58 protein-coding genes (2 of these 58 running past the window's edge) are annotated in these 56,029 nt (G+C 67.8%); 29 read left to right on the top strand and 29 right to left on the bottom strand.

The window, feature by feature from the left end; all coding sequences use genetic code 11:
• Together O6P37_RS08075 and O6P37_RS08070 are read left to right on the top strand one after the other, a co-directional pair.
• Positions 1-1,460: the 3' portion of a CaiB/BaiF CoA-transferase family protein gene (locus O6P37_RS08075; protein WP_269893553.1), read on the top strand. 964 nt of this gene lie to the left of the window's left edge; only the last 1,460 of its 2,424 coding nucleotides appear in the window; the start codon falls outside the window, past its left edge; it ends in the stop codon at positions 1,458-1,460.
• A gap of 22 nt (positions 1,461-1,482) precedes the next feature.
• On the top strand, positions 1,483-2,289 hold the full coding sequence (locus O6P37_RS08070; RefSeq protein ID WP_269893552.1) for an SDR family NAD(P)-dependent oxidoreductase: 807 nt from the start codon (positions 1,483-1,485) through the stop codon (positions 2,287-2,289).
• Positions 2,290-2,313: 24 nt separating this feature from the next.
• On the opposite strand, the gene O6P37_RS08065 is transcribed toward O6P37_RS08070, so the two are convergent.
• Complete coding sequence (locus O6P37_RS08065) at positions 2,314-3,183, bottom strand: hypothetical protein (RefSeq protein ID WP_269893551.1); 870 nt, start codon at positions 3,181-3,183, stop codon at positions 2,314-2,316.
• 97 nt (positions 3,184-3,280) lie between these two features.
• A complete protein-coding gene (locus tag O6P37_RS08060) occupies positions 3,281-4,345 on the bottom strand; it encodes an NAD-dependent epimerase/dehydratase family protein (RefSeq protein ID WP_269893550.1) in 1,065 nt (354 codons plus the stop codon).
• Positions 4,346-4,454: 109 nt separating this feature from the next.
• Here O6P37_RS08060 and O6P37_RS08055 point away from each other — a divergent pair, with 109 nt between their 5' ends.
• Together O6P37_RS08055 and fadD12 are read left to right on the top strand one after the other, a co-directional pair.
• Positions 4,455-5,270, top strand: a complete 816-nt coding sequence (locus O6P37_RS08055) for a lysophospholipid acyltransferase family protein (protein ID WP_269893549.1) — start codon at positions 4,455-4,457, stop codon at positions 5,268-5,270.
• 43 nt (positions 5,271-5,313) lie between these two features.
• Entirely contained in the window at positions 5,314-6,936 is a 1,623-nt protein-coding gene (gene fadD12, locus O6P37_RS08050; RefSeq protein ID WP_269893548.1) for an acyl-CoA ligase FadD12, read from the top strand.
• On the opposite strand, the gene O6P37_RS08045 is transcribed toward fadD12, so the two are convergent.
• The 3 genes from O6P37_RS08045 to O6P37_RS08035 form a co-directional block, all read right to left on the bottom strand.
• Entirely contained in the window at positions 6,933-8,390 is a 1,458-nt protein-coding gene (locus tag O6P37_RS08045) for a WS/DGAT/MGAT family O-acyltransferase (protein ID WP_269893547.1), read from the bottom strand. The genes fadD12 and O6P37_RS08045 overlap by 4 nt on opposite strands.
• Positions 8,391-8,557: 167 nt before the next feature.
• Entirely contained in the window at positions 8,558-9,394 is an 837-nt protein-coding gene (locus tag O6P37_RS08040; protein ID WP_269893546.1) for a mycofactocin-coupled SDR family oxidoreductase, read from the bottom strand.
• Positions 9,395-9,672: 278 nt separating this feature from the next.
• A complete protein-coding gene (locus O6P37_RS08035; RefSeq protein ID WP_264013271.1) occupies positions 9,673-10,326 on the bottom strand; it encodes a TetR/AcrR family transcriptional regulator in 654 nt (217 codons plus the stop codon).
• A 189-nt stretch (positions 10,327-10,515) separates the two neighbouring features.
• Here O6P37_RS08035 and O6P37_RS08030 point away from each other — a divergent pair, with 189 nt between their 5' ends.
• Both O6P37_RS08030 and O6P37_RS08025 read left to right on the top strand, forming a co-directional pair.
• Positions 10,516-11,703: an acyl-CoA dehydrogenase family protein gene (locus O6P37_RS08030; RefSeq protein WP_269893545.1), complete on the top strand. Its 1,188-nt coding sequence runs from the start codon at positions 10,516-10,518 to the stop codon at positions 11,701-11,703.
• A 27-nt stretch (positions 11,704-11,730) separates the two neighbouring features.
• Positions 11,731-12,513 (top strand): enoyl-CoA hydratase, encoded by a 783-nt coding sequence (locus tag O6P37_RS08025; RefSeq protein WP_269893544.1) that lies wholly within the window; start codon positions 11,731-11,733, stop codon positions 12,511-12,513.
• Positions 12,514-12,603: 90 nt separating this feature from the next.
• On the opposite strand, the gene O6P37_RS08020 is transcribed toward O6P37_RS08025, so the two are convergent.
• Genes O6P37_RS08020 through O6P37_RS07990 form a run of 7 tightly spaced genes read right to left on the bottom strand, consistent with a single transcriptional unit; the run spans position 12,604 to position 18,414 of the window.
• Positions 12,604-13,416, bottom strand: coding sequence for an acyl-CoA dehydrogenase family protein (locus tag O6P37_RS08020; protein ID WP_269893543.1), 813 nt, complete (start codon positions 13,414-13,416; stop codon positions 12,604-12,606).
• Between the two features lie 2 nt (positions 13,417-13,418).
• Entirely contained in the window at positions 13,419-14,555 is a 1,137-nt protein-coding gene (locus O6P37_RS08015; protein WP_269893542.1) for an acyl-CoA dehydrogenase family protein, read from the bottom strand.
• Positions 14,552-14,992 carry a nuclear transport factor 2 family protein gene (locus O6P37_RS08010; RefSeq protein ID WP_269893541.1) on the bottom strand — a complete coding sequence of 147 codons (441 nt, stop codon included), beginning with the start codon at positions 14,990-14,992 and terminating at the stop codon, positions 14,552-14,554. The genes O6P37_RS08015 and O6P37_RS08010 overlap by 4 nt, the downstream gene beginning before the upstream one ends.
• Positions 14,976-16,196, bottom strand: coding sequence for a metal-dependent hydrolase family protein (locus tag O6P37_RS08005; protein WP_269893540.1), 1,221 nt, complete (start codon positions 16,194-16,196; stop codon positions 14,976-14,978). Before O6P37_RS08005 ends, O6P37_RS08010 begins: the two co-directional genes overlap by 17 nt.
• Before the next feature lie 2 nt (positions 16,197-16,198).
• On the bottom strand, positions 16,199-16,528 hold the full coding sequence (locus O6P37_RS08000; protein WP_269893539.1) for a hypothetical protein: 330 nt from the start codon (positions 16,526-16,528) through the stop codon (positions 16,199-16,201).
• Positions 16,521-17,873, bottom strand: a complete 1,353-nt coding sequence (locus O6P37_RS07995) for an aromatic ring-hydroxylating oxygenase subunit alpha (RefSeq protein ID WP_264013263.1) — start codon at positions 17,871-17,873, stop codon at positions 16,521-16,523. Before O6P37_RS07995 ends, O6P37_RS08000 begins: the two co-directional genes overlap by 8 nt.
• 7 nt (positions 17,874-17,880) lie before the next feature.
• Complete coding sequence (locus O6P37_RS07990; protein WP_269893538.1) at positions 17,881-18,414, bottom strand: carboxymuconolactone decarboxylase family protein; 534 nt, start codon at positions 18,412-18,414, stop codon at positions 17,881-17,883.
• A gap of 258 nt (positions 18,415-18,672) precedes the next feature.
• Here O6P37_RS07990 and O6P37_RS07985 point away from each other — a divergent pair, with 258 nt between their 5' ends.
• From O6P37_RS07985 to O6P37_RS07960, 6 genes are all read left to right on the top strand, one after another.
• Positions 18,673-19,968, top strand: coding sequence for an amidohydrolase family protein (locus O6P37_RS07985; protein ID WP_269893537.1), 1,296 nt, complete (start codon positions 18,673-18,675; stop codon positions 19,966-19,968).
• An 81-nt stretch (positions 19,969-20,049) separates the two neighbouring features.
• A complete protein-coding gene (locus O6P37_RS07980; RefSeq protein WP_264013260.1) occupies positions 20,050-21,216 on the top strand; it encodes an acyl-CoA dehydrogenase family protein in 1,167 nt (388 codons plus the stop codon).
• Entirely contained in the window at positions 21,216-21,974 is a 759-nt protein-coding gene (locus O6P37_RS07975) for an SDR family NAD(P)-dependent oxidoreductase (protein WP_269893536.1), read from the top strand. Before O6P37_RS07980 ends, O6P37_RS07975 begins: the two co-directional genes overlap by 1 nt.
• Positions 21,975-21,986: 12 nt before the next feature.
• Positions 21,987-23,195: a CaiB/BaiF CoA transferase family protein gene (locus O6P37_RS07970; protein ID WP_269893535.1), complete on the top strand. Its 1,209-nt coding sequence runs from the start codon at positions 21,987-21,989 to the stop codon at positions 23,193-23,195.
• A 25-nt stretch (positions 23,196-23,220) separates the two neighbouring features.
• Positions 23,221-24,369 (top strand): thiolase family protein, encoded by a 1,149-nt coding sequence (locus O6P37_RS07965; RefSeq protein ID WP_269893534.1) that lies wholly within the window; start codon positions 23,221-23,223, stop codon positions 24,367-24,369.
• 13 nt (positions 24,370-24,382) lie between these two features.
• Complete coding sequence (locus tag O6P37_RS07960; RefSeq protein WP_269893533.1) at positions 24,383-25,531, top strand: acyl-CoA dehydrogenase family protein; 1,149 nt, start codon at positions 24,383-24,385, stop codon at positions 25,529-25,531.
• A gap of 12 nt (positions 25,532-25,543) precedes the next feature.
• Here the strand turns inward: O6P37_RS07960 and O6P37_RS07955 are convergent, their stop codons facing one another.
• From O6P37_RS07955 to O6P37_RS07945, 3 genes are all read right to left on the bottom strand, one after another.
• Positions 25,544-26,371 carry a class I SAM-dependent methyltransferase gene (locus O6P37_RS07955; RefSeq protein ID WP_269893532.1) on the bottom strand — a complete coding sequence of 276 codons (828 nt, stop codon included), beginning with the start codon at positions 26,369-26,371 and terminating at the stop codon, positions 25,544-25,546.
• 103 nt (positions 26,372-26,474) lie between these two features.
• On the bottom strand, positions 26,475-27,053 hold the full coding sequence (locus O6P37_RS07950; protein ID WP_269893531.1) for a hypothetical protein: 579 nt from the start codon (positions 27,051-27,053) through the stop codon (positions 26,475-26,477).
• A gap of 157 nt (positions 27,054-27,210) precedes the next feature.
• Positions 27,211-27,507 carry a hypothetical protein gene (locus tag O6P37_RS07945; RefSeq protein WP_269893530.1) on the bottom strand — a complete coding sequence of 99 codons (297 nt, stop codon included), beginning with the start codon at positions 27,505-27,507 and terminating at the stop codon, positions 27,211-27,213.
• 170 nt (positions 27,508-27,677) lie between these two features.
• Here O6P37_RS07945 and O6P37_RS07940 point away from each other — a divergent pair, with 170 nt between their 5' ends.
• The 3 genes from O6P37_RS07940 (at position 27,678) to O6P37_RS07930 (ending at position 29,678) form a co-directional block, all read left to right on the top strand.
• A complete protein-coding gene (locus O6P37_RS07940; RefSeq protein WP_269893529.1) occupies positions 27,678-28,352 on the top strand; it encodes a winged helix-turn-helix transcriptional regulator in 675 nt (224 codons plus the stop codon).
• A 172-nt stretch (positions 28,353-28,524) separates the two neighbouring features.
• Positions 28,525-29,157 (top strand): TetR/AcrR family transcriptional regulator, encoded by a 633-nt coding sequence (locus O6P37_RS07935; RefSeq protein WP_264015586.1) that lies wholly within the window; start codon positions 28,525-28,527, stop codon positions 29,155-29,157.
• A 14-nt stretch (positions 29,158-29,171) separates the two neighbouring features.
• Positions 29,172-29,678 (top strand): hypothetical protein, encoded by a 507-nt coding sequence (locus O6P37_RS07930; RefSeq protein WP_269893667.1) that lies wholly within the window; start codon positions 29,172-29,174, stop codon positions 29,676-29,678.
• Between the two features lie 6 nt (positions 29,679-29,684).
• On the opposite strand, the gene O6P37_RS07925 is transcribed toward O6P37_RS07930, so the two are convergent.
• Genes O6P37_RS07925 through O6P37_RS07910 form a run of 4 tightly spaced genes read right to left on the bottom strand, consistent with a single transcriptional unit; the run spans position 29,685 to position 33,659 of the window.
• Positions 29,685-30,650 carry an NADPH:quinone oxidoreductase family protein gene (locus O6P37_RS07925; protein ID WP_269893666.1) on the bottom strand — a complete coding sequence of 322 codons (966 nt, stop codon included), beginning with the start codon at positions 30,648-30,650 and terminating at the stop codon, positions 29,685-29,687.
• Positions 30,651-30,655: 5 nt separating this feature from the next.
• A complete protein-coding gene (locus O6P37_RS07920; protein ID WP_269893665.1) occupies positions 30,656-31,642 on the bottom strand; it encodes a phosphotransferase family protein in 987 nt (328 codons plus the stop codon).
• Positions 31,643-31,686: 44 nt separating this feature from the next.
• On the bottom strand, positions 31,687-32,988 hold the full coding sequence (locus O6P37_RS07915; RefSeq protein ID WP_269893528.1) for an acyl-CoA dehydrogenase family protein: 1,302 nt from the start codon (positions 32,986-32,988) through the stop codon (positions 31,687-31,689).
• A 14-nt stretch (positions 32,989-33,002) separates the two neighbouring features.
• A complete protein-coding gene (locus tag O6P37_RS07910) occupies positions 33,003-33,659 on the bottom strand; it encodes a TetR/AcrR family transcriptional regulator (protein ID WP_269893527.1) in 657 nt (218 codons plus the stop codon).
• Positions 33,660-33,734: 75 nt separating this feature from the next.
• On the opposite strand from O6P37_RS07910, the gene O6P37_RS07905 reads away from it, so the two are divergent.
• A complete protein-coding gene (locus O6P37_RS07905; protein WP_269893526.1) occupies positions 33,735-34,259 on the top strand; it encodes a VOC family protein in 525 nt (174 codons plus the stop codon).
• 31 nt (positions 34,260-34,290) lie between these two features.
• On the opposite strand, the gene O6P37_RS07900 is transcribed toward O6P37_RS07905, so the two are convergent.
• The 3 genes from O6P37_RS07900 to O6P37_RS07890 are packed head-to-tail and all read right to left on the bottom strand — an operon-like array spanning position 34,291 to position 36,929.
• Positions 34,291-35,247 carry a TIGR03564 family F420-dependent LLM class oxidoreductase gene (locus tag O6P37_RS07900; RefSeq protein ID WP_269893525.1) on the bottom strand — a complete coding sequence of 319 codons (957 nt, stop codon included), beginning with the start codon at positions 35,245-35,247 and terminating at the stop codon, positions 34,291-34,293.
• A gap of 9 nt (positions 35,248-35,256) precedes the next feature.
• On the bottom strand, positions 35,257-36,000 hold the full coding sequence (locus O6P37_RS07895; protein WP_269893524.1) for a hypothetical protein: 744 nt from the start codon (positions 35,998-36,000) through the stop codon (positions 35,257-35,259).
• Positions 35,997-36,929, bottom strand: a complete 933-nt coding sequence (locus tag O6P37_RS07890; RefSeq protein ID WP_269893523.1) for an NAD-dependent epimerase/dehydratase family protein — start codon at positions 36,927-36,929, stop codon at positions 35,997-35,999. Before O6P37_RS07890 ends, O6P37_RS07895 begins: the two co-directional genes overlap by 4 nt.
• A gap of 145 nt (positions 36,930-37,074) precedes the next feature.
• Here O6P37_RS07890 and O6P37_RS07885 point away from each other — a divergent pair, with 145 nt between their 5' ends.
• Positions 37,075-37,824, top strand: coding sequence for an alpha/beta fold hydrolase (locus O6P37_RS07885; RefSeq protein ID WP_269893522.1), 750 nt, complete (start codon positions 37,075-37,077; stop codon positions 37,822-37,824).
• An 18-nt stretch (positions 37,825-37,842) separates the two neighbouring features.
• Here O6P37_RS07885 and O6P37_RS07880 read toward each other — a convergent pair whose 3' ends face one another.
• Genes O6P37_RS07880 through O6P37_RS07870 form a run of 3 tightly spaced genes read right to left on the bottom strand, consistent with a single transcriptional unit; the run spans position 37,843 to position 41,591 of the window.
• Entirely contained in the window at positions 37,843-39,555 is a 1,713-nt protein-coding gene (locus tag O6P37_RS07880) for a nitric oxide reductase activation protein NorD (RefSeq protein WP_269893664.1), read from the bottom strand.
• 53 nt (positions 39,556-39,608) lie between these two features.
• Entirely contained in the window at positions 39,609-40,427 is an 819-nt protein-coding gene (locus O6P37_RS07875) for a CbbQ/NirQ/NorQ/GpvN family protein (protein WP_269893521.1), read from the bottom strand.
• Positions 40,428-41,591: a spirocyclase AveC family protein gene (locus O6P37_RS07870; protein WP_269893520.1), complete on the bottom strand. Its 1,164-nt coding sequence runs from the start codon at positions 41,589-41,591 to the stop codon at positions 40,428-40,430.
• A gap of 134 nt (positions 41,592-41,725) precedes the next feature.
• Here O6P37_RS07870 and O6P37_RS07865 point away from each other — a divergent pair, with 134 nt between their 5' ends.
• Positions 41,726-42,328, top strand: a complete 603-nt coding sequence (locus tag O6P37_RS07865; protein ID WP_269893519.1) for a TetR/AcrR family transcriptional regulator — start codon at positions 41,726-41,728, stop codon at positions 42,326-42,328.
• Between the two features lie 4 nt (positions 42,329-42,332).
• Here the strand turns inward: O6P37_RS07865 and O6P37_RS07860 are convergent, their stop codons facing one another.
• Positions 42,333-43,499, bottom strand: coding sequence for a spirocyclase AveC family protein (locus O6P37_RS07860; protein ID WP_269893518.1), 1,167 nt, complete (start codon positions 43,497-43,499; stop codon positions 42,333-42,335).
• Positions 43,500-43,603: 104 nt separating this feature from the next.
• Here O6P37_RS07860 and O6P37_RS07855 point away from each other — a divergent pair, with 104 nt between their 5' ends.
• On the top strand, positions 43,604-44,206 hold the full coding sequence (locus O6P37_RS07855) for a TetR/AcrR family transcriptional regulator (RefSeq protein ID WP_264015575.1): 603 nt from the start codon (positions 43,604-43,606) through the stop codon (positions 44,204-44,206).
• A gap of 12 nt (positions 44,207-44,218) precedes the next feature.
• Here O6P37_RS07855 and O6P37_RS07850 read toward each other — a convergent pair whose 3' ends face one another.
• Positions 44,219-45,136 carry a LysR family transcriptional regulator gene (locus tag O6P37_RS07850; protein WP_269893517.1) on the bottom strand — a complete coding sequence of 306 codons (918 nt, stop codon included), beginning with the start codon at positions 45,134-45,136 and terminating at the stop codon, positions 44,219-44,221.
• A 138-nt stretch (positions 45,137-45,274) separates the two neighbouring features.
• Here O6P37_RS07850 and O6P37_RS07845 point away from each other — a divergent pair, with 138 nt between their 5' ends.
• The 4 genes from O6P37_RS07845 to O6P37_RS07830 are packed head-to-tail and all read left to right on the top strand — an operon-like array spanning position 45,275 to position 48,604.
• On the top strand, positions 45,275-46,561 hold the full coding sequence (locus O6P37_RS07845) for an aromatic ring-hydroxylating oxygenase subunit alpha (protein ID WP_269893516.1): 1,287 nt from the start codon (positions 45,275-45,277) through the stop codon (positions 46,559-46,561).
• A gap of 26 nt (positions 46,562-46,587) precedes the next feature.
• Positions 46,588-46,911 (top strand): hypothetical protein, encoded by a 324-nt coding sequence (locus tag O6P37_RS07840; protein ID WP_269893663.1) that lies wholly within the window; start codon positions 46,588-46,590, stop codon positions 46,909-46,911.
• Between the two features lie 5 nt (positions 46,912-46,916).
• Positions 46,917-47,747 carry a TauD/TfdA dioxygenase family protein gene (locus tag O6P37_RS07835; RefSeq protein WP_269893515.1) on the top strand — a complete coding sequence of 277 codons (831 nt, stop codon included), beginning with the start codon at positions 46,917-46,919 and terminating at the stop codon, positions 47,745-47,747.
• Positions 47,744-48,604 (top strand): TIGR03619 family F420-dependent LLM class oxidoreductase, encoded by an 861-nt coding sequence (locus O6P37_RS07830; protein ID WP_269893514.1) that lies wholly within the window; start codon positions 47,744-47,746, stop codon positions 48,602-48,604. The genes O6P37_RS07835 and O6P37_RS07830 overlap by 4 nt, the downstream gene beginning before the upstream one ends.
• Positions 48,605-48,613: 9 nt before the next feature.
• On the opposite strand, the gene O6P37_RS07825 is transcribed toward O6P37_RS07830, so the two are convergent.
• Positions 48,614-49,393, bottom strand: coding sequence for an emopamil-binding protein (locus O6P37_RS07825; RefSeq protein WP_269893513.1), 780 nt, complete (start codon positions 49,391-49,393; stop codon positions 48,614-48,616).
• A 1-nt stretch (position 49,394) separates the two neighbouring features.
• The gene (locus O6P37_RS07820) at positions 49,395-50,852 is read right to left on the bottom strand and encodes an aldehyde dehydrogenase (RefSeq protein WP_269893512.1); all 1,458 of its coding nucleotides are present in this window, start codon (positions 50,850-50,852) and stop codon (positions 49,395-49,397) included.
• A gap of 191 nt (positions 50,853-51,043) precedes the next feature.
• Between O6P37_RS07820 and O6P37_RS07815 the strand changes: the two genes are divergently transcribed.
• The 6 genes in view from O6P37_RS07815 to O6P37_RS07790 are tightly spaced (at most 56 nt apart) and all read left to right on the top strand, a layout consistent with a single transcriptional unit that may run on beyond the window.
• The gene (locus tag O6P37_RS07815) at positions 51,044-52,309 is read left to right on the top strand and encodes an aromatic ring-hydroxylating oxygenase subunit alpha (protein ID WP_269893511.1); all 1,266 of its coding nucleotides are present in this window, start codon (positions 51,044-51,046) and stop codon (positions 52,307-52,309) included.
• A gap of 23 nt (positions 52,310-52,332) precedes the next feature.
• Positions 52,333-52,662 (top strand): hypothetical protein, encoded by a 330-nt coding sequence (locus tag O6P37_RS07810; RefSeq protein ID WP_269893662.1) that lies wholly within the window; start codon positions 52,333-52,335, stop codon positions 52,660-52,662.
• Entirely contained in the window at positions 52,659-53,939 is a 1,281-nt protein-coding gene (locus O6P37_RS07805; RefSeq protein ID WP_269893510.1) for a metal-dependent hydrolase family protein, read from the top strand. Before O6P37_RS07810 ends, O6P37_RS07805 begins: the two co-directional genes overlap by 4 nt.
• Before the next feature lie 36 nt (positions 53,940-53,975).
• Positions 53,976-54,428: a MarR family winged helix-turn-helix transcriptional regulator gene (locus O6P37_RS07800; RefSeq protein ID WP_269893509.1), complete on the top strand. Its 453-nt coding sequence runs from the start codon at positions 53,976-53,978 to the stop codon at positions 54,426-54,428.
• Positions 54,429-54,484: 56 nt separating this feature from the next.
• Positions 54,485-55,519, top strand: a complete 1,035-nt coding sequence (locus O6P37_RS07795; RefSeq protein WP_269893508.1) for a ferredoxin--NADP reductase — start codon at positions 54,485-54,487, stop codon at positions 55,517-55,519.
• A gap of 14 nt (positions 55,520-55,533) precedes the next feature.
• On the top strand, positions 55,534-56,029 hold the 5' portion of the coding sequence (locus O6P37_RS07790) for an SDR family NAD(P)-dependent oxidoreductase (protein WP_269893507.1). 248 nt of this gene lie beyond the right edge of the window; only the first 496 of its 744 coding nucleotides appear in the window; it begins with the start codon at positions 55,534-55,536; the stop codon falls past the right edge of the window.

Here is a 56,029-nt window from a genome sequence, read left to right as displayed (position 1 = left end):
GTGAGCGCGGTTCATTCACCACCGATCCGCGCGACGGCTTCGACCGGCCCGGCCCGCCGTACCGGACCTCGCCGCCGCTGCTGAGCGCGCCCCGCCCCGCGCCGCGCCTCGGCGAACACACGGAGGCTCATCGCCGGAACTGCATTCCCGGCGATCAAGAGCGTGGCCTGACGACCGGGAATCCAGTTCCGGCGCAGCTGCCGTTCGAGGGCATGCGGGTGCTGGACATGACGACGTTCTGGGCCGGGCCGTCATGCACGCACATCCTCGCGCTGCTGGGCGCCGAGGTGATCCACGTCGAGTCCACCCGCCACCCGGACGGCACCCGCCTGATCGCCGGCATACCGGCGACCGAACCGCAGTGGTGGGAGCGCTCGCCCATCTTCTCGGGGCTCAACACCAACAAGAAGGGCCTCACCCTCGACCTGCAGTCCGAGCGGGGCCGCGCCCTGCTCGACCGGCTGTTCCCGACCTGCGACGTGATCGTCGAGAACTTCACCCCGCGGGTGCTCGACCAGATCGGCCTCGACTTCGCGAAGGTGCAGTCGCTGCGGCCCGACGCGATCATGGTGCGGATGCCCGGCTTCGGGCTGGACGGGCCGTGGCGCGACAATCCGGCATTCGCCTACGTCATCGAGGCCGCCGCCGGGATCAGCTGGCTCACCGGCTATCCCGATCGCAACCCGAACGAGCCGTACTCGGTCGGCGACCCCAACGCCGGGATCCACGCGCTCAACGGTCTGCTGCTCGCCCTCGAGCACCGTCGCCGCACGGGCGAGGGTGTGCTGGTGGAGGCTGCCATGGTGGACGCCGCCCTCAACGTGGCCGCCGAACAGGTCATCGAGTACTCCGCCTACGGCGCGGTGCTGCAGCGGGCGGGCAACCGCGGTCCGACCGCCGCACCACAGAACCTGTACCGCACGAGCGGGATCGACGAGTTCGGCCGCGAGGACTGCTGGGTGGCCGTGGCCGTCGCCACCGACGAGCAGTGGGCGTCACTGGTCGACGCACTCGGCCGTCCGGAGTGGGCGACGGCTTCGGAGCTGGCGACCGTCGCGGGCAGGCGGGCGCACCACGACCTCATCGACGATCGGCTCGGGGAGTGGACGGCGCAGCGCACCGCCGACGACGTCGTCGAAACACTCTGGCCCGCTGGGATTTCGGTGGCAAAGGTGATGCAGCCGCACCGGCAGACCGAGCTGCCGCAATTGGCCGCGCGTGGCTTCTTCGAAGACATCGGCCACCCCGTCAACGACCCGACGCCGCACAGTGCGTTGCCGTTCCGGCTGTCACCGGGGCCGCAGCGGTTCCATCGTCACCCCGCGCCGCTGCTCGGCCAGCACAACGACGAACTGCTGACCGAGCTCGGTCTGTCCGCGGCGGAGATCGCCGAGCTGGAGGCCGACGACGTGATCGGGCACGCGCCGCCGTCGCACCGGCCCCGCAAGGTCACCCGCTGAGCTGTTTGGTTAGCTCACTGACATGACCATCGACCCGTCGCAGATCCTGCTCACCGGCCGCGCGGCGGTGGTGACCGGCGGGGGAGCGGGCATCGGCCGCGGGATCGCCGCAGGGCTGGCCGCTTTCGGCGCCCGCGTCGCGATCTGGGAGCGTGACCCCGACACCTGCGCGGCCGCAGCGGAGTCGATCGGCGCGCTGGGAATCGTCACCGACGTGCGCGACGCCGCACAGGTCGACGCGGCGCTCGAGCGCACCGCCGCCGAACTCGGCCCGGTGCGGATCCTGGTCAACAACGCGGGCGGCGTGTTCCCGAGTCCGCTGCTCGACACCGGCGAAAACGGCTGGGATGCACTGTACAAGGCGAATCTGCGGCACGTCCTGCTGTGCACCCAGCGGGTGTCGCGGCAACTGGCGGCGGCGGGGCTGTCGGGAAGCGTCATCAACGTCACCTCGATCGAGGGGGTGCGTGCCGCTCCCGGGTACGCGGCCTACGCGGCGGCGAAGGCGGGCGTCATCAACTACACCCAGACCGCGTCGTTCGAGCTGGCGCCGCACGGCATCCGGGTCAACGCGCTGGCGCCCGACATCACCGTCACCGAGGGCCTGCTGGCGATGTCGCCCGGCGGCCTGCCCGACAAGCTGAACCACACGGTGCCGCTCGGCCGTCCCGGTCATGTCGACGAGATGGCTTCGGCAGCGGTGTTCCTGGCGTCCGACATGTCGAGCTACATCACCGGTCAGACCATCCACGTCGACGGCGGTACCCATGCGGCGGGCGGCTGGTACCGCCATCCGGAGACCGGTGCCGCGACGCTGGGGCCGGCCTGAGCCGCGGAACGGCATTCCTGGTCATCAAGCCGGCCGCTTGACGACCCTGCCTTCCGTCTCGCGGAGAGCCCACGCCGCGGCCACCCTGCGCAAGATGTCAGGTGTCCGGTCCTCTTTTATCACCCTTACGTGGTGCCACCCGAGACGTCGTATCCGCTCCTGGCGCTCCATGTCCCACACGTAGTGGCGGCGATGGGTCTGATGGTGCTCGCCGTCGTATTCGACCGCGATCCGCAGGTCCTCCCAGCCCATGTCGAGGAACGCGAAGGGCTCAGTGTGGCCGTCGAAGAGCGGGATCTGCGTGGTCGGGCGCGGATAGCCGGCATCGTTCAGGAGCAACCGGAGCCACGACTCTTTCGGTGACTGCGCTCCGCCGTCCATCAGATCCAGCGCGACGCGGCAGCGCCGGATACCGCGGTAGCCCTTGAACCGATCGACCAGAGTGGAGACGTGCTCGGTCTGGAGTCCGGTCGCGGCGGCGAGGGCGTCGAGGTGGGCGACTGCCTTGTTGCGGTGGAGGAAGCGGCCGAGGTCCAGCGCAGTCCGTTGAATCGCAGCCACCGCCATCCCGTTGATCTCGACGACGTCGTCGCAGTCGAAGGGATCGTTGCGGGTGATGATCCCGCGCGGTGGCCGGTGATTGTCGAGGATCAACTCAATGGCGCAGTCAGGGTCAACCCACTTCGCGCCGTGCAGTGCCGCGGCGGCGCGTCCTGAGACGACTCCGCGCTGTTTCGACCACAGCCATGCGCCGACGGTGTTCGCGTACAGCGATGGCTCGGCTACCCGAGGCGTGTAGACGTCCGGATACAACCTCTTGTAATGAGATCGGAGACTGCTGCGACTCAGCTCCCCGCGTGCGATGGATTCACTGGCTCGGATGATCGTGCTCATCGCTCGAATATCGCCGTCACGTCCGACATCCGACGAGGCGGACACCTGGGTTGTCAACAGGCCGCTTTGGTAACCGGGAATGCAGTTCCGGCGAGCCCTAGGGGCGGTCGAGGCCGGGCTCGCCGAGCTTCTGCCGGATCGCCGCCCACGGGTCGGAATAGCGGCCGGGCACGACGCGAGCGGCGGAGTGGCGCTTGATGTACACCCGGGCCAGCGGCGCGAGCACCGGCAGCACGTGACGCGTCCACCCGGCCTGGCTGCGCATCTCGGCGAGCATGTCCGGCCACGTGTGGTGCTGGAATTGCAGCGCTTCCTGGGCCCGCGTGGTGTCCATCCAGTCGGTGACGAACCACGCCTCGTCCTTGTCCGGATCGCCGGGGCGTCCCGGTGGAAGCGCACCGGCCATGCCGCGGGCGCCGGCGAGCGCGCGACCCACGTCGCCGTAGCGGACCTTGTGAGAGTCGTCGCCTGCGATCAACAGGATCTCGCCCACCACGTCAGCGGTGGTGGCCGCGGCGAACGCCCATGCCACATCCCGCACGTCGACACTGTGCATCCGGTTGTCGGTCGGCAGTGCGCTCTCGAAGAACAGCGCGTCGGTGGTGAACGGCATGGCCTTTGGGTCGGTGCTCAACACACCGCCGAGGCGCAGCACCACCCACGGCAGCGTCGAGGCCCGCACCAGCTCCTCGGCCTCGAGCTTGTGGCCGCCGTACAGGTCGGTCGGATGCGGCGGATCCTCGGCGCGCACCGGCTCGGTGTACCGGTGCGGATTCCGCGAACCGTAGACGGCGTTGCTCGACGCCTGCACGAAGCGGGGTGGGGAGGTCAACTTCTCCGCAGCGCGGACCAGTGTCGCGGTGGCATCGACGTTGACCTTGCGGGCGATCTTCGGGTTGCGATAGATCGGCGGCGGAATGACCGCGGCGAGATGGATGATCGCCGCCGGCGCCACCTCGGTCAGAAGCCTGTCCACCTCGGCCGGGTCGGTCAGGTCGGCCCAGCGGGCCTCGGCGCCGTCGGGCAGGGCGGCCGCGGCCATGCGGTTGGCGTCTGTCCCGAGGTCGGTGGCCACCACCCGCCGGCCCAGCGCCGCCAGGCGCCGGACGGTCTGCGATCCCACCAGCCCAAAACCACCGGTCACCAACACCGAATCTGACATTGTTCTCCTATGACGACGGGGGCGGCGCCCGGTGTCCGATCACCTGAGTATGTCGTTCTCTTTTCAGGAGAGTAACGTAATCGCTGATCAACGGCCATCAGGGGGAGCGATGAGCGACGACCAGGACTGGGTACCCGCGGAGCGTCCGGAGGTCGCGAAATGGGACCCGGAGTTCACGGCGACCATCGCGAAGACGGCGGGCGCCGCCATCAGGCGCTATTTCCGCTCGGAGGTGCGCGGGCTGGACAGCATTCCCAGCACCGGTGGCGCGCTGGTGGTGTCGAACCACTCCGGCGGCATGCTGACTCCTGACGTGCTGATCTTCGCGCCGGCCTTCTACGACAAGTTCGGGTTCGACCGGCCGGTGTACACGCTGGCCCACTACGGCGTCTTCGTGCCGCCCGTCGGCAGCCTGCTGCGCCGCCTCGGGGTCATCGGAGCCAGCCGCGAGAACGCAGGCAAGGCACTGCGCGACGGCGCGGTGGTGCTGGTTTTCCCCGGTGGTGACTACGACTCGTACCGGCCGACGTTCGAGAACAAGATCGACTTCGCCGGGCGCACCGGTTACGTCAGGACCGCAATAGACGCCGGCGTGCCGATCGTGCCCGTGGTGTCGATCGGTGGACAGGAGACGCAGCTGTTCTTGGCCCGCGGTGACTCGCTGGCCAGAAAGCTGGGACTCAAGAAGATCCGGTTGGAGATCCTGCCGGTCACGTTCGGCTTCCCGTTCGGTCTCTCGGCGATCTTCCCGCCCAACCTGCCGCTACCCGCCAAGGTCGTCACCCGCGTGCTCGACCCGATCGACGTCGTGGCGGAGTTCGGCGAGGACGCCGACGTCAACGCGGTCGACGCACACGTGCGATCGGTCATGCAGAGCGCACTGGACGAACTCGCCCGCGAGCGCCGCTTCCCGATACTGGGCTGATCCCGGCCGCGGGTTCGCGCTCCCGATCGGATAGGAAGGAACGATGGCCGACATCCTCGGATTCGTGCAGACGCTCTGGCGTGCCCGGCTGATCGCACCGATGCGGCCCGACCGCTACGTGCGGATGGCGTTGGCGGGTCGACGGGTCGGACTGACCGCGACCATGGGCGTGGCCGCCGCTGCCGAGCGCTGCCCCGACCGGGCCGGATTGATCGACGAGATCGGCACGCTGACCTGGCGGGAACTCGACGACCGGTGCGACGCACTCGCGGTGGCTCTGCAGCGGCTGCCGGGCGGCACTCCGAAATCCGTTGCCATCATGTGTCGCAACCACCGCGGATTCGTGGAGGCGCTGGTGGCCACCAACCGCATCGGCGCCGACATCCTGCTGCTGAACACCTCCTTTGCCGGTCCGGCGCTGGCCGAAGTCGTCGAGCGCGAAGGCGCCGATGTGGTGATCTACGACGAGGAGTTCACGGCGGTGGTGGACACCGCACTCGCCGCAGTGCCGGACGCCGTGCGGATCCTCGGCTGGACCGACGCGCCGGCCGGCGACGGCATCCGCTCCGTCGAAGGCCTCGTCGAGGAGAACGCCGGTGAGCGACCCGCGCCGGCGACCAGCAAGAGCCGGATGATCCTGTTGACGTCCGGCACCACCGGCGCCCCGAAGGGAGCCCGGCGCGCCGAGGGTGGGGGCGGTGCGGGGGACCTGAAGGCGATCCTGGACCGCACACCGTGGCGTGCCGAGGAGACCACGGTCATCGCCGCACCGATGTTCCACGCCTGGGGGTTCTCGCAGCTGCTCTTCTCCGCGCTGATGGCGTGCACCATCGTCACCCGGCGGAAGTTCGACCCGGAGGCCACCCTCGCCCTGATCGACGAGCACCGGGCGACCGGGCTGATCGTGGTGCCGGTGATGTTCGACCGGATCATGGACCTGCCCGACGAGGTGCGGAACCGCTACAGCGGCAAGACACTACGGTTCGCGGCAGCGTCGGGTTCGCGCATGCATCCCGACGTGGTGATCCGGTTCATGGACCAGTTCGGTGACGTCATCTACAACAACTACAACGCCACCGAGGCCGGCATGATCGCCACCGCCACCCCGGCCGACCTCCGTGCCGCACCGGACACCGCCGGAAAACCGGCTCCGGGCACCGAGATCCGCATCCTCGACGCCGAGTTCCGCCCGCTTCCGGCCGGTGAGACCGGTGGAATCTACGTGCGCAGCGGAACCCTTTTCGACGGCTACACCTCGGGGGCCACCAAGGACTTTCACGAGGACTTCATGGCCTCCGGCGATCTCGGCTATCTCGACGACGAGGGCAGGCTGTTCGTCGTCGGTCGCGACGACGAGATGATCGTCTCGGGCGGCGAGAACGTGTACCCGATCGAGGTGGAGAAGGCGCTGATCAAGCACCCCGACGTGGCCGAGGCCGCGGTGATCGGGGTGGACGACGCCCAGTACGGCCAGCGCCTCGCGGCGTTCGTGGTGCTCTCGGGCGATGCCGACCGAGGCGCCACCACACCGGACACCCTCAAACAGCATGTCCGCGAGAACCTGGCGAATTACAAGGTGCCGCGCGAGATCGCCGTGCTCGACGAGTTACCGCGGGGCAGCACCGGCAAGGTGCTGCGCAACGATCTGCGCGCGCATCTGGACTAGCCGGCCGCCGGAGCCGGCTTCATCGCGGTGGCGACCTCGGTGAGTCCGGGCAGCCCTGCGGCGCGCCGGATCTCGGCCAGTTCGTGCACCATCGCGTCGGTGGCCTCGTGCACGTCGTCGAATGTCCGGTCGTCGGACAGCACCGAGATGTCCACCTGGTCGACATAGCTCCACACGGTCATGTTGAACGCGCTGGCGGGTGACAGCACGCCGACGGAGTAGATCTCGGTGACCGGGGCGCCGCCGATGTGGCCGCGTTCTCGGGGTCCCGGCACGTTCGACACGGCGACGTTCATGATGCGGTTGTGCGCGGCGTGCTGGGACTGCCACCGGAAGGCGCCCGGTGCGACCGCGGTCGGCAGGAATTCCATCATCCTGCCCTGCAGGCCCGGGCCGAGCAGCTCGTTGAACTCCTTGGCGCTGCGGGCCGCCTGCGACGTGAGCCGGACCCGTTCCAGCGGATCGTCGACGTGCACCGGCAGCGACACCGCCAGCCCGCTGATCTCGTTGCCGGTGACCCGGTCGGCGGAGCGGTTGGTGCTGACCGGGACCGAGGCAAGGATCGGCCGGTCGGCACGACCGTCGTAGCGCAGCAAGAGTTCCCGCAGACCACCGGCGGCCATCGCCAGCACGATGTCGTTGAAGGTGACCCCGAGGTGCTTCGCGGTCTCCTTCACCTCCGTCAGCGCCACCGAGGCGGTCGCGAAGGTCCGCACCGGTGACACCACGTGGTTGAGGAACGTCGGCGGGGTGTCGAACATCTTCGCCATGCCTGCGTCGTCGTGTTTCTCGCGCGAACGCCGCCGCACCCGGGCGATGCCGCGGGCCGCGTCGCGCACCAGGCTCGGAATCTCCGAGATCTGGTGCATGTGGTCGCGAGCGGCCTCCCGCACCAGCTCGGTCGTCGTCGGCAGCTCGCAGGTGGTGTACTCGTCCTGCTCCGTGCGCGGCGTGCCCGCGAGGTCCATCAGGCGCGCCAGCAGATTCGCCGAGGCGACCCCGTCGGCCAGGGTGTGGTGCACCTTGCCGATCAAGGCGTACCGGTCGTCGGCCATGTCCTCGGCGAAGTAGAACTCCCACAGCGGACGACTACGGTCGAGTGGGGTGCCGGCGATCTCGCCGATCACCCGGTCGAGTTCGCGCCGCCCGCCGGGCGCCGGGACCCGCACCCTGCGCACGTGGTAGTCCAGGTCGACCGGGCAGTTCTCCAGCCACATCGGATGGTGGAGCCGGAACGGGATGTCGATCAGCCGGTAGCGCAGCGGGTCGAGCATGTACAGCCGCCGGGCGATGGTGCGGCGGAACACATCGAACGAGAATTCCGCATTGCCGTCGTCGGCCGGGTCGGCCACGTACTCGGCGGCGTTGATGATCGCCACCTTCATGGTGTGGGTGTGCAGGTTCGGGGTCTCGCTGTACAGCAGCATGGCGTCCATGCCGTTGAGCCGCTTCACGCCCCACCTCGTTTCTGCCCCACGGATCGCCCAGCGCTCCTGCAGTGGGGTTCCCCTCGGCCCCAGGAAACCATGCAACCATCCCGGCGCCGACGGCCGGAGGGTTTAGGCCGAAGTGCCGAATGCCCGGGCGCGGACGGTGTCCGCACCCGGGCATTCGTGACGAGCTACTTGAGGCAGCTGCCGCCGTCGACCGGCAGCGTGACGCCGGTGATGTAGCGGGCCTCGTCGGAGGCCAGGAACAGCACCGCGTTGGCGATGTCCTCGGGCTCGACCCAACCGATGGGCAGCGTGTGCATGAACTCGCCGACCACCTTCATGTCGTCGGGGCCCGGGTTCTCCAGGTCGGGGCGGAACAGCTTCATCGTGCCCTCGTTCATGAACAGCGGCGTGTTCACGTTCGTCGGGTGCACCGAGTTGACGCGGATGTTCTTGGCGCCCAGTTCGACCGCGAAGGTACGCATCAGGCCGACGACGCCGTGCTTGGCGGCGACGTAGTGACCGGTGTGCGGGTAGGCCTTCAGGCCGCCGACCGAGCTGGTGAGGATGATCGACCCGCCGCGCTCGCCCGCGAGGATGTGCGGGACACCGGCCTTGACCGTCTTCCACACGCCGCCGAGGTTGACGTCGATCATGTCCGTCCAGTCACCCTCGCTGGTCTTGTCCAGCGTCTCGCCGCCGTTGCCGATGCCGGCGTTGGCAACGATGATGTCGAGCCGGCCGAACTCCTCGACGCCGGCGTCGACGGCCGACTTCAGCGTGTCGTAGTCACGCGTGTCGGCCTCGGCCGTGTAGATGCGGGCGCCCGCGTTCTTGACCAGATCCGCGGTCTCCGCCAGATCCTCGGGCGTGGACAGCGGGATTCGGACACTGTCGATCTGCTTGCAGATGTCGACGGCGATGATGTCCGCGCCCTCCTGGGCCAGTCGCACCGCATGCGCGCGACCCTGCCCACGTGCGGCACCGGTGATGAAGGCGACCTTGCCCTCTACGCGTCCGGTCATTGATTCCTCGATTCTTCACAGGGGACTTCGTGGTGTGTATGTGGCGCCGACGGTCGAACACGTCCGCGGTGTCTGATGTCGGCGGTGGCATGTTGGGCGATTGCACAGCACTTCTCATCGGGCACTCTGTCACCGGTGTCCGATTGTGTCAATGAGGCGCTCATTCAGCGCGATTTATACTCTCTGCTTACGAGAATGCCATTCTCAGCAAGGGTCGGCAATCGCGGGCGTGTTCACATTGCGAACGCCCTCTCGGTAGCCGAGAACTCGGTTCTCCGCTAGCTGGCGGCGAACCCGTGGGAGCAGAAGTCCCACACCTCTTCGGCACCGATGGGGTGGATGGTTGCGTCATCGTTTCCGCCGCTGGACTGGGCGACGAACATGACCGTCTGCATCGTCATCGCAGCCATCCGCTTTGGGTTGATCCCCTCCCGCAACCGGCCCGCCTCGCTGGCGTCTTCCATCAGCTCGGTGAGCAGCGCGAGCAAGGGCGCGTGCGCGATCTTGACCTCGGCCGGGTGGGACACCAGCAACCGGGGTGCGAAGTCGGTGAACAACGGCCGCTTGGCGGTGGGATCGGGTCGCGACGACTCGAACAGCAGCTGAATGGCCACCTTCAGGCGCTCGATCGGGTCGGAGTGGCTGGCCGTCGCGGCGCGGATCTGCTCGGCCGACCGGCTCAGCGCGTCTTCGAAGAGCGCCAGCAGCAGCTCGTGTTTGCCGTCGAACTGCAGATAGAAACTGCGCAGCGACTGCCGTGAACGGTCGACGACCTCTTGGACGGTGAAGTCGGTACTGCCCTTTTCGATGATGATCGCCTGGGCCGCATCCAGGAAGCGCTGGACCCGCTGTGCGGCGCGCAACTTGGCGGTCTTGATGGACCGCTCGACCGCGCGCTGCTTCCAGGCCGGCTCTTCGCTGGGGGTGCTCACCGGCTGCTCAGACGCTTGCCGACTGGGGAGAACATGGATGAACTGTACCGGAGAACGCCTTGGCATTGTGGTCCTGGACCCCCTCGCGACCGACGTGCCTGAGATTGTAACTTTCTCACGATGAGAATAGTATTCTCATTCTGAAGATTAGAGAAGGCTTTCCACGTTTGCGAGCGCCCCGGGAGTGCCGTGCAGCTGTCGTTTGACGCCGATGTCGAGGCTTTCCGGGCGGAATTCGCCGCCTTTCTGGACGAACACCTCCCACCGGACGCCGACGCGGTCGAGCGGCCCCGGTCCACCGCGCACATCCCCGATTGGGCGCGGAGGTGGCAGCGCAAGCTGTTCGACCACGGCTGGTTGCTGCCCGGACACTCACCGGAGTTCGGCGGCCGCAACGCCACCCTGCTGCAGCAGTACGTCCATCAGCTCGAGCTGTCCCGGCGGCGGATCTACCTGAGTTTCAACCCGCAGGGCGTCGGCATCATCGCGGCATCGCTGATCTCGTTCGGGACGCCCGAGCAACAGCAGCAGTGGGCGGTGCCGATCCTCAAGGCGGAGAAGACCGCTGCGCTCGGCATGAGCGAGCCGGGCGCGGGCTCCGACCTCGCATCGCTGCGCACCCGGGCGGTACGGGAGGGCAGCGGCGACGACGCGGTGTACGTCGTCAACGGACAGAAGGTGTGGACGTCGGGCGCCCATGACGCCGACATGGTGCTGACGTTCGTCCGCACCGACCCGGACGCGACGAAGCACCGGGGGATCAGCGTGCTGATGATCCCGACCGACCTGCCCGGTGTGGTGTGCAGGCCGTTCGCATCCGTGTGCGACCGTGACGACCTCGACTTCAACGAGGTCTTCTTCAACGACGTCCGGGTGCCCGCCGCCAACCTGATCGGACCGGAGAACGACGGCTGGCGGGTGGCCAACGGTTCGCTCGGCCACGAGCGGAACATGCTGTGGCTGAGCTACGCCGACCGCTTGACCGACCTCGTCGACGACTTCCGGCCGAGCACCACACTCGACCGCGACCGATACGCGACGCTGGCGATGGACACCGAGGCGCTGCGCCTGCTCGGCTCCATCGCACTCGCCCGCGCCGCGCGCAGCGACGAGGACCCGGCCGCGCTGTCGGTGCTCAAGTTGCTCGGATCGGAAGCCAACCAGTCGGCCACCGAGTACGCGCTGGCCGCCGCGGGCACCGACGGCCTGGCGCATCCGACCACCATCGGCCCGTACACGCCGCTGAACATCGAGGGCCACTCGTGCGGGTGGTTCGAGCGGTACACACGAAGCTTCGCCGGCACCATCGCCGGCGGCACCTCCGAGATCCAGCGCAACATCATCGCCCAGCGGGCGCTCGGCCTGCCCCGGACCTGATCGACCAACAGAACAGAGGACGCCACCGTGTACATCGACTACGACGTCGCCGACAAGATCGCCACCATCACGCTCAACCGGCCGGAGGCGGCCAACGCCCAGAACCCGGAACTGCTCGACGAACTCGACGCCGCATGGACGAAGGCCGCCGAGGACCCCGAGGTCGTGGTGATCGTGTTGCGCGCGAACGGGAAACACTTCTCCGCCGGTCACGACCTGCGCGGTGGCGGCCCGGTGCCCGACAAGATCACGCTGGAATTCATCATCGCCCACGAGCACCGGCGCTACCTGGAGTACACCCTGAAGTGGCGCAACACGACCAAACCGTCGATCGCCGCGGTTCAGGGCCGCTGCATCTCCGGGGGACTGATGCTGTGCTGGCCGTGCGACCTGATCCTGGCCGCCGACGACGCACTGTTCTCCGACCCGGTGGCGCTGATGGGAATCGGCGGCGTCGAATACCACGGCCACACCTGGGAACTCGGTCCGCGCAAGGCCAAGGAGATCCTGTTCACCGGCCGGCCGCTGACCGCCGAGGAGGCCGAGAAGACCGGCATGGTCAACCGGGTGGTGCCGCGGGCCGACCTCGACACGGAGACCAGGGCGCTGGCCGAGCAGATCGCCACGATGCCGCCGTTCGCGCTGCGTCAGGCCAAGCGTGCGGTGAATCAGACCCTCGACGTGCAGGGGTTCTACGCAGCCATCCAGTCGGTGTTCGACATCCACCAGACCGGCCACGGCAATGCGCTGAGTGTCAGCGGGTGGCCGGTGCTGGTGAACCTCGACGACATGAAGTCGAACGTCAAATAGCGGCAACCCTTTCCGCCGAGCAGACGCAAACTGTCGCGCCACACGGCGTGTCGCGGGCACTTTGCGTCTGCTCGCGACAGTAGAGACGGCCTAGAGCTGCGCGAGCCGGGGCGCCGAGCCGCGGGCCCGCAGTCCCGCGCCGGCCTTGCGCGTGAGTTCCTTCGAGTTGCCGAGCAGGCCGTCGAGCACCAGAGCGCGCTTCACGTGGTGGTGCAGATCGTGCTCCTCGGTGAAGCCGATACCGGCGAGCACCTGCTGGCAGTGCCGGGCCGCGGTCAGCGCGGCCCGCCCTGCTGCGGCCTTGGCCAGCATCGCGGTCAGGTCGGGACTCTCGTTGCCGTGCAGGCCCAGTGTCGCCTCGGCGCCCTCGATGGCCACCAGCGTCTCGGCCAGCCGGTGCCGCACGGCCTGGAAGCCCGCGATCGGCCGGCCGAACTGCACCCGGTCCAGCGCGTGTTGCCGGGCCAGCGCGAGCATCGCCCGCGCCGTGCCGCACAGCCACCAGCCGACCGCCTTGCGGGCCTCGCCCAGCCGCATCGTCTCGCCGTCGGGGATCACGCGCAGCGGCAGCCCGCCGAGCGTCTCGTTGGCGCTCGCCTCGCCGCGCTCCCAGATCACCCAGGCGCCGCCGGCGTAGGGCAGCGGCGGGGTGCCGCCGGGAAGGCCGCCGATCGTCTCCAACAGCACGTCGTTGAGGATCGATGCGTGCGAACCGGTTTCACCCAGCAGCCGGAACACCAGGGGGATCGCCACGTCGGGCAGGTCGGCGAGCATCTCCGCCCAGCCCAGTTCGGCCAGCGCGGCGTCGAGGTCGGCGCCGGAGCGCGACAGCATCGACTTGCGCAGACCGTCCTCGAGCAGGCCGAGGTCGATGTCCGTCTCTGTGTCGGATGGCGGGGTCATCGTCATTCCTTCCCCAGGTCGAGCAGGCGGCGGGCGATGATGTTTCGCTGAACTTCAGCGGTGCCGCCGTAGATGGTGGCCGCACGCGAGTACAGGTACTCGGTGCGCCACTCGGTGTCCTCGAGTTCGATGACACCGGGCAGCAATTCGCGCGCGGTGTCGTAGAGCCGTTGTTCGGCGCCGGCCAGCAGCACCTTGTCGATCGAGGTCTCCGGGCCGAGCTTGTCGCCGTCGGCGAGCCGGTACTGGGTGGCACGTGACCGGCAACGCAGGGTGTGCAAGGCCAGGTACGCCTCGCCCAGATCGGAGTCGGTGACCTGGCCGAGGTTCTTGACCTCGTTGATCAGCGCGTCGAAGCGTGAGTACAGGTAGGCGATCCGCTGCCAGAAGCACGTCGACCGTTCGTAGGGCAGCAGGTCCATCGCCAGCCGCCAGCCGTCACCGGGCTTGCCCAGCATCCGGTTCGCGTCGATCGCGACGTCGTCGAAGTACACCTCGCAGAACTCGTCGACACCGTGCATGGTCCGCAACGGGCGCACGGTGATGCCGGGGGTGTCGAGGTCGACGAAGAAGGCGGTGATCGCCTCGTGGTTGGGCGTGTCCGCGTCACCGGTACGGGTGAGCAGCACGCACCGGTGCGAGTACTGGGCGAAGCTGGTCCACACCTTCTGGCCGTTGACGATGTAGCGGTCGCCCCCGGATTCCGGATCGAGCACCGCGCGGGTGGTCAGCGACGCCAGGTCACTGCCCGAGCCGGGCTCGGAGAACCCCTGGCACCACTGCTCTTCGCCGCTGAGCAGTTTCGGCACCATCTCGGCGGCCAGTTCGGCGGGGGCGTAGTCGATCATCGTCGGCGCCAGCACCTCGAGCATGGAGTAGGGCCCCGGCTCGGCCAGCCGCCGGCCCACCACCTCCTCGCCGACGATGGCCCGCAGCATCGCCGGACCGCCGAGTCCGCCGGCGTGCTCGGGCCAGCCGTAGCGGCTCCAGCCCGCATCGTAGAGCGCGTGCTGGACCCGCGCGAACTGACGGACATGCCCCTGCAGGGAGTGGTCGCCGGACGGCGCCAGGTCGGGGTTGTCGTCCAGCCAGGTCCGCAGGGCGGTGCGGAACGTCGCCGGCTCGAACAGATCGGTCACGCGCTCGGCCTGCCGATCGCATGCGGCCGGCCGTGGTCGTGGTCGCCGTTGCGTCGTATGAAGGTCATGGCACGCGTCTTGATCCGCCAGCCGCCGTCGGTGCGGACGTAGGTGTCGTTGTAGTAGCCGATGCGCATGTCGTGCTTGGAATGCTCGATGAAGCACAGCGGCTGGGTGCCGCTCGCGGTGTCCGCACCGTCGACGAGGTCGACCAGCGCGGTACCGGTCATGAAGAGCCCCTTGGGGGCCGCATCGACGAGGACGGGGAACCGGTCGAGTGTGTACGTGTCACCGAACGCGCTGTAGGTGCCGTCCGGCGTGAACACGCTGACCAGCCCGTCGATGTCGCCCTGGGTGATGGTGACGGCGTACTTGGCCAGTACCTGTTGGATCTCGACCAGATCGGATATCCGCTTGTCGTCAGTTGGCGCTGTCATTCTTGAAGACCTTACCGCCCTTCATTACGAAGTTGACATGTCGTGTAACGGTGATGTCGGCGATCGGGTCACCCGGCACCGCGATGATGTCGGCGAGATAGCCTTCGGTGATCCGGCCGAGCCTCGTCGAGTTGATCAGTTCGGCGGCCACCACCGTCGCGGCCTTGAGCACCGCGGCGGGCGGCATCCCCCAGTCGACGAGGGTGACCAGTTCGTCGGCGTTGCGGCCGTGCGGGATGGCCGGTGCGTCGGTGCCGACGGCGATCTTCACACCGGCCTCGTAGGCCGCCTTGATCGATGTGCGGGCCTTGGGGAACATCTCGGCGGCCTTGTCCTGCAGCTCCTTCGGAGCGCGGGAGACGTCCATCGCCTCAGCCAGTCGCCGGGTGGTGACCAGGAACCGGTCGTTGTCGACCAGCATCTGGATCGCCTCGTCGTCCATCAGGAAGCCGTGTTCGATGCAGTCGATGCCGCACGCCACCGCGTGCTTCACCGCCTCGGCGCCGTGCGTGTGGGCCGCGACCCGCAGCCCGCGCCGGTGCGCCTCGTCGACGATGGCCCGCAGCTCCTCGTCCGAATAGTGCTGTGCGCCGGCCTCTCCCGTCAGTGACATGACGCCGCCCGAGACGCAGACCTTGATCAGCTGTGCGCCGTGCTTGATCTGGTAGCGGACCGCCTTGCGGATCTCGTCGACGCCGTTGGCGATGCCCTCCTCGACGGTGAGCTCGAGGGCGCCGGGCATGAACGCGGCGAACATCGTCGGGTCGAGGTGCCCGCCGGTGGGGGTGATGGCGTGTCCGGCCGGGATGACCCTCGGACCGTCGATCCACCCCGCGTCGATGGCCTTGCTCAGCGCGACATCCAGAAGGTAGCCACCGGTCTTCACGAACAGCCCGAGGTTGCGCACCGTGGTGAAGCCCGCGCGCAGGGTGCGGCGGGCGTTGCCCACGGAGCGCAGCACCCGCGTCGCGGGATCGTCCTGCACCTGGGACAAGCCAGGGTTCTCGCCCCGGCCGCCCATGAGCAGGTTGACCTCCATGTCCATCAGGCCCGGCAACAGGATCGAGTCGCCGAGATCGATGATCTCGCCTTCGGGATCGCCCCCGACTCCGACGATCGTGTCGTCCTCGATCCTGACGATCCCCGGCCGGATGATCTCACCGGTGTCGACGTCGACCAGACCCGCCGCTCTGAGGGTCAGCACGACTAGACCACCGGCTCCTTGATGAGCTTGATGTAGGCCGCGCCACTGTCGAGCACGCGCGGCTGCTTCCACACCTCGATCGGGAAACTCACCATGACGATCGACTGGCCAAGGTGCACCAGCGCTTTGGCGTCGTCCGGCATGCCCGCGAGCGGGAACCGGGCGTCGACGTAGACCATGATGTCCTCGAGGCGGGCCATGCCCGCGTCGTACAGTTCCTGCATCTCGGCCATCGTCGAGTTCAGCCGCTTCGCGTACCGCTCCTCCTCGGTGGGCAGGCACCAGTCGGCGAACCGCTCGAGATCGGCGAACTCCTCGGGCAACTTAGACATTCACTGAATCCTTCGCTGAGTCTTCCGACGTGGTGGCGGCATGCTTCCCGTTCGGGGAACCGTTGCCCTTCGCCAGCGACTCCTTGTACCTGTCAACGTACTGGTGAGCCGTCATGTGCAGGTGGCGAAGCAGGATCTCCTGGTCGCACAGGGGGAAGTCCGTCACCACCCGGGTGCCGATCTGCGTCTGGGTGGCCTCGAGGGTGTTGGCGTCCTGGAATGCGTACTCCTTGAACGTCACCGCGGCCAGTTCCTGGGAGAGCCGCTCGCGGAGGTTCTTCGGCGGCACGAAGTACAGGTCGGCCTCGAAGATGTGCTTGTCCACCGCGGTGGGCCAGTAGTTGTAGGTGAGATACCAGCCCGGCGCCCAGAACAGCAGGGTGAAGTTCGGGAAGAACTCGAACGAGTCGGTGCCCCAGGACTTGTGCCGTCCGGGGTTGATGGCCGGTGGCAGCTCCTCGGGCAGAATGCCCTTGATGTCGGGACGATCCCACGGCCCGAACAGTCCACTGTGCAGGATCCGCTCGATCGGTTTGACCATGCTGAGGTCCTTCGGCGGTGACATGCCGCCCCACGACGACACCATCGAGTGGTCACCCTTGATGTCGTAGGCCAGCGCCTCGAAGCCGAACTTGGCCAGCTTCTCGGCCTCCTCCTTCTCCGCCTGCTTCATGTGCAGGATCGGCGCGTGGTAGAACTCGGTGAACGCGTCGATGAAGAGCTTCCAGTTCGCGTTGATCTCCGAGCGGTAGCTGTAGTGCTCGGTCATCTCGTGGAACGGGTAACCCTCGAGCCCTTCGGCGAACTCGCCGAGGTACTCCCGCAGCGGCGCGGCGTCGTCGTCGTAGTTGACGAAGATGAAGCCCTCCCACACCTCGCAGCGGACCGGAACCAGGCCGTAGTCGGACTTGTCGAGGTCGAAGAACTCGCCCTCCTGCTGCACGAAGGTGAGGTCGCCGTTGAGCGCGTAGCGCCATGCGTGGTACTTGCAGGTGAACTGCCTGCAGACGCCGGACACCTCTTCGCCGGGGAAGTCGCTCCACACCAGCTTGTTCCCGCGGTGCCGGCACAGATTGTGGAAGGCGCGGACGACCTCCTCTTTGTCCTTGACGATGATCACCGACGTGCCGGGACCGACCGAGGGCAGCTCACGGGTGAAGTAGCTGCCCTTCTTCGGCAACTGCTCGACGCGACCGATCTTGAGCCAGGTCTTCTTGAAGATGGCCTGCTGCTCGAGCAGCCAGTGCTCCGGATCTATCGAGTCCTCGTAGTTGACCGGGGCGGTGCCGAGTTCGGGCCAGTTCTCGGTCCAGCTGCCTGCGGCCGGTTTCTGGAAGAACGCCATCAGTGTGTTACCTCTCCTGCTTGTCGAGCTGGACGCCGAACGTGTTGAAGGCCATGGCCAGCATGTTGTAGGTGCCGACGGTGAAGATCAGATCCATGCGCTGCCGCTCGTCGAGACGCTCGCCGAGGGCGGTCCAGGTCTCGTCGGACAGTCCGTTGTTGTCGTCGAGCTCGTCGACCGCGGCGAGCACCAGCCGCTCGAAGTCGTCGGCGGCCTCACCGCGACGCACCGACTCGATCTCGTCGTCGGTGACGCCGAGCATCTTGGCCATCGACGTGTGGTGCGCCCACTCGTACGGGGATTCGCGCCGGTGCGCCACGCGCAAGATCGCGAGTTCGCGCAGCCGCGGGTCCAGCGTGGAGCTGAACAGCAGGTGCAGGTTCAGCGGCATGAACGCCTTGGTCAGCGCGGGGTGGTGGACCATGGTCGACATCGCGTTGCCTGCCCCATCGGGGTTCTGGCGGGCGCGCGGGAGGAAGCCGCGCAGCGATCCGACGACCTCGTCGTCCCATTCTTCTGCCGGCAACGGGGCCAGGCGCACGGTCTCTCCCTTCGTATGCGACCAGCGAGCGACTCTCACTTAGGAGAATCCGGTTCTCATTTCTGACTAAGAGGTTTCCACCTTTCGCCCGGATGGTCAATAGCAGACGTGTGACCAGCGGCGCAGCGGCCGGTGAAACCTGTGGTCGATCATGGTCTACGTTGATTCTCGCCGGGCGAGAAGCTAGTTTTCTCAGTAGGAGAACACAGTCGGGCAACACGTCACCGGCCCGCGCGGCCGGTATCGGAAGGAACCGCGATGAACTACGACGACATGATCCTGATCAGCGTGGACGATCACATCATCGAGCCGCCGGACATGTTCAAGAACCATCTGCCCGCGAAGTACCGGGACGAGGCGCCGCGACTGGTGCACAACCCGGACGGCTCGGACACCTGGCAGTTCCGCGACACGGTGATCCCGAACGTCGCCCTCAACGCGGTCGCGGGCAGGCCCAAGGAGGAGTACGGCCTGGAACCCCAGGGCCTCGACGAGATTCGCAAGGGCTGCTGGGACCCCAACGAGCGGGTCAAGGACATGAACGCCGGCGGCGTGCTGGCCACCATGAACTTCCCGTCGTTCCCCGGCTTCGCGGCGCGGCTGTTCGCCACCGAGGACGCGGAGTTCTCGCTGGCGCTGGTGCAGGCCTACAACGACTGGCACATCGACGAGTGGTGCGGGTCCAACCCGGGCCGGTTCATCCCGATGGCGATCCCGGCGATCTGGGACCCGCAGCTGTGCGCCGACGAGGTGCGCCGGGTGTCGAAGAAGGGCGTGCACTCGCTCACCTTCACCGAGAACCCCTCGACCCTGGGTTATCCGTCCTTCCACGACCTCGAGCACTGGAAGCCGTTGTGGGAGGCGTTGGTCGAGACCGAGACCATCATGAACGTCCACATCGGCTCGTCGGGAAAGCTGGCCATCACCGCACCGGACGCGCCGATGGACGTGATGATCACCCTGCAGCCGATGAACATCGTGCAGGCCGCGGCGGATCTGTTGTGGTCCAAGCCGATCAAGGAGTATCCCGACCTGAGGATCGCGCTGAGCGAGGGTGGCACCGGGTGGATCCCGTACTTCCTGGACCGGGTGGACCGCACCTATGACATGCACTCGACGTGGACGCACCAGGACTTCGGCGGCAAGCTGCCCTCAGAGGTGTTCCGTGAGCACTTCCTGACGTGTTTCATCTCCGACCCGGTCGGGGTGAAGAACCGCCACGAGATCGGCATCGACAACATCTGCTGGGAGATGGATTACCCGCACAGCGACTCGATGTGGCCCGGTGCGCCCGAAGAGCTCGGCAAGGTGTTCGACAAATACGACGTGCCCGACGACGAGATCAACAAGATCACTCACGAGAACGCCATGCGCTGGTACCACTTCGAACCCTTCAAGCACGTCCCGAAGGAGCAGGCGACGGTCGGGGCGCTGCGCAAGGCCGCCGAGGGCCACGACGTGTCGATCCAGGCGCTGTCGAAGAAGGAGAAGACGGGCGCCAACTTCGCCGACTTCCAGGCCAACGCGAAGGCCGTCAGCGGCGCCAGGGACTGAGAGCGCCGGCGCGGCTCCACGATCCGGCGACGCCGGACACAGGTTTCGATGACGAGGACGGAGATTGCAGTGTCGGGCGGAATGAGCTTCGAGCTCACCGAGGACCAGGAACTGATCCGCAAGTCGGTGCGGGAACTGGCCTCGAAGTTCGATGACACCTACTGGATGGAGAAGGACCTCGCGCACGAGTTCCCGCGCGAGTTCTACGACGCCATCGCCAGTGGCGGCTGGCTGGGGATGACCATCCCCGAGCAGTACGGCGGGCACGGCCTCGGCATCACCGAGGCCACCATCCTGGCCGAGGAAGTGGCGCGGTCCGGTGGTGCGATGAACGCCGCCAGCGCCATTCACCTGTCGATCTTCGGCATGCAGCCGGTGGTGGTGTTCGGCTCCGAGGAGATGAAGGCGGCCACGCTGCCCCGCATCGTCGACGGGTCGCTGCACGTGTGCTTCGGCGTCACCGAACCCGGTGCGGGACTGGACACGTCGCGCATCACCACGTTCGCCAAGCGGGACGGCGACCATTACATCGTCAACGGCCGCAAGGTGTGGATCTCCAAGGCGCTCGAGTCGGAGAAGATCCTGCTGCTGGCACGCACCACGCCCTACGACGACGTCACGAAGAAGACCGACGGCCTGTCGCTGTTCCTCACCGACCTCGACCGCGACCACGTCGACATCCGGCCGATCAAGAAGATGGGCCGCAACGCCGTCAGCTCCAACGAGTTGTTCATCGACGACCTGCGCGTGCCGGTCGAGGATCGGATCGGCGACGAGGGCAAGGGATTCCAGTACATCCTGCACGGGCTCAACCCGGAGCGGATGCTGATCGCCGCCGAGGCGCTCGGCATCGGGCGGGTCGCGCTGGACCGCGCGGTCCGCTACGCCAACGACCGGGTGGTGTTCGGCCGCCAGATCGGCATGAACCAGGGCATCCAGTTCCCGCTGGCCGATTCGCTGGCCCGCCTCGACGCGGCGGAGTTGATCCTGCGCAAGTCGACCTGGCTCTACGACAACGGCAAGCCGTGCGGCCGCGAGGCCAACATGGCCAAGTACCTCTGCGCCGACGCGGGATTCGACGCCGCCGACCGCGCCCTGCAGACACACGGCGGCATGGGGTATTCGGAGGAGTACAACATCTCCCGCTACTTCCGCGAGTCGCGGCTGATGAAGATCGCCCCTGTGAGCCAGGAGATGATCCTGAACTTCCTGGGGGCGAACGTGCTCGGCCTCCCCAAGAGTTACTGATGGGCGGCTACTTCGATCTGACCGGCCGCGCGGCACTGGTCACCGGAGCCGCGGGCGGCATCGGCTCGGCGGTGGCGACCGCGCTGGCCGAGGCGGGCGCGGCGGTGCTGGTCACCGACCTCGACAAGGATGCGGCGGCCGCGGTCGCCGAGCGCATCGCGAACGCGGGCGGCACGGCCCAGGCCGCGGCGCTCGACGTCTCGGACCCCGACTCGGCCGCTGCAGCCACCCAGCAGGCCGCCGGCCTCGCCGACGGCGCGCTGCACATCGTCGTCAACAACGCCGGGGTGACCAGGCCCGCGATGTTCGGCAAGACGACTCAGGATTCGATGCGGCTGCTGTTCGACGTGCACGTGCTCGGGGCGTTCACCGTCACCCAGGCGGCGCTGCCGTACGTGCCGACCGACGGCACCGGGCGGATCATCAACGTGACGTCCGCGGCTGGCCTGACAGGCACCCTCGGCCAGGTGAACTACTCGGCCGCCAAGGCGGCGATCATCGGTTTCACCAAGTCACTCGCCCGCGAACTGGCGATCAAGAACATCATGGTCAACGCGCTCGCCCCGCTGGCTGCCACGCCGATGACCGAGACCATCCGCACCAACGAGAAGTTCGCGGCCAACATGATGAACCGCATCCCGCTGAAGCGGTGGGCCGAGCCCTCCGAGGTGGCAGGCGCGTTCGTCTTCATGGCGTCCGACGCCGCGTCGTACGTCACCGGCCAGGTGCTGCCGGTCGACGGCGGCATGGTCATGTGATGATCGGACGCGATGACTGATCAGGCGCCGCTCGCCGGCATCACGGTGGTGACGTTGGAGCAGGCGGTGTCGGCGCCGATGTGCACCCGCGTCCTCGCCGACTTCGGCGCCCGGGTGATCAAGGTGGAGAACCCCAACGGCGGCGACTTCGCCCGGCACTACGACGACGTCGTCAAGGGCCAGGCCGCCCACTTCGTGTGGTGCAACCGCGGCAAGGAGTCGGTCACGCTCGACCTCAAGGCCGCGGGCGGCGTGGACGTGCTGCACCGGCTGCTCGACGGCGCCGACGTGCTGGTGTCCAACCTGGCGCCCGGTGCGATGGCGCGGATGGGCCTGGCCGCGGCGGACCTCGAGGTCCGGCACCCGCAGGTCATCGGGGTGGAGATCGACGGCTACGGCCCCGGCGGGCCGATCTCCGACAAGCGCGCGTACGACCTGCTCATCCAGGCCGAATCGGGGGCGTGCGCCGTCACCGGCTACCCCGGCATGCCGGCCAAACCCGGTCCGCCGGTGGCAGACATCTCGACCGGGCTGTACGCGGCGCTGTCGATCGTGACGTTGCTCTACGCCCGCGGGCACCGGGCCGGCGGCGCGGCGCCGTCGGTGGCCGTCAGCCTCTTCGACACCATGACCGACATCATGGGCTATCAGCTGACCTACACCCAGCATTCCGGGATCGACCAGCAGCCGCTCGGCATGAGCTCGCCTGCGGTGGCGCCCTACGGCTCGTTCCCCACCCGCGACGGCCAGACCGTCGTGCTCGGCACGACGAACGACCGCGAGTGGCAACGGCTCGCCCGCGAGATCATCGACCGGCCCGACCTGGCCGACGACGAGGCGTACGCCACCAACTCCGACCGCGTCCGGCGGCGCGACGCCCTCAATGACGCTATCGGAACATGGTGTGCACAGCACGATCTCGCACACATCCAGAAGAAGGCCGACGACGCCGGGATCGGGAACTCCCGCTACAACCTGCCCAGCGAGGTCGTCGCACACCCACACCTGGCCGCCCGCGACCGGTGGCGGCCGGTGGACACCCCGGGCGGTGAGATCATGGCGCTGCGACCACCGCCGGTCATCTCGGACTTCGAGCAGCCGATGGGCGCCGTGCCGGGGCTGGGCCAGCACACCGACTCGGTGCTCACCGGGATCGGCCTGACCGCCATGGAGATCGCCGCGCTGCGCGAGCAGCGGGCGATCGGCCCTGCCTACCAGTAGTTCTCGAGTGGATCGGAGCAGTCTCATGCGCGAAACGGTGATCGTCGAGGCGGTCCGCACGCCGGTCGGTAAACGCAACGGCGGCCTGTCGGGAATGCACGCGGCGGACCTGTCCGCGATCGTGCTCAACGAACTCGTCGAGCGCGCCGGTGTCGACCCCGACGTGATCGACGACGTCGTCTGGGGCTGCGTCTCGCAGGTCGGCGACCAGTCGAGCAACATCGGCCGATACTCGGTGCTGGCCGCGGGCTGGCCCGAACACATCCCCGGCACGACGGTGAACCGCGCGTGCGGGTCCAGCCAGCAGGCGCTGGACTTCGCCGTGCAAGCGGTGATGTCGGGTCAGCAGGACGTCGTGGTGGCCGGCGGTGTCGAGGTGATGAGCCGGGTGCCGCTGGGCGCCGCCCGGTCGACCGGGATGCCGTACGGCCCGAAAGTGCTTGCGCGATACCCGGACTTCGGGTTCAACCAGGGCATCTCGGCGGAGATGATCGCCGAGAAGTGGGGGTTCTCCCGCACCCGGCTCGACGAGTACTCCGTGCGCTCGCACGAACTGGCCGCCGCAGCGCAGGACGACAAGGCGTTCGACGAGCAGATCGTGCCGGTGTTCCCGGACGGTGCCGAGCCGGTGATCGCCGACGAAGGCGTCCGCCGTGGCAGCACGGTCGAGAAGCTCGCCGGGCTCAAGCCGGCCTTCGCCGAGGACGGCGTCATCCACGCCGGCAACTCATCACAGATCTCCGACGGTGCGGCGGCGCTGCTGGTGATGGCCGAGGACAACGCGATCGCCCTCGGACTTACCCCGCTGGTGCGCTACCGCGCCGGCGCGGTCACCGGGGCCGATCCGGTGCTGATGCTCACCGGGCCGATCCCGGCCACCGAGAAGGTGCTGCACAAGGCGGGCGTCAGGATCGACGAGATCGGCGTGTACGAGGTCAACGAGGCGTTCGCACCGGTCCCGCTGGCCTGGCTGGCCGACACGGGCGCCGACGAGGCCCGGCTCAATCCGCTCGGCGGGGCGATCGCCCTCGGCCACCCGCTCGGCGCATCTGGTGCGGTGCTGATGACGCGGATGATCCATCACATGCGACACAACGGAATTCGCTACGGGTTGCAGACCATGTGCGAGGGCGGCGGCACGGCCAACGCCACGCTGGTCGAACTCGTCGCCTGACGGTAGGAGACCCATGCAGCGAAACCTGTTCACCGAGGACCACGAGGCGTTCCGGCAGCTGGCCCGCGATTTCGTCGAGAAAGAGGTGGTGCCGCACTACCCGCAGTGGGAGAAGGCCGGCCGGATGCCGCGCGACGTCTTCAAACAGATGGGCGCCCTCGGCATGCTCGGTATGGCGATCCCCGAGGAGTACGGCGGCGCAGGCATTCCCGACTACCGCTACAACGTGGTGTTGCAGGAGGAGGCAGCGCGGGCGCTGGTGACGCTGTCGACGGTGCGCACGCAGCTCGAGGTGATCCTGCCGTACTTCCTGCACTACGCGAACGACGAACAGCGCAGCCGCTGGTTCCCCGGCCTGGCGGACGGGACGCTGCTGTCGGCCGTCGCGATGACCGAGCCCGGGACGGGATCCGACCTCGCCGGGGTGCGCACCACCGCGGTGCGGGACGGTGACGACTGGATCGTCAACGGCGCCAAGACGTTCATCACCGGCGGGATCCAGGCCGACCTGGTGGTGGTGGTCGCCCGCACGTCGACCGACCCGGACAACCGGCGCAAGGGGCTGTCCCTGCTGGTGGTGGAGGACGGGATGGCCGGCTTCACCCGTGGCCGCGAGCTCGAGAAGATGGGCTGCAAGGTGCAGGACACCGCCGAACTGTCGTTCGCCGATGTCCGGGTGCCCGCGGCGAACCTGCTGGGGGAGGAGGGCGAGGCGTTCTCCTACCTCGGGCACAATCTGCCGCAGGAGCGGCTGACGGTCGCGGTCGGTTCGGTCGCCCAGGCCCGTTCGGCGATCACCGCGGCCATCGAGTACACCCGCGACCGCAAGGCGTTCGGCACCCCGGTGGCGTCCTTCCAGAACACGAAGTTCGAACTGGCTGCCTGCTCGACGGAGGTGGAGGCGGCGCAGGCGATGCTCGACCGCGCGGTCGCCCTGCACGTCGACGGCGAACTGTCGCCCGCGGACGCGGCACGGGTCAAGCTGTTCTGCACCGAGATGCAGGCCCGCGTGGTGGACCGCTGCCTGCAGCTGTTCGGTGGCTACGGCTACATGATGGAATACCCGATCGCGCGGCTGTACACGGACGCGCGGGTGGCCCGCATCTATGCCGGCACCAGCGAGGTGATGAAGGTGATCATCGCCAAGTCGCTGGGCCTGTAGCTCTTTTCCGGGTCAGGCCCTGGTCGCGGTCAGCAGCAGGTACTCCCAGTCCATGCTGGACGACGCGCTCAGAACGCTGTCACCCACCGCGGCGATCTCCGTGTCGAGCGCTGCCACCCGGTCCGGATCACCCTCGATGTTGCGGTAGACGGCGATCGTCGGCCCGTAGGTGGCCTTGAAGTAGTCGCGGAACTCGGCCCCGTCGGCGAAGTGGTCGACCTTCAACATCCGACGCTCGGTGACGACATCGGTGACGCGGTCGCCCAGCAGCTCGCGGACGTGATCCTCCTGGCCCCACAGCGGTGGGGGCTGCGCACCTGCCGGGGGTGGCGGCGCGTACGGCTTCATCGCCGCCCACAACTTCCCGATGTGGCCTTCCGGTGTCCAGCTGATCAGCCCGATCCTGCCGCCCGGCTTGCACACCCGCACCATCTCGTTCGCCGCGAGCTGATGGAACGGCGCGAACATCACCCCGATGGAGGACATCACCACATCGAATTCGGCGTCGCCGAACGGCAGTTCGTGCGCGTTGGCCTCCCGCCATTCGAGGTCGACGCCGCGCTCGGCAGCCGACCTGGCGCCGGCCTCCAACAGATCGGGGCACAGGTCGCTGGCGACGACACTGGCGCCGGTCTCCGCGGCGGGGATCGAAGCGTTCCCCGTGCCGGCCGCCACGTCGAGCACGCGGTCGCCTTCTCCGATGCCGGTCGCGGCGACCAACACGGGGCCGAGCGGGGACACCAGTTCCGCCGCGAGTCGCGGATAGTCACCCGTGGCCCACATGGCGCGATGCTTGGTCGCCACTGCTTGGACGTCCACGGTTGATGATGGGTTGCTCATGTCCTTCTCCTCGGTAGTTTGCTATCTGACATCGTGCGCTCGTTGGTGCCGGGTATCTAGTAGCGGATCTGTACCGTCGTCTGTCGGACTTCGCGTGATGCCCTCAGGGAGCGAGGGACAGGCGGCAGGTTTCGACGTGGAGCGTCGATCCGTTGCCGATCTCGGGCACGCGGATAGTGGCGTAGAACTCTTTGCGACCGGTGAGGGCAGATCCGGGGACGCTGTCCAGCTCGGCGTTCGAGACCTGCCTCGCACCTCGCATTCCCAGGCCGGCGGGGGAGGCCCAGTAGCGCTCCGGGTTGAATAGCGCGACGAGTAGGTCGGATCCGGTGTCGCCCCACAGGCGGAAGGCTGCCTCTTGCTTGCCGGGACGGTCGATGTATGCCTGGGCGTCGCTTTGTGGCATGGCCGCATAGGCCTCGACGGTGGCCAGAGAATTGCCGTTGCCCGCGTCCTGTAGCGAGAACTCGCGCACCTGCAAGATGTTGCCGGCGCCGACCGGGCCGACGCAGGATCCCGCGTAGGCGTGCGCGATCCCGGCGGGGGCCAGGGCTCCTGCGCTGAGTCCGATCGTGCTGGCCACGACCGCCCCGGCGGCGAGCCGCGCGAGCCCTCGAGGCTTGGTGCCGCCGTGCGCGCGGCGGTGAGCCGTCCGGGACGAGGTGGTGTCGGTGTGAGTCATGATCTGTAGCTCCTATCTGGATCGTTTACTGGTGGTGGGCAGTTGTCGTTGCTTGGGTGTTGACGTCCGGATCGTTCCTGATGCGCGAGGACCTGGGAGGTACGCCCAGGAAGGGCTGCGCGCCACCGCTCCGGCCGCCGGTCTGGAGTGACCCGCGTCAGGCCGGGTTGCCGCGGGGGTCGTTGGTCCCCGTATATTCCCCGTCGTAGTAACTGTCCGTGAACGTGTTTCCGTTGATGTCCTTGAATGTGCAGGTCGAGAGCCTCGATCCGCCATTTGTCGGGCGTTTGGTGCCGTACGTGCCGCCGGCTGCCTTGCATTCGCTCTTGATCGTGTTCTCCGAGATCGGCTTGGCGTCGGCGACTGCGGCTGACCCGAGGGCCAGGCCTACTGCGAGCGCGGAGCCCGCGAGGTAGCCGGTCAAACGTCTGCCGGTCGGCTTCGTGAAAATCATGTCCTTCTCCTTCAGGTGATTCGTGCGTGAGGACAATGCTCGGCTGCAGGGACATCGGCGATCTAGTCACGGATCTGTATCGACTCCGGTTCTGAATCTGTACTAGTCAGCGCGGCGATCATGCGGTGTACTGATAGCAGCGTTTGCTGACCCTGCGGAGGTGGATGCAGATGTCGGGTTACGGTCAGTTCTGTCCAGTGGCCAAGGCCATGGAATTGCTCGATGAGCGGTGGACCGTGCTGGTGGTCCGTGAGTTGCTGGCGGGGAGCACGCACTTCAACGATCTACGTCGCGGTGTGCCGAAGATGTCGCCGACGCTGCTGTCCAAGCGGCTGCAGACCCTGACGCGCGCCGGAGTGGTCGAGCGTTCCGAAGTCGACGGCCGCACCATCTACACGTTGACCGACTGCGGGCGGGAACTGGTCGGCGTGGTGGAAGCGCTCGGAGCGTGGAGTGTTCGCTGGATGAGTGATCTCGTCGAGAAGGACCTCGACCCCAGCGTGTTGATGTGGGACATCCGCCGCACCATTCCGCTCGAGCAGTGGCCACGGACGCGAACCGTGGTGGCGTTCCGGTTGTCGGGTGCGCCCCCGAAGGCGTCGTCGTGGTGGCTGATGGTTGCCGACGGTGACGCACAGGTGTGCGACTTCGACCCCGGATATGACGTCGCGGCGACGGTGTCGACGAGCCTGCGAACGCTGAGCCAGATCTGGCGTGGAGACCAGTCCTGGCAGCGGGGGTTGTTGGACGGCTCGGTCGCCATCGAGGCAACCGGCGACGTGCGGCGCGCTCTGCCCTCCTGGATCGGCCAGTCGAGCCTCGCAGCGGTGCCACGACCGGCGTGAAATCGCGCGCCGGACATGTGGCCGGTTGACGCGCTGCGGTGGTCGCAACGGGTCGAGTGCTGTCTGACCTGCGTGTGATCTGAGGGTCAAACATTTGTTAGTTGAGACTCTTGTCACACCCGCTAAACCAACCTACTGTGTGTTCAGTCGGTTGGTTGAATGAAGGAGTTCGGTGTCCGCGCTGCAGTCGCCACGGCCCTACGCCACGCTGCTCGCCAAGGGCGAGGACCGTCGTCAGCGCATCCTCGGAGTCGCCGAACGGCTGCTGGCCCGCAACGGCTGGCGCAACACCTCGCTGGCCCAGATCGCCCGTGAGGCGGGGGTGACGCCTGCCGGGCTGCTGCACCACTTCGAATCGAAGGAACAGCTGCTCAACGCGGTGCTCGACGCCCGCGACTTCGACGACGACACCCACGCCGACCGGACCGGCGACCTGTTCCAGGAGATCGCCCGGGTCGCCGAACGCTTCGAGCGGGCGCCCGAACTGGTGGGCACGTTCACGGTGCTGCTGGTGGAGAACATCGCGCCCGACGCCCCCTTGCACGACCGACTCGTCCGACGTCACCGCGCCGCGGTCGACATCGTGGCCGACATCATCCGACGCGGTCAGCTCACCGGTCGGTACCGCCAGGGGATCGACGCGGCCACCAAAGCCGTCGAGATCCTTGCCTTCGTCAACGGAATGGAGACCTCATGGTTACTCGATCCTTCGATACCCCTGACCGAGGCGTTCAAGGGGTACGCCGAGATGCTGGCCCGCGAGTTCACTCCCGTGGCGGACCACAGCGTGGTGATGGAGAAGTGAGCGTGGACTTCGACATGAGGTACCGGCTCGACGTCGTCGCGCCCGGGGTTTCGGACGCGGTGAAGTTCGCCGGCGGCTGGCTGTACGACCGCGCGATGGCCGGTTGGGACGTCACCGTGCTGCTCGACGGCGACGGCGAGGACGTGCGGCCGCTGGAGATCCTCGGTGCGGTCGTGATGGACCTCGAATCGGTCCTGCAGTCGTGGGCGCAGCGGCCCCACCCCCAGACCGTCGCGGTGTCGGCCGACATGTTCGCCGCCGACCCCCGGGTGCGCATGCACGTGCTCACCGCACTGAATCAGGGCATGACCGAAGTCACCCTGTGGGGCGAGCAGTGGCCGGCCGAGCTGGAGAGCAACATCGACTCGGTGCGGCATGAACTGAGTGCGGCCGCACGGGCGTTCAAGGCCCAGGCACTGACCGCCGTGGGTGACCCGAACAGCGTGGGCTACATCGAGACCTTCCGCTGCGGTGAGATGGCGTGTCCGTCGGTGGCCGCCGACCTGATCCCGGCCGGCTGACGCGGATCACCGGAGGTCGATGACCACCTTGCCGACGGCCTGACCGTCGGCCACCCGGCGCAGCGCCGACGCCGTGTCGGCCAGCGGGTAGACCGCGCCGATGTGCGGGGCCACCCGTCCCGACTCGAACAGCGCACGCAGCTCGCCCTCGTTGCGCGCGTACTCGCCGGGGTCGACGTCGCCGAACTGGAAGCCGGCGATCTGCACGCCCTTCACGAGCACCAGGTTCAGCGGGATACGCGGGATCTCACCGGAGGCGAAGCCGACCGTCACGAACCGGCCACCGCGGCGCAGCGACCGCAGGGCGGGCTCGGACAGTGACCCACCGACGGGGTCGATGACGGCCGCTGCGCCGTCGGGGACCGCGTCGCGCAGTGCCCGGCGCAGCTCGCCGGAACGGTGGTCGACGACGTGGCGGGCGCCGTGTTCGGTTGCGGCGGCCAGTTTCTCGGCGGAGGAGGCGACGGCGACGACCTCGGCGCCGAGCGCAGCGCCGAGCGTCACCGCGGCCAGCCCGACGCCGCCACCGGCGCCCAGCACGATCAGCGGGTCGCCGGCAGCAATCCGCGCCGTCGAACGCAGCGCGTGGTAGGCGGTGCGGTACGCCACCCCGAACGCCGCCGCGGCCGGCATGTCCACCCCGTCGGGTATGCGCTCGACGCCGTCGGCGGCCACCGCCACCTCCTCGGCGAACGCGCCGTACATCCCGGTGCCGCGCACCCGGTCGCCGACCGCGAATTCCATTGTCTGCGTCCCGCATTCGACGACCGTCCCGGCGAACTCGCTGCCCGGCACGAACGGCGGCGCGACACTGAGCTGGTAGTCGTCGGCGATCAGCAGCACGTCGGGGAAGTTGACCGCGGCGGCGTCGACGCGCACCCGCACCTGCCCGGCCGACGGCGAGGGCGCAGGCATCTGCTCGATGCGCACCACCTCCGGCGGCCCGTACCGGGGGCAGACGGCGGCTCTGATCATCGTCACCGGTAGTCGGTGGATTCGGCGAGTTCGGCGGCCGAGGCCATCAGCGCGGGCACGATCGGACCGAACGCCTGTAGCTTCTCGTCGTCACCCGCGCGCTGGTAGCCCTGTTCGAGCACGATCGCGAGCTTCCAGCGGGCCAGTACGAGGTAGTAGTCCAGGTCGTCGACCTGCCGTTCGGAAACGTCGGCCCAGTGCGCGACGACCTGGTCGCGCGACGGCATCCCGCGCATGTCGACGTAATCCATGTCCGACGGTTGCGGATTGTCAGTGTCGACCGGCCAGCTCTGCACCATCCACGCCAGGTCGAGCTTCGGGTCGCCGACGGTGCCCATCTCCCAGTCGACGATGGCGGCCATCCGGGCAGGACCGCCGTGGCGGTACATGACGTTGGCGAACTGGTAGTCGCCGTGCATCAGGCCGGGCACGAAGTCGAGCGGCCGGTGGGCACGCAGCCACGCGGTCGCGGTGTCGAGGCCGTCGATGTCGCGGCCCTTGATGCGCTCGAAAAAGCCGGTCCAGCGGTCCACCTGACGCTCGTGGAATCCGTCGGGGCGACCCAGGTCGGACAGTCCGCGACCACGCCAGTCGACCTTCGACAGCAGCGCGATGCCCTCGGCGAGCTGGTAGGCAAGGCCGGGCCTGGCGGCCGGGTCGGAGTGGAACGGTTCGGGCCAGTCCCGCTGGTCCATCGGCGACCAGCCGTCCACGAAACCCATCAGGTAGAACGGCCGGCCCAGCACCGCCGGATCGGCGCACACCCCGATCGCGGCGGTGTGCGGCACCTCGGTGCCGTCGAGCGCCTCGATGATGCGCCACTCCCGCAGGATGCCCTTGTCGCGGTCGGGCGGTGCACCGGGAGGGGGCATGCGCAGCACGCACTGCGTTGCGCCGCGGCGGATCTCGTAGATTACGTTCTGCGTTCCGCCGGACAGGAACCGGGCGTGGAGCGGCTCGCCCGCACCGGGCAGCGCGGCCTCGTCCATCCATGTGGTGAGTCGCGCGGTGTCGAGCCCGCCGTCCGGGTCGCTCACAGGTTGCCGACCTCGGTTTCGAGGAAGTCGGCGTACTTGGCCCGGGCCGCCTCGCGCTTGCGCGGGATCCACTCGGTGGGCCAGAGGTCGTCGGTGGGCTGGTAGTCGCGCAGCACCTGCTTGGCCACGGTGGTCTTGTGCACCTCGGTGGGCCCGTCGGCCAGGCCCATCACCGCGGCGCCGGTCACCATGCCGAGGAACGGCATCTCGTTGGTCACACCGAGCGCGCCGTGCACCTGCATGGCCCGCCAGGCGATGTCGTGCAGCACCGTCGGCATCGCCACCTTGACCGCGGCGATGTCCTTGCGGACCTTCTTGTAGTCGTTGTACTTGTCGATCTCCCAGGCCGTGTAGAGCACCATCAACCGGAACTGCAGCAGCTGCGCGTAGGAGTCGGCGATGTAGCCCTGCACGAACTGCTTGTCGGAGAGCCGGCTGCCCTGGGTCTCTCGGCTGAGCGCCCGCTCGCACATCATGTCGATCGCCTTGCGGGCCAGACCGATCGTGCGCATGGCGTGGTGGATGCGACCGCCGCCGAGCCGGGTCTGCGCGATGACGAACGCCTGGCCCTCGCCGCCGAGCAGTGCCTCGGCGGGCACCCGGACGTTGTCGTAGTGGATGAGGGCGTGGCTGCCCTCGTTCTCGCGCTCGCCGTAGAGGCCGACGTTGCGCACGATGTCGACGCCGGGCGTGTCGGTGGGCACCAGGAACATCGACATGCCCTGGTATGCACTGACATCCGGATTGGTCACCACCATCACGATCAGGAAGGACGCGGTGGCGGCGTTCGACGAGAAGAACTTCTGGCCGTTGATCACCCAGTCGTCCCCGTCGCGCACCGCACGCGTGCGGAACAGCGTCGGGTCGGCGCCGGCATGCGGCTCGGTCATCGAGTAGCAGGAGAACAGTTCGCCCTCGAGCAGCGGGCGCAGGTAGCGCTCCTTCTGGGCGTCGGTGCCGTAGTGCGCGATGATCTCGGCGTTGCCGGTGTCGGGCGCCTGGCAGCCGAACACGATGGGAGCCCACTGCGAGCGGCCGAGGATCTCGTTGAGCAGCGCCAGCTTCAGCTGTCCGTAGCCCTGACCGCCGAGGTCGGCGCCCAGGTGCGTGGCCCACAGCCCGCGGCGGCGCACCTCCTCCTTGAGCGGGCCGATGACCTTGCGCCGGTTGGCGTCCAGCGGCATGTACTGCTGGTGCGGGAAGGCGAGGTCGAGCGGTTCGACCTCCTCGCGGACGAACTCATCGGCCCAGTCCAGCACCTTCTGGTACTCGGGGTCGGTCTCGAAATCCCACGCCATCGTGGTCTCCTTCGTTATCGGGTTTCGGCCCGGTTGTGGCCGGCGATCAGTGCCGTGATGTCCGCTCCGACGACCTCGGCGAACGAGCGGCCGCCGAAGGCGCCCGCCGCCCAGTGCCGGGCGCCCTCGCTGACGAGGGTGTGGGCCAGGTAGGCCAGGTGCGTGACGTCGACGTGGTCCGCCAACGTGCCGTTGCGCTGCGCCGTCGCGAACAGTTCGGTGAACATCCCCGCCTCGTCGGCGACCGGTTCCTCGCCCGCGAGGATCCGGTGCTCGTGGCGATAGCCCTCGAGGATGGCGGCGATGACGAGTTCGGGAGGGTTGCGCGCCATCGACCTCTCCAGATCGGTGAGCGCGGCGGCGATCGCCGCGGACAGCTCGAACGGCTTGTCGATCATCGTGAGCACGGTTCGCCTTGCCGACTGCGTCGACATCACGCCGACTTCGAACAGCACGTCCTCCTTGCGCGGGAAGTAGAAGTAGAACAGCGCCTTAGAGACTCCGGCCGCCTTGCAGATGTCGGCAACGGTGGTTGCGCCGTACCCGTTCGTGCGCCACAACGCCATCGCCGCCTGCACCAGCATGCGCTTGGTCTCCCGCGACCGCGCCTGTTGCAGCGACGTCCGGCGCTGACCACGGTCAACCGCCGTCCGACCGTCTGCTAGCGCCATGAACGCTGAATCTAGCAGCATTCTCGCATTACACAAGAGTTGACCGATGACTAACTTCAGCCGTACCGTCGACGCGTGCCCGAGTCGCCGTTCGCCGGTCCGGTCCGCCAGTTCGGCTACGTGGTGGACGACTTCGATCGCGCCATGGACGGCTGGCTGGCCGCCGGAGTGGGGCCGTGGTTCGTGCTGCGCGGGCTGCCGCAGGCGGGTCTGTACCGCGGCGAGCCGTGTGAGGTGACGCTGTCGATCGGGATGACCAACATCGGCGACATGCAGATCGAGGTGATCCAGCAGGAGGACGACGCGCCGTCGGTCTACTCGGAGTTCCTGGCCTCCGGCCGCCACGGGTTCCATCAATTGGCGTGGTGGGTCGACGACTTCGACGCGGCGCTGAACGGCGCCGCGGACCGGGGATGGCCGGTGGTGTGGTCCGGCGGGCAGGACGTCGGCGTCCGGTTCGCCTACGTGGAACCGCACGCGGGCCCTGCGGCGATCTACGAGATCACCGAACGCAGCGACGCGATCGTCGGCCTGGACGCGATGCTCCGCGCCGCCACCGCCGACTGGGACGGCACCGATCCCATCCGCAGGCTGAACTGACTGTCGCGGACACCCGCGAGGAACAGGGTGGTCAGAGGTCGGCCGCGAGCGAGGCCACGAACTGCTCGGTGCGACGGCGGGATTCCTGCCGTGCCGCGGCATTTGCGCCGAGGGGGACCACCCGGGCGGCGAGGTCGGTGACACCGGCGTCGCGGTAGCGGCGCAAGCGGGCAGCCACCGCCGACTCGTCACCGGCCGCCATGGTGTCGCCGACATCCTGTGCGTCGCCGTGCTCGAGCAGGCGGACGTAGTTGGGGGAGAAGTCGGCATGCCCGAGCACCTCGCTGGCGTACGCGCGGGCCTCGTCCACCTCGCCGTCAGCGCACAACGCCACCGGCACGCCCGCGACGATCCGGGGCGCCGGGCGGCCCGCGGCGTCGGCCGCTGCGGTGATCCGGGGGGCGATGTGGCTGTCGATCGTGCGTTCGTCGGCCATCCACAGGATGGTGCCGCCGGCCCGCTCACCGGCCAGCCGCAGCATCACCGGCCCCAGCGCGGCGATCAGCATCGGCGTGGTGAAACTGTCGGTGACGTCGATGGTTCCGTGCACGCGATGGCCGTCGTTCTCCACGTCGACCGCACCGGGGCCGGACAATGCGGCACCGAGCACGTCGAGGTACTCGGCCACCTGCCGGGCCGGTCGGTCGTAGGACAGGCCGAGCTGCCCGTCGATGATCCAGTGATGCGACGGCCCGATGCCGAGCGTGAACCGCCCGCCGCACGCCACCTGGGTCGTCAAGGCCTGCTGCGCCATGATCAGTGGGTGCCGGGTCTGGATGGGAACGACGGCCGTGCCGAGTTCGATGCGTTCGGTGAGCCTGCCGAGCAGCGCGACCGCTGTCATCGCATCGAGATAGCCGGGCACCTGGGGGAACCAGAACGACGCGAAACCGGCGCTCTCCGCGGCTGTTCCGTCGGCGAGCAGGCCGTCGAGCCGGTCTGCGCGCGGGCGTTCGCGGTCGGAACCGACCATCAGACCGATTCTCATCGGATCTCGCTACGGCACATGACGGTCCCATTCGTGCGGCACGACGATGTGAAAGGGTGCGGCCAGCAGCGGGTCGGCGTCACCGGCAGCCCAGCGGCGTTTCAGCACGGGCGCCAACCGCCCGGCGACGACCACCGGGTCGTCGTCGGTGAAGCAGTAGGTGAGCACCTGGCCGTCGTCCGCACTCGCGAGGCTCGCGTCCACCCGGTGTGAGGTGGCGGACCAGGTTCCGGCCACGCCGTCGACATCGGTGAGTGCGGCCGGCGCCCGGTCCCCGGCCTCCAGGATCAGCACCACACCGCGGAAGGGCCACCACGGCAGCACATCTGCGCCCACCTTGATCCGTGCGGCCGCCGACTTGTCGGTCACGGTGTAGACGCCGCGCTGAACCGGTGGCAGCAGCGCCAGTTTGCGACCGCCGTCGCCGAGCGCAGTGGACAGTTCGTTGAACGCGGTGAGGCCGGTCCGGTCGGTGAAGAAATAGGTCATCACGTGGTCGATCGCCTCGAAGCGGTCGTCGCCTGCCGGTCGTGCAGCGCGGCACTGCGGTGTCGAGACCAACCGCACCGACGCTCGCACGCCCGGCAACCGGTGCTGCTCGGGCCGGTGGTCGAGGGTGTGCCAGCGCAGGTACTCGGCGTCGTGGCCGTCCGGGTGGCGGCGCGCCATCGAGACGAACAGGGTGCTGATGTCGCCCCGGCCGGCGGCGAGTACGCCGTCCAGCTGGTCCGACGGTGTTCCCGGCAGTGTCACTGGGTTCCTCCGTAGGTCGGGGCATGGGCCTCGGCGAGTGGGATCTCGGGGTGACGCGCCGCGACCATCCGCCGGAAGCCCTCGCGCCACGGCACTTTCGTCCGGCCGAGGATCTGGTGCATGCGCGTCACGTCGGGCCACAGCGGGGTGTGCGCGTCGGCCCGGTAGTCGAAGACCGGCTCGACGCCGACCAGCGATCCGAGGTAGGCGCAGTAGTCCTCGACGCTGACGGTCTCGCTGCCCGCCCAGTTCACCACCACCGGCGGGGTGTCAGCGACCTCCATCGCGCGGATGCCGAACTCGACGTAATCGTCCTCGTAGATGGGGTTGTAGTTGTTCGGCCGGTCGGGATGCAACCGAATCGACTTGCCGGCCAGCATCATCTCCAGCCGGTCGGCGGGGGCCCCGCCCTCGGGCCCGTACGTCGAGCAGATGCGGATGATCGTGAGCGGGATGTCGAACCGCTGCGCGATCCAGGTGCACACCGATTCGGCGGCGACCTTGGAGAAGCTGTAGTTCGCACGCAGCGGAACACCTGGCGGGTCGTCCTCCCGCAGCGGCCGCCGGCCCTGGTAGCCGTAGATGGAACCAGTCGAGCAGAAAACGAAACCCTTGACGCCCCGGCAGTGGTGCAGCAGGTCGCCGGAGTGCTGGGCGTTCGTGGTGACGCACCGGACCCAGTCGTCGGCGCCGGTGTCGACGGCGGCGTGGAAGACGTAGGTGAAATCGTCGGGCAGCCCGGAGAAGTCGCCGGTGCTCATGTCGAGCGCCAGGGGAGTGATGCCTGCGGCGGACAGCTTCTCCCGGTCCGCGGGGTCCCGCAGGCGCGCCGCGCCCCACACCTCGTTGCGTCCCGCCAGGGCGCGGGCGATCGGGAAGGCGATCTTGCCGGTGGCGCCGGTGACGAGGATCTTCTCCGAGTCGAGCATCCCTTCAGTCTTAGCGCACCACGACGAAAATGTTAAGTACTTGATACCTTCCGGTGGTGCAGCTGAATTCCACAGCATGGGCAGGGGTGTTGCGGGATCGCCGAAGGGCTGTGTCGGCACGCTTGCGCCATGGGAGGATCGTGACGTGACTGTGGTTCTGGTGCACGGCAATCCGGAGACCGACGCCGTATGGGGTCCGCTCGTCGCCGCGCTCGGGCGTGCGGATGTGGTGCGGTTGTCGCCGCCGGGGTTCGGTGCTCCCCTCCCGAGCGATTTCCCGGCCACCTACCTCGCCTACCGCGATTGGCTCATCGACGAGCTGGAGCGGATGGATCAGCCCGTCGACCTCGTCGGGCACGACTGGGGCGGAGGCCACGTCGTGAACGCCGTGATGCACCGGCCTGAGCTCGTGCGCAGCTGGGCGAGTGACGTCGTCGGGCTGTTCGATCCCGAGTACGTGTGGCACGACATGGCCCAGGGGTTCCAGACGCCGGGGGACGGCGAGCAGCTGGTCGCGATGATGCAGGACGGTTCGGTGGAGGACCGGGCGCAACAGCTGGTCGCCTTCGGCATTCCGCTCGACGTGGCGACGTCGTTCGCCGCGGCGCAGGGCCCGGAGATGGGTCGGGCCATCCTGGAGGTCTACCGGTCCGCGCGCCAGCCGGCGCTGGCGGACGCCGGAAAGGCACTGGAGAAGGCCGCGGCCCGGCCGGGACTGTCGCTGCTGGCCACCGAGGATCCCTTCGTCGGCACCGAGGAGATGCGGCGCCGGGCGGCCGACCGGGCCGGCGCCCGCACCGAGGTGCTCGACGGGCTGGGGCACTGGTGGATGGTGCAGGATCCCGCCGCAGGCGCCGCGGCACTCACCCGGTTCTGGGACTCGCTCGACGGGTGACCGGCAGGCCGCCGGCTCTCACACCCTCGCAGGTTTCGGCGCCGCGAGCTCTGCGAGTGCGGACATGAACAGCTCGTCCATCTGCGGGCTGAGTTCGGCCAGGACCGGCGCGCTGGCGTAGCTGGCCGAGCCGAAGACACGCTCGAGCACATCGGTGCCCGTGGATGCCCCGATGGAAAGGCACAGGCAGGCAACGCCTTCGGTGCGCAGCTCCTCGAGGGCCTTGCTCGCGTCGGCTTCCGCGTAACGACCTTCGTATCCGTCGTCGTAGGGGAAGCCGTCCGAGAGGACCAGCAGCAGCCGGTTCGGCGTGCCCGCCTCGTTCTTCAGCACCTCTCCCGCGCCGCGGATCCCGGCGCCGAGGCGGGTGTAGCTCGCCGGCTCGAGCTGGTTGAGCCGGGCCCGTCCAACCGCGCCGAAATTCTGGTCGAACGTCTTGATGGCCGGCAGGTGCACGGCGTGGCGGCCCTGGGAGCGGAACGCGTAGACGGCGACACGGTCACCGAGTTCCTCGAGTGTCACGGCCAGCGTGGCGGCCGCCCGCCGCTGGTGGTCGTGCACGGCGAGGCCGTCCGAATCGGCGTCGACGGCGGACCCCGAGGCGTCGATCAGGATGAGCACACCGAGATTGCGGGCGAGTTTGCGGCGCTCCAGATAGACGTGTTCGGCTCCGGAGAAGCCCGACTGCAGGTCGACGAACAGGTCGATGAGCGCCTCGATGTCGAGGTCGTCACCGTCGGCGCGGCCGCGCAGGACCTTCGGTCCGAGCCCGACGCGGGCCAGGCGGCGCCGCAGCACGTCGTCGTGCGCGACACCGGCATCGGAGACGTCGGCGGTGACGGTCAGTGGGAAGTCGATCACCCGGCACCAGTCGGGCTTGTACCGGTCGTTGAAGACGTCCCACTCCGGATACAGGGCGCCGCCGACGCCCACCGCTGCACCGGGTTTGCCGTCGTCGGTGAACTGGATCCGGGTGGGCAGGGGACGGGCGTTCGCCCCGATCTCCTGCACCCGACGGGTGGAGCGGACCGTCATCTCCGCGCCCGCGGCGCCCTCTCCGGGGGAGCGTGATCCGCCGAACATCTTGCGCATGTAGTCCGACATGGACTGGTTGTTGAAGATCGGGCTCTCGAAGAGCTTGAGGATCTTGCTGTCCCCGGCCTTCCCGCCGTCCTCGTCCTCGTCTTCGTCGCCCTCTTCGGATTCGGGCATGTCGATGGGATCGAACTTCAACTCGAGGTCTTTGTTGGTGGCCTGGCCACCGGGTCCGGCGGGCGCCGCGAGCAGCCGGGAGGGCTTGACGGCGCCGAACCACTCCGGTGGATCGGCGACCTTCGCCCGGCTCCTGGCCACCTCGAGTGACTCGTCGGCGCTCGCCGTGGCGGCGTGTGCGTCCGGGAGCAGCGCGGCATCGAGGGAAATCTGGCGGGCGAGGTCGGCGAGGACGCGTCGACCTTCGAGAGCCAGATACCGGCGTGCCAACGTCGCGCGTGCCCGCAATCCCTTCACCAACCGCGGATCGAGGCTGCCCGCGCCGAGAAGCGCCGCCTGCACCAGCATTTCCCGGCGCTGCTCCTCGACCGATCCACCGGCCGAGACGAAGATGAACCGGCCGTCGGTGTGTGCGGGCTGGCCGGCGGGAGCCTCGATGACGTCGACGGACCTGCCGGCGATGTAGGTGGCGAGGAACCGGAACCGGTCCGGGTTCTCCGGCGCCGGCGCCGGGGGCACCTCCTGCCCGTGGTGCAGGGAGATGACCGAAAAACCCGCGGCGGCAGCGTCGGTCACGTCTGTGGCAGGACCGTGTTGACGAGTTCGTCGAGCGCGCGGATGACGTCGTGGTCATCGGAGAGCACCTGGACGACGGCGGCGTGGACGGCGCTGCGCAGGCTCAGACCTTCGGCCGCGAGGCCGCCGGCGAGGATCAACATGCGAGTCGAGGACACCTCTCGCAACGGTGAGCCGTCGAGGTTCCGGATGGCGTACGCGAGTTTCACCAGAGCACGTGCAGTCTCGATGTCGATGCCGGCCTCGTAGGCCACCACCTCGGTCTCCACGTCGGCGGCCGGGTAGCCCAGCTCGATGGCGATGAAGCGCTGACGGGTGGACTCCTTGAGGTTCTTCAGCACGCTCTGGTAGCCGGGGTTGTAGGAGATCACCAGCTGGAAGCCGGGCGCCGCCTGCAATGTGGTGCCGAGGCGGTCGACGGGCAGCTCCCGGCGGTGGTCGGCGAGCGGGTGGATGACCACAGTGGTGTCCTGGCGGGCCTCGACCACCTCATCGAGGTAGAAGATGGCGCCCTCGCGCACCGCCCGGGTCAACGGTCCGTCCACCCAGACCGTCTCGCCTCCCTTAAGCAGGAACCGGCCCACGAGGTCCGCCGACGTCATGTCCTCGTGGCCGGCGACGGTGATCAGATCCCGGCCCAGCTGGTGGGCCATCGCCTCGACGAATCGCGTCTTCCCGCAACCGGTCGGGCCTTTCAGCAGCACCGGCAGCCCCCGGCGGGCGGCCGCGCGGAAGACCTCCACCTCGTCGCCGACCGCACGGTAGAACGGTGCGTCCGGCACGGGTGTGACCACCGCGGATGTACTGTTGCGCATCTATTCTCCTCGCTCGAGCGGTACGTTCACGGGAAGCTTGACGCCGTCGGGGAGGACGAGCTCACCGTCGTGGTTGATGTAGCCCGAATTCGTCAGGGGCATCGGTAGCGCGGGGTCGGGACACGGCCGGTCGGTGTCCTCACCGCAGATCCCCATCAGGAAGTACGAGCGCTTCAAGATGTCATCCGGCCACGGGTCCTGGTGCATGGCGAAGAACTGCGCCGGGATGTTGTAGAACACGAAGAAGAAGGTGCTGCACGCGGCGAAGATCGCCAGGAAACGGGTGAGCTGCTGCTTGACCATGCCGCCGCGGACCTGGTCGAGTCCCCGCTCGACGAAGGTCCGGCCGCGGTCGTCGGTGAAGTAACGCATGCAGCACAGGCCCGCCTGAACGCCGCCCCACATGAGTCCTTCGTAGAGCGGCCACTGGTAATAGGTGCCGGCGTTGACCGACAGCGCTTGGATCGCGCCCGGGTAGGTGAACAGACCCATCGGCATGAGGAACAGGCCCTCGATGACGAAGTCGAAGAAGAAGGTCCAGGCGATCACCACGCCGATCAACCCGAAGGTGTTGATGTTGGGAAAACGCTTCTTGGCCAGGCGCATCACCGCGCAGCCCAGCATCGTGCACAGCAGGACGAAGAAGTAGCCCGGGGCGTTCATCAGGACGGGTTCGGCCATCATGGCGCCCGGTTCGCCGTAGGACACCCACCCTGGAATGTCCTGGACCCATGAGCCCATGTTCCACATCCAGGTGTTGTACGTGCTCCACGTGCTGAAGTAGTTCAGCAGCGGATCCTGGAACCACAGCAGGCCGCAGGAGGCAAAGAGCATGCCGTCGAGGGTGATTCGCCGCTCCCGGCGCCACGGCCGGATCAGGAACCACCAGATGGCGACCGGCAGGCCGACCACGATGACGGCGGTCCACGTGAAGAGGATCGCCTTCATGAACGTCGGCGGATCGGTCGGGCCTGCGGGAACCCGCTCGAAATTGGGCCCGCTGATCCAGCGGATCCACACGTACAGCTGGAAGGCGAGGATCACACCGCCGACGGCGGCCCACACCCGCACCGGCGTGATCTTCTTCTGCGGCTGCGCACCGAGCGCCGCGTCGCTGAGCGATTCGGTGAGAACGGGTTTCCGCTTGCTGGACAGATCGCTCACGACACCGTCACCTCCGCACTTGTCGATCCCATGGACCTCACAGCTCCCTCCCGAAGTGGCCGATGCGTCGAAAATATACCAGCCAGTATCTAGATGACCAAGGGTTCGAAAAGAATCTGTGGCAAAATTGGCGCATGGTCGAGCCGATGACGCGCGAGCGACGCCTCGAGCGCACGCGCTCACTGCTGCTGGATGCCGCGGAGCAGGTGTTCGCCGAACGCGGTTTCATCCCTGCGACTCTCGATGACATCGCCAAGGCGGCCGGCTACTCGAAGGGCGCGATCTACAAATACTTCGCCACCAAGGAAGAACTGTTCCTGGCTGCGAGCGACCGGTATTGGCGCCGGTACTTCGACAAGTTCGCCGAGGTGATGTCGTCCTCGGACCACATCGGGGCACGCGAACTCGAAGACATCGGTGAGCGATGGCGTCAGCTCAGCCGTGACCGTGGCGCCGAGCACGCGGCACTGGGCCTCGAGTTCAACCTCTACCTGCTGCGCAACCCCGAGGCGCGGGAACGTGTGTCGGCCAAGAGGGCCGAGGTCGTCGACCATCTCGCCGGCTACATCGTGGAGGGTGTCGAGAAGCTCGGTGCGACCCTGTTGATTCCGGCGGCCACCTTCGCCCACATCATCATCGCCACGACCGACGCCGTCGAGTTGGGCAGCCACCTCGACGGCGTCGATCTCTACCAGCCGATCGTCGAAATGTACGTGTCGGCAGTCAAGATGCCCTGACGGGTCACCTGCCCGATTGGATGGGAACGACGGGTGGCACCTCGACCCCCTCGGGGAGTACCAGCCGTCCGTCATGGTTGATGTAGCCGGAGTACTTGGTGGGCACCGGCAGATCAGGATTCGGGCACGGTCGATCGGTTCCCTCGCCGCAGATGCCGGGGTTGAAGTACGAGCGCTTCTGCACGTCCTCCGGCCACGGGTCGCCGTGCATGCCCAGCCAGGTCGCCGGGACGTTGTAGAAGAGGAAGAAGCACGCGCTGACACCGCCGAAGATCGCCAGGAAGCGAACGAACTGTTGCTTGACGGCTCCGCCGCGGATGCTGTCCAAGCCGCGTTCCACCAACGTGCGTCCCCGGTCGTCGGTGAAGAAGCGCAGGCAGCACAGCGCCGCCTGGACGCCGCCCCACATCAAGCCCTCGTAGATCGGCCACTGGTAGTACGTACCGGCGTTGAACGACAGGGACTGGATGGCGCCGGGGTAGGAATAGAAGCCGATCGGCAGCATGACCAAGGCCTCCATGACGAAGTCGAAGACGAAGGCGATCGCATAGGTGACCAGCACCAGCCGCAGATTGCTGATCTCCGGCCAACGGTTCTTGATCCTGCGCATGAGCCAACACCCGACGATGGTGATCAGCAACACGCCGTACATGTAGCCGGGGATGTTGGTCAGCAGCGGTTCGGGCACGGTGTGGCCCGGTTCCTCGTGCGCCACCCAGCCCGGAATGTGCGGGGCCCAGGATCCCCGGTTCCACAGCCAGGCGTTGTACGTGCACCAGGTGCTGTAGTAGTTGAGCATCGGATCCTGGAACATCATCAGGCCCATCGACACCAACAGCATGCCGTCGAGCGTGACCCGCCTCTCCCGCACCCAGGGCCGGATGAGGAAGAACCAGAGCGCGGCCGGCAGGCCGATCCACAGCGCGACGGCGTTGACGATCAGCGGGATCTGCATGTACATCGGCGGCTCGCTCGGACCTCCGGCCACCGGCGAGAAGAAGGGTCCGCTGACCCATCGGACGAACACATAGATCGTGTACGCCAGGAACAGGGTGCCTACCGTCGCCCAGATCTTGATGGCGTTCGACGAGCGCGGAGTCTCCGTTCCTGAGCCGAGGGCGCCGCTCAACGATTGAGTGACAACGGATTTCCTGTTCGACGAATCGCTCACGAGCGCCTCCTGAAACGTGCGTCCGATGCGCACACGCCCGGAAATATACCAACTGGTATCTGATTGTCCAATGGGTTTCTCAGATCCTGTGGCAGAATTCGACCATGGTGGAGCGGTGGACGCGCGAGAGACGCCTCGAGCACACGCGTTCCCTGCTGCTCGACGCGGCCGAAGACGTCTTCGCCGAAAAAGGTTTCACCCCTGCGACTCTCGATGACATCGCGCACGCGGCCGGCTACACCAAGGGTGCGATCTACAAGCACTTCGCCACCAAGGAGGACCTGTTCCTGGCGGTCAGCGACCGGTACTGGCGTCGCTACTTCGACAACTTCGCCGAGGTGATGTCGACCGCCGGACAGATCGGCGAGCGCGAACTCGACGAGATCGCGCGGCGGTGGCGCCAGCTCAGTCTCGACCGCGGCGCCGAACACGCCGCGCTCGGACACGAGTTCACGCTCTATCTGACGCGCAACCCGGAAGCGCGGGACCGGGTCGCGGAGAAGCGGTCAGAGGTCGTCGAGGCGCTCGCGAGGTTCATCGTCGAGGGCATCGACCGGCTCGGTGGCACGCTGCTCATCTCGCCGTCGACCTTCGCACAGGTGCTCGTCGCGACCAGCGACTCGGTGGTGCTGGGGAGTCAACTCGACGACGTCGACCTCTACCGACCGATCGTGGAGATGTACATGTCGGCGATCAAGCTGCCCTGACGACCTGCCCCGTCAGGCGCGGGCGGTGTTCTCGACGATGATCTCGCGAGCCGTGTCGTAGAAGGCGCTGATCAATGTCGAGAACGACAGCTCGAAGGGATAGATCATGTGCACGGCCAGCGGGTCGGGCCGCCACTCGGGCAGGATGGGCACTATGGTGCCCTCGCGCAGTTCGGTGGTGCAGATGATTTGGGTGGGCATGGCGCCGACGCCGAGTCCCTCCAGGATGTACTGCTTGCACACCTGGAAGTTGTTGGCCCGCGCCCGCACCTGCGGGGCCACCTCGCACCGCATGTCGTCCCTGCTGATCGTCAGCTTGCGCGAGCCGCAGAATCCGAAGTCGATGAACGGCAGGCCGTCCAGGTGCGCCGGCATGGTGAGCGGTGCGGCCAGTTGCGCGACGAAGCGCGCCGAGGCGCAGAGGAACAGGTCGAGGTCGAACACCTTCCGGGCGATCAACGTCGAATCCTGAAGAGGCCCGGTGCCGAACACGACGTCGAACCCGTCCTTGACGGGGTCGACCATGTTGTCCACGAGCCGGATGTCCAGCCGGGTGTGCGGGTACCGCCGCAGGAACGTGGCGCCGACGCGGGAGGCGTAATCGATGCCGACGAACACCGGAATGGCGACCCGCAGCTCGCCCTGCGGCTCGTGCCTGCTGCCCTCGACCAGTGCGCGGACACCGTTGGCCTCGGTCAGGATGCTGACCGCATGACCGTAGATCTGTTCACCGAGATCGGTGACGGTGAGCTGATGCGTGTTCTTGCGCAACAGCTTGATCCCGAGATCGGCCTCCAGCTTCGCCAGCTTGCGGCTCACCGTGGACTTCGGCATGCCCAGCAATGTCGCGGCTTTCGACAGACTGCGGGCCTCCACCACTTTCCCGAACACCAGCAGCGCGCCGAGGTCGAAGGACAGGTGCTGTTCCATCCGGGCTCCTGACGGCGGAGTGTCGTCCCAAATATGCAACAGCATGTTGCGGTTTCGCACCTGTTTCGCCGATATGCCCGGCGGTAGCTTCGGCACATCGTCGCCCGCCCGGCGACGCGTTCAGTGCAGGAGGACCACGTGAGCTCCGAAGCCCTGGTGAGCAAACCCGAGAGCGGTCACTGGACGGACGCGTACCCCGGCCTCGGCCGCGGCCCGGTGTCCCTCGAGGACTGCGTGTCCGAGGAGTTCTACGAGCGCGAACGCGAACACGTCTTCAGGAAGACCTGGCTGTACATGGGGCGCGTCGAGCAGGTGCCGCGCTCGGGCTGCTACTTCACGCGCGAACTCACCTTCCTCAACACCTCGATCATCGTCGTGCGAGGCAAGGACGGCGTGATCCGCGCCATGCACAACATCTGCCCGCACCGCGGCAACAAGATGCTGTGGGAGGACGACCCGTTCCAGGAGGTGAGCGGACGGGCGCCGCTGCTGTACTGCCGTTTTCACGGCTGGCGCTACCACCTCGACGGGTCGTTGCACTCGGCCACCCGCCAAGACCTGCTGCTGGACTTCGACGCCGACAGCTGCCGCGTGCCGGCCATCCAGTGCGAGGTGTGGGAGGGCTTCGTCTTCGTCAACCTCGACCCGCACAACACCGAGCCGCTTCGCTCGTTCCTCGGCGAGCTCGCGCACGGGATCGAGGGGTACCCGTTCGAAGGGCCGCACCAGGTCTACCGGTTCAAGGCCGAACTGCAGTGCAACTGGAAGATATTCGTCGACGGCTTCGCCGAGAGCTACCACGGCCCGTACCTGCACGCCTCGTCCTTCGGCAGCGTCACCGCAGAAGCCAGGGAAGCGCTCAACAAGCCGAATCCGTTCACCGACGCCCTGGCCTACCGCCTGGCCGATCCGCACCGGATGTATTCGTTCTCCGGGGAGCCCTCCCGGCGGACGCCGTACTCGAAGCCGATCGAATGTGTGATGGAGGCCAGCGCGGCAGGCCCCTGGACCAAGCGCGCCGAGCGCGGACCCCTGCCGCCCGGGATGAACCCGACGCGTTCGGAGAAATACGGTTTCGACTCGTTCCAGTTCTTCCCGAACTTCGTGCTGATCTTCGGGGCATCCGGCTTCACCGTGCACACCCACTGGCCGACCGGGCCGCACTCGCACATCTTCGAGACCGAGATGTACTACCAGCCACCGAGAACGCACAAGGAGCGGCTGGGTCAGGAACTCACGGTGACCTACCTCAACGACATCATCCTGGAGGATGCCAGCCCGTCGGAAGGCCTGCAGGCCATGCTGAACAGCGGCGCGCTGACGCACTTCACCATGAACGACGAGGAGATCCTGCTGCGACACCTGCACAAGATGGTCGGCGACTACGTCGAGGCGGGCGAGAGCGCGAAGGGGACGAGCCGGTGAGCACGGGCACGACGAATGCGCGCCCGGTGACCACCGCACTGCCCGAGGGGTTCTCCCACCTCGAGCACCTGGTTGCGGACTGGGCCATCGAGGACGGCCACGCGCGTTACGTCAAGCGCGTGAACACCTCGATGGACGAGATACGGGCCTTCTACGAGCAGGTGTTCCCGGTCGCCGAGGATGCGGTGGCCTACGTCGACAAATTCGACTACTCCGAGCCGCTGCCGGACGACGTCGCGAATCTGCGGAACCTGCTGTACTCGTTGATCACCGTCTCCCTTGCGGTCGAGCTGTGGAATCAGCCGCGGGTGAAGCACTCGGCCACCACGATCCTGACGAGGTCGAGTTGAGTGACATGAGCACCGCCGCCGACCAGTTGCAGATCCGCCACCTCACCCCGCGGATCGGCAGTGAGATCACCACCGACGTCGAGACATTGCTCAGCGGGCGGGTGGCAGCGCAGATCCGCGCGACGCTCGAGCAGCGCGGAGTGGTCTTCTTCCGGGGCCTGCAGATCACCGACGAGCAGCAGGTGGCCATCGCCAGGACGCTCGGGACCGTGGTGGCAGGAGAGGGTCAGGACGGGATCTACAAGATCTCGCTGGACGACACGGTGAATCAGCGCGCGAAGTACCTGAAGGGCTCCTTGTTCTGGCACTTCGACGGCTCGCTGCAGCCGTACCCGAACCTGGCGACGCTGCTGCGCGGCGTGACGCTCTCGGACACCGGCGGACAGACCGAGTTCTGCAACACCTACGCCGCCTACGACGACCTGCCGCAGCCGGACAAGGACCGGATCGCCGGCCTGCGGGTGGTGCACAGCGCGGAACGGTCGCAGTACTACGTGACACCCGAGATGAGCTACGACGAGATCGCCTTCTGGCAGAAGTCCGCGACCAAGGAATGTCCCATCGTGTGGACACACCGGTCCGGACGCAGGTCGCTGCTGTTGGGTGCCACGGCCGATTACGTCCAAGGCATGCCGGTGGAGCAGAGCCGCGCACTGCTTGCCCGGCTTCGTGATTGGGCGACGCAGCCGCAGTACGTCTACCGGCACGAGTGGCGGGTGGGGGACCTGCTGATCTGGGACAACACCGGCACCATGCACCGGGCGCTGCCGTACGCCGCCGACAGTGGCCGGCTCATGCACCGCACGATCCTGGCGGGGGAGGAGCCGCTGCGGTGAAACTCGGCATCGCCACGCCGGTGGTCACCAACGTCGCCGGCGCACCGCTGGGGTGGGAGAGGGATGCCGGGATCGAGGCGATCTGCCGTGTCGCCGAGGCCGCGGACCGGCTGGGCTACCACCACATGACGTGCAGCGAGCACATCGGACTTCCCGCCGCCGAGACCGGTCGCCGCGGCGCCCGCTACTGGGATCCGCTCGCCACGTTCGGTTACGCGGCGGCCCGGACGCATCAAATCCGGTTCGCCACCATGACCCTTGTACTGGGTTACCACCACCCGCTGGCCGTCGTGAAGCGTTACGGCACACTGGATCACGTCAGCGGCGGGAGGTTGATCCTCGGTGTGGGCGTGGGCTCGCTGCGCGAGGAGTTCGATCTGCTCGGCGCGCCGTTCGACGACCGCGGTGCCCGTGCCGACGATGCCCTGCGGGCGTTGCGGGCGGCGCTGCCGAGTAAGGAACCGGCCTATGACGGTGAGTTCTATTCATTCGGTGGGCTGACCGTCGATCCCTGCGCGCTTCAGCCGCACGTGCCGATCTGGGTGGGCGGCCGCACCAGGCGCTCTCTGCGGCGGGCGGTCACCCTCGCCGACGGGTGGTGTCCCTACTACGTCTCCGCCGTCCGGGCTGCCGAGTGGCTGGGAGGCGTCGAGTTGCCGCCCGACTTCGAAGTGGTGATGCCGGCCGAACGTGCACTCGACCCGGTGGGCGACCCGGAGGCGACGCGGCAGGCGCTGCGTGATCTGGCCGGCTGCGGTACGACGACCCTCTCCCCGCGCTTCGTCCACCGCTCACTCGAGCACTACCTCGAGCAGCTCCATGCACTCACCGAACTGAACGGCGGCGAAACGGCCTGAGCCGCAGGCTCAGCCGGCGCGGGTCCGGGCGCCGGCCCGGCGCGTCAGGTAGTCGATCTGCAGGTGGATCGAATAGAGCACCAGCGGAGGAAGCACGATGAACGGCACGTTCTCGGCGATGAACTTGAACCAGAGGCCGTACGCGCCCTGACCGATGTTCTCGAAGCCGGCTCCCACCTCCGCCAGGAAGTACACGGCGGTGCTGCTCATCAGGATCGCGCACCCCACGAAGGCGAACCACAGGCAGCGGATCCGCGCTTCGTCGGACAGGGTGGTCCGGACGAGCCGGGTCCACATCACGAACACCATGGTGCCGGTGAGCACCCCGACCACCTCGAGGGCGAAGATCCACGTGTTGCCGCTGACATACCTGGTGTCGGCCAGCGCGTACTGCCACCACAACCACTTCCACCCCGGGTCGTCGGTGGGCGTCCAGAGGCCGAGCGGATGGCCGATGAGGAACATCAGCTCGTATCCGATCTGGCTGCACGCGGTGTAGGGCAGGTAGAACAGCGTCAGTTCGGCCGCCTTGTCGAGCCGGGTCCGCCGTTCACCCGGTGCATCCCACAGCAGGACGAAGGGCAGCAGGATCACCGGGATGCCGAACAGCAGGTTGGCGATGACGTCCACCGCGAAACTCGGCGGGATGAGCCCGACGCCGACGCCGATCGTCATCCCGACGAACATCACCGTGGTGAAGATCGCTGTGGCCGAATATATCCGGAGCCGGTGCGGCGCCCATGGCTTGGCGAAATTCGTTTCGTGGCCGGTGATCGCGTCGGTGGACAACTCAGGCTCCCTTGCTCGCCGCTGCCACGGCGATGGATTTGGTGTCGGTGTAGCCGTCGATGCCCTCGCGGCCGAGTTCTCGGCCGTAGCCGCTGGCCTTCACGCCGCCGAACGGGGCGAACGGGTCCATCGGATATCCCTGATTGACGCCGAAGGTGCCGGTACGGATACGCGTGGCGACGTCGAGACCGGCATCGGTGTCATCGGTCCACACCGACCCGGCCAGGCCGTAGTCGGAGTCGTTGGCGATCGCGACTGCCTCGTCGACGCCGGAGTAGGGCACGACGGTCAGCACCGGACCGAAGATCTCCTCACGGGCGATACCCATGGAGTTGTCGGCGTCGGCGAACAGCGTCGGCCGCACGAACCAGCCGCGGTCCAGGCCGTCGGGCATCGCGGCGCCGCCGACGACGAGGCGGGCGCCGTCGCGCTGGCCGGCCTCGATGTAACCGCGCACCCGCTCCTGCTGACGTTGCGCCACAAGCGGCCCGACCTGCGTTGCACTGTCGGTGGGATCGCCGACCACCATTGCGCTCATCTCGGCCGCCAGGGCGTCGGTGTACTCGCTCGCGCGCGCCGCGGGCACCAGGATGCGGGTGAGCGCGTTGCAGATCTGTCCACTGTTGGACAGGCTCGCCGAGCGCACGCCCGCCGCGACCGCGCCGGGGTCGGCGTCGTCGAGCACGATCGCCGCGGACTTGCCGCCCAGTTCGAGGCTGACCCGCCGCAGGTCCCCGGCGCACGCGGCGGCGACGGCCCGGCCCGCGGGCGTCGACCCGGTGAACGACACCTTGTCCACCCCGCGATGGCGCACCAGGTGCTCACCCACGGTCCCGTCGCCGGGCAGGACGCCGACCACACCGGGCGGCAGGTCGGACTCGGCGATGATCTCGGCGAGCAGCAGCGCGTTGAGCGGCGACTCCGGCGCGGGTTTGACCACCACGGTGCACCCGGCGAGCAGTGCCGGGATCAGCTTGGTGACGATGAGGAATTGGGGCATGTTCCACGGCACGATCGCGGCCACGACGCCCACCGGCTCACGCCGGATGTGGATGTCCGAGCCGTAGCGGCCCGGCCTGTCCTCCCGCCACGGGTACGTCTCGGCGAGATCGGCGAACGCGTCGATCATCGACCATGGCAGCGCGACCTGCGCCCGCTGGGAGAAGCTGATCGGCGCGCCGATCTCGGTGGTGATGAGCTCGGCCATCTCGGTGCGGCGCTGCTCGTAGATCTTGGCGAGGCGGCGCACCGCCTCGATGCGCTCGGCGGGTTCGGTGCCGGGCCACGGGCCGCTGTCGAACGCCTCGCGCGCCGCGCTGACCGCCAGGTCCACGTCGGCCGGCGCCGCGGCCGCCACACTCGCGACGACCTGCTCGGTGTGCGGTGAGACGACCTCGATCCGCCCGTCGGTGCTGGGCGTGCGCCAGGTACCGCCGATGAACAGTTCGTCGTACCGCACGCCTCGTGCTCCATTCCGTGATCGGGAATATCAACTACTTGCGATTGCCCGGCTGAGCATATACCGTCGGCACTGTCGGTTCCCAGAAATCGCCCAAAAAGCCGCTGTGCGTGGCGGATTGCCTACACAATCAAGTCGGCGCCTCGAATGCGGGCGGCCTGGGGCGGATCGACAACCGAGGAGGAGACGATATGGCCCGGTTTCCGAAGCCGCCGGAAGGCAGCTGGACAGAGCACTACCCGCAACTGGGCACCGGGCCGGTGTCCTACGAGGATTCGATCGATCCGCAGTTCTACGAGATCGAGCGCAAGGCGGTGTTCAAGCGCGCCTGGCTCAACGTCGGCCGGGTGGAGCAGGTGCCGCGCAAAGGCAGCTACTTCACCAAGGAACTCAAGGTCGTCAACACGTCGATCATCGTCGTGCGGACCGGCAAGGGCGAGGTGAAGGCGTACCACAACATCTGCCGACACCGGGGCAACAAGCTGGTGTGGAACGACATGCCGCTCGAGGAGACCAGCGGGGTCTGCCGCCAGTTCACCTGCAAGTACCACGCCTGGCGCTACGACCTAGAGGGGAACCTGACCTTCGTCCAGCAGGAGGGCGAGTTCTTCGACCTGGACAAGAGTCGCTACGGGCTGGTGCCGGTGCACTGCGACGTCTGGGAAGGCTTCATCTTCGTCAACTTCGCGAAGGAGCCGGAGCAGCCGCTGCGGGACTTCCTCGGGCCGATGATCACCAATCTCGGGGGCTATCCGTTCGACAAGATGACCTCCCGCTTCCAGTACCGCTCAGAGGTCAAGGCGAACTGGAAGCTCTACATGGACGCGTTCCAGGAGTTCTATCACGCACCCGTACTGCATGCGAACCAGTCGCCCACCGCCTACTCGAAGGCGGCCGCGGAAGCCGGATTCGAGGCGCCGCACTACCGCATCGAAGGTCCGCACCGCCTCGTGAGCACGTCCGGAGTCCGGGCGTGGGAGATGGCCGACGAGATGCGCAAGCCGATCGAGGACATCTGCCAGAGTGGACTCTTCGGCCCATGGGACAGCCCCGATCTCGGCGAGATGCCGGTGGGTCTCAATCCCGCGAAATGCAATCCGTGGGGCCTGGATTCATTCCAGCTGTTCCCGAACTTCGTCATCCTGTTCTGGGGGCAGGGCTGGTACCTGACCTACCACTACTGGCCGACGTCGCACAACACCCACATCTTCGAGGGCACGGTGTACTTCCCGCAGCCGCGCACACCGCGCGAGCGCATCGCCCAGGAGCTGGCCGCCGTGTCGTTCAAGGAGTACGGCCTGCAGGACGCCAACACCCTGGAGGCCACCCAGACCATGGTCGAGTCCCGCGTCCTCGACGACTTCTTGCTCTGTGACCAGGAGGTGCTGATCCGCCACCTGCACACCGAGACGGCCGCCTGGGTCGAGGACTACCAGCGCAAGACCGCGGAGGTGTGACCGTGACGACCACAGAGACGACCGTGACGAGCAAGCTGCCGCCCGAATTCGCGGACCTGGAGCCGTTTGCCGACTGGTGCCTCGGCACCGAGGCGGAGCGCTACACCAAGCGGTTGAGCAGTTCGATGCGTGACATGCAGGCCTTCTACGACGCGGTCACCGCGCGTGCGGAGGAGGCGATCGCCTACTGCGACAAGTTCAGCCTCGACGACCTGCCCGAGGACGTGCTCAACCTGATGCACCTGCTGTACTCGATGATCCAGGTGTCGTTCCCGGTCGAGTGCTGGAAGCAGCCCAAGGTGCCCGACACGGGGGCCACCAGCCTGGACTGCGTCTCCGAACCGGTGCCGTGACCGACGGGCCATCCGGCGCAGGCCCGATCGTCCTGAGGGCGGCGCGCTGGGCCGACGTCGCGGCCGGCGAGGTGCGCTCACCGGCCGTCGTCGTCATCGACGGGAACCGTATCCAGGCCGTGAATCCCGAGCGGGTTCCCCAGGACGCGGCCGAGGACATCGACCTCGGGGACGTCACGCTGCTCCCCGGTCTGATGGACATGGAGCTCAACCTGCTGATCGGCGGTCCCGGCGGCCCCGAAGGCCTGCCCAGCCCGATGCACGGGGTGCAGGACGACCCCGCCTACCGGACGCTGCGCGGCGCGGTGAACGCCCGGACCACGCTGGACGCCGGCTTCACCACGGTCCGCAATCTCGGCCTGATGGTCAAGACCGGCGGCTACCTGCTCGACGTGGCACTGCAGCGCGCGATCGAGCAGGGCTGGCACGCCGGCCCCCGCATCTATCCCGCCGGGCATGCCGTGACGCCCTACGGCGGGCACCTCGACCCGACCGTGTTCCAGCGCCTCGCGCCCGGGATCATGCCGCTCTCGGTGGCCGAGGGCATCGCCAACGGGGTCGACGAGGTGCGCGCGTGTGTGCGGTACCAGATCCGGCACGGCGCCAAGCTGATCAAGGTGTCGGCGTCCGGTGGCGTGATGTCGCACAGCACCGCTCCGGGGGCGCAACAGTACTCCGACGACGAGTTCGCCGCGATCGCCGACGAGGCGCATCGCGCGGGGGTACGCGTGGCGGCGCATGCGGTGGGGGACAGTGCCGTCCGCGCGTGCATCCGAGCGGGTATCGACTGCATCGAACACGGCTTCCTGGCCTCCGACGAGACCATCCAGATGATGGTCGACCACGGCACCTTCCTGGTGTCGACGACCTACCTGACCGAGGCGATGGCCATCGACCGCATCGCCCCGGAGCTGCGCCGCAAGGCCGAGGAGGTGTTCCCGCGCGCACAGGCGATGCTCCCGAAGGCGATCGCGGCAGGGGTGCGCATCGCCTGCGGCACCGACGCGCCGGCCGTGCCGCACGGCCAGAACGCCAAGGAACTGCGCGCTCTGGTGGCGCGCGGGATGACACCCATGCAGGCCCTGCGAGCGGCGACGATCACCAGCGCCGAGCTCATCGACGCCGACGACGAACTCGGCCGCATCGCCCCGGGCTACCTCGCCGATCTCATCGCCGTGCCCGGTGACCCGTCCACGGACATCTCCACCACGCTCGACGTGCGCTTCGTGATGAAGGACGGCCGGGTCCACAAGCGCGGCGCTGGTTCGCAGAGCTAACGTCGATCGCACCGCACAGCGATCGGAGAGGCCGGTATGGAGCAGACCGACAACATCCTGTGGCTGCTCAAGCAGGCCTGGTACTTCTCGCTGACGTCGGTGAACGACGCGGTGAGCGAGCACGGGGTGAGCACCGCCCAGATCGGCGTGCTGCGCCAGCTGTCCGACGAACCCGGCCTGTCCGGCGCCGAGCTGGCCCGGCGGCTGCTCATCAGCCCCCAGGGCGTGCAGCTGGCGCTGACCGCGCTCGAGAAGCGGGGGCTGGTGCAACGCAAACAGGATCCGCAGCACGGCCGGATCCTGCAGGCATTCCTCACCGACCAGGGCCGCAAGGTCGCCGCGGCCGTCGTGAACGACGCCATCGCCGCGCACGACCGGGTGTTCGGCGTGCTCACCAAGGCCGAGCAGGACACGTTGCGCCAGCTGCTCAGCCGTGTCGTCGAACAGGGGACGGGCCACGAGATGCGCATCGATCACGTGGACGAGTAGCGGCGATGTATCAGGTACTTGAGATTAATGACAAGTACTTGATATCATTGGCCACGATGAGCGAGCACACCGATTCGGACGGCTTTGCCGCACTTCGCATCAAGCGGATCGTGCGCGAGACCTCCGACGCCGTGTCACTTGTGCTGGACGTGCCGGAGCACTGCACCTCGCGCTTCCGGTACCAGGCCGGTCAGTTCCTCACGCTGCGGGTCACCGTCGACGGCCGCGAACTGCGCCGCTGCTACTCGATGTCATCCGCACCGGTCGAGGACGATCTGCAAATCACCGTCAAGCGCGACCCCGGCGGGCTGGTGTCCAACTGGCTCAACGACACCGCGGCCGAGGGCGCCGAGATCCACGCCGCGCCGCCCGAGGGCCGGTTCCTGTTGCGCGAGAACGGCGATGCGATCGTCGCCTTCGCGGGCGGCAGCGGGATCACCCCGATCATGTCGCTGATCCGCACGGCCCTGGCGACGACGTCGCGTCCGGTCCGGCTGTTCTACGCCAACCGCAGCCGCGACGGCGTCATCTTCGCCGACGCGCTGACCCGTCTGGCCGAGGGCCACCCCGGCCGGTTGTCGGTGACGCACCATTTCGACGACGACCGCGGCGTCGTCACGAAATCCGCGATCGAGGCCTTCCTCGACGGCCTCGCCGACGGCGCCGACCACTACATCTGCGGGCCGGGGCCTTTCATGGACACCGTGGAGGCCACGGTGCTCACCGCCGGTGCGCCGCGCGACCGGGTGCACCTCGAGCGCTTCACGGTGGCGGTGGACGAGGCCGAGGCGGCCGGGGCGGCGGAATCCTCCCAGGGCACCGAACAGATCGTCATCGAACTGGACCGGCAGACCACCACGGCGGAGTACCGGGCGGGCAACACCCTGCTGCAGACGGCGCGGACGGCGGGACTGCGCGCGCCGGCGTCCTGCGAGACGGGCTCGTGCGGAACCTGTATGGCGCGAATCGTCGACGGGAGCGCGCGGATGCTCAACAACGACGCGCTCGACGACGACGAGGTGGCCGAGGGCTGGGTGCTGACCTGCCAGTCGCTGCCCACCAGCCGCACAGTCCACGTGGTCTACGAGTAGGAACGAGGTAACACATGGCACGGGTGGCGGTAGTGACCGGCGGTGCGTCGGGCATGGGGGAGTCGACGTGTCACGAACTCGGAAGGCGCGGCCACCGGGTCGCGGTGCTCGACCTCGACGGCGATGCGGCGCAACGGGTCGCCGAAGAACTACGCGCCGAGGGGGTTACCGCGCTCGGCGTGGCCGCGGACGTCTCGGACCGAGCCGCGGTCGAGGAGGCGTTCGCCAAGGTCCGCACCGAGCTGGGGCCGGTGCACATCCTGGTCACCAGCGCGGGCCTGGTGGACTGGGCGCCGTTCGTCGAGATGACCGTCGAAGCGTGGCAGCGGCTCATCGACGTCAACCTCACCGGTACGTTCCACTGCTGTCAGGTGGCCATACCGGACATGCTCGAGGCGGGGTGGGGCCGCATCGTGATGATCTCCTCGTCGAGTGCGCAGCGCGGATCGCCAGGGATGGCGCACTACGCCTCGTCCAAGGGCGCCCTGCTTTCCCTGACCCGGTCGCTGG

This window comes from Mycobacterium hippophais (genome assembly GCF_027529605.1).
Taxonomy (GTDB): Bacteria; Actinomycetota; Actinomycetes; order Mycobacteriales; family Mycobacteriaceae; genus Mycobacterium; species Mycobacterium arseniciresistens.
Note: the sequence above shows the minus strand (reverse complement) of the source record. Positions and strands in the feature narration are given on the sequence as shown.

What these genes read in the sequence shown, in the direction of transcription:
- fadD12 (WP_269893548.1), top strand. Translation starts at nt 5,314, where the DNA reads ATGGCCGACATCCTCGGATTCGTGCAGACGCTCTGGCGTGCCCGGCTG.
- O6P37_RS07795 (WP_269893508.1), top strand. Translation starts at nt 54,485, where the DNA reads ATGAGCGAGCACACCGATTCGGACGGCTTTGCCGCACTTCGCATCAAG.
- O6P37_RS08000 (WP_269893539.1), bottom strand. Translation starts at nt 16,528, where the DNA reads ATGTCTAAGTTGCCCGAGGAGTTCGCCGATCTCGAGCGGTTCGCCGAC.
- O6P37_RS07815 (WP_269893511.1), top strand. Translation starts at nt 51,044, where the DNA reads ATGGCCCGGTTTCCGAAGCCGCCGGAAGGCAGCTGGACAGAGCACTAC.
- O6P37_RS07910 (WP_269893527.1), bottom strand. Translation starts at nt 33,659, where the DNA reads ATGGCGCTAGCAGACGGTCGGACGGCGGTTGACCGTGGTCAGCGCCGG.
- O6P37_RS08070 (WP_269893552.1), top strand. Translation starts at nt 1,483, where the DNA reads ATGACCATCGACCCGTCGCAGATCCTGCTCACCGGCCGCGCGGCGGTG.
- O6P37_RS07985 (WP_269893537.1), top strand. Translation starts at nt 18,673, where the DNA reads ATGAACTACGACGACATGATCCTGATCAGCGTGGACGATCACATCATC.
- O6P37_RS07890 (WP_269893523.1), bottom strand. Translation starts at nt 36,929, where the DNA reads ATGCTCGACTCGGAGAAGATCCTCGTCACCGGCGCCACCGGCAAGATC.
- O6P37_RS08040 (WP_269893546.1), bottom strand. Translation starts at nt 9,394, where the DNA reads ATGACCGGACGCGTAGAGGGCAAGGTCGCCTTCATCACCGGTGCCGCA.
- O6P37_RS07970 (WP_269893535.1), top strand. Translation starts at nt 21,987, where the DNA reads ATGACTGATCAGGCGCCGCTCGCCGGCATCACGGTGGTGACGTTGGAG.
- O6P37_RS07955 (WP_269893532.1), bottom strand. Translation starts at nt 26,371, where the DNA reads ATGAGCAACCCATCATCAACCGTGGACGTCCAAGCAGTGGCGACCAAG.
- O6P37_RS08065 (WP_269893551.1), bottom strand. Translation starts at nt 3,183, where the DNA reads ATGAGCACGATCATCCGAGCCAGTGAATCCATCGCACGCGGGGAGCTG.
- O6P37_RS08060 (WP_269893550.1), bottom strand. Translation starts at nt 4,345, where the DNA reads ATGTCAGATTCGGTGTTGGTGACCGGTGGTTTTGGGCTGGTGGGATCG.
- O6P37_RS07975 (WP_269893536.1), top strand. Translation starts at nt 21,216, where the DNA reads ATGGGCGGCTACTTCGATCTGACCGGCCGCGCGGCACTGGTCACCGGA.
- O6P37_RS07980 (WP_264013260.1), top strand. Translation starts at nt 20,050, where the DNA reads ATGAGCTTCGAGCTCACCGAGGACCAGGAACTGATCCGCAAGTCGGTG.
- O6P37_RS07865 (WP_269893519.1), top strand. Translation starts at nt 41,726, where the DNA reads ATGGTCGAGCCGATGACGCGCGAGCGACGCCTCGAGCGCACGCGCTCA.
- O6P37_RS08055 (WP_269893549.1), top strand. Translation starts at nt 4,455, where the DNA reads ATGAGCGACGACCAGGACTGGGTACCCGCGGAGCGTCCGGAGGTCGCG.
- O6P37_RS07995 (WP_264013263.1), bottom strand. Translation starts at nt 17,873, where the DNA reads ATGGCGTTCTTCCAGAAACCGGCCGCAGGCAGCTGGACCGAGAACTGG.
- O6P37_RS08010 (WP_269893541.1), bottom strand. Translation starts at nt 14,992, where the DNA reads ATGACAGCGCCAACTGACGACAAGCGGATATCCGATCTGGTCGAGATC.
- O6P37_RS07965 (WP_269893534.1), top strand. Translation starts at nt 23,221, where the DNA reads ATGCGCGAAACGGTGATCGTCGAGGCGGTCCGCACGCCGGTCGGTAAA.
- O6P37_RS07900 (WP_269893525.1), bottom strand. Translation starts at nt 35,247, where the DNA reads ATGAGAATCGGTCTGATGGTCGGTTCCGACCGCGAACGCCCGCGCGCA.
- O6P37_RS07960 (WP_269893533.1), top strand. Translation starts at nt 24,383, where the DNA reads ATGCAGCGAAACCTGTTCACCGAGGACCACGAGGCGTTCCGGCAGCTG.
- O6P37_RS07950 (WP_269893531.1), bottom strand. Translation starts at nt 27,053, where the DNA reads ATGACTCACACCGACACCACCTCGTCCCGGACGGCTCACCGCCGCGCG.
- O6P37_RS07940 (WP_269893529.1), top strand. Translation starts at nt 27,678, where the DNA reads ATGTCGGGTTACGGTCAGTTCTGTCCAGTGGCCAAGGCCATGGAATTG.
- O6P37_RS07915 (WP_269893528.1), bottom strand. Translation starts at nt 32,988, where the DNA reads ATGGCGTGGGATTTCGAGACCGACCCCGAGTACCAGAAGGTGCTGGAC.
- O6P37_RS07855 (WP_264015575.1), top strand. Translation starts at nt 43,604, where the DNA reads ATGGTGGAGCGGTGGACGCGCGAGAGACGCCTCGAGCACACGCGTTCC.
- O6P37_RS07850 (WP_269893517.1), bottom strand. Translation starts at nt 45,136, where the DNA reads ATGGAACAGCACCTGTCCTTCGACCTCGGCGCGCTGCTGGTGTTCGGG.
- O6P37_RS07800 (WP_269893509.1), top strand. Translation starts at nt 53,976, where the DNA reads ATGGAGCAGACCGACAACATCCTGTGGCTGCTCAAGCAGGCCTGGTAC.
- O6P37_RS07835 (WP_269893515.1), top strand. Translation starts at nt 46,917, where the DNA reads ATGAGCACCGCCGCCGACCAGTTGCAGATCCGCCACCTCACCCCGCGG.
- O6P37_RS07875 (WP_269893521.1), bottom strand. Translation starts at nt 40,427, where the DNA reads ATGCGCAACAGTACATCCGCGGTGGTCACACCCGTGCCGGACGCACCG.
- O6P37_RS07930 (WP_269893667.1), top strand. Translation starts at nt 29,172, where the DNA reads ATGAGGTACCGGCTCGACGTCGTCGCGCCCGGGGTTTCGGACGCGGTG.
- O6P37_RS07945 (WP_269893530.1), bottom strand. Translation starts at nt 27,507, where the DNA reads ATGATTTTCACGAAGCCGACCGGCAGACGTTTGACCGGCTACCTCGCG.
- O6P37_RS07920 (WP_269893665.1), bottom strand. Translation starts at nt 31,642, where the DNA reads ATGGACGAGGCCGCGCTGCCCGGTGCGGGCGAGCCGCTCCACGCCCGG.
- O6P37_RS08020 (WP_269893543.1), bottom strand. Translation starts at nt 13,416, where the DNA reads ATGACCCCGCCATCCGACACAGAGACGGACATCGACCTCGGCCTGCTC.